Raw genomic sequence first — 57,671 nt, forward strand, 5'->3', positions numbered from 1 at the left:
GACGCCGCCCTGCCCGTGCCGCTCGCCGACGCCGCCCTGCCCGCGCTGCCCGCCGACGCCGCCCTGCCCGCGCTTTCCGCCCGCGCCGCCCTGCCCGCGCTGCCCGCCGACGCCGCCCTGCCCGCGCTTCCCGCCCGCGCCGCCAGCAACCACCCGCGCCGATCTTGGAGTTGTGGTCCCGTGCTTAGGGTGATATTTCCGACAAATCACGGACCACAACTCCAAGATCGCGGCGCCGCTGAGCGGCAGTGGCCACAGCGGCGGGCACAGCGCAGCCGGCATAGCGCGGCGGCTACAGCGCGGCGGCGGGCATAGCGGCGGCGGGCATAGCGCGGCGGCCACAGCGCGGCGGCGGGCATAGCGGCGGGCGCAGCGTGCGGTGGGCGTGGTGTGCCCCGCCCCGCCGGCGCGGCGCGGCCGGAGCACCCCGGAGGCGCGGAAGCGTCAGCGCAGGCCGAGGGCGGCCGCGGTCTCCGTGCGCAGCGCCACCAGCGACGCGGCGGCCGTCTCCCGGGCCTTGCCGACGTCGCCGTCGACGACCGGCTCGACAACCTCCAGGTAGGCCTTGAGCTTCGGCTCGGTGCCCGACGGGCGGACCACCACGCGGGTCGTGCCGGCCCGCACGATGAGCACGTCGGACTGCGGCAGCCGGTCCTCGATGGCGGTCACCGCCTCGTCGAGCAGCTCGGTGGGCGGCCGGTGGCGGATCGTGGCCATCGCGTCCGCGATCTCGGACAGGTCGTCGACGCGGACCGAGAGCTGGTCGGTGGCGTGCACGCCGTACTGCTCGGCGAGCTCGTCCAGCCGGTCGCCGAGGGTGCGCAGCTCCGCCTTGAGCCCGGCGGCGAGCTCGCACACCAGCAGGGCGGCGGTGATGCCGTCCTTGTCGCGGACGATGGGCGGGGCCACGCAGTACCCCAGCGCCTCCTCGTAACCGTAGACGAGGTCGTCGCCGGCCCGCACGATCCACTTGAAGCCGGTCAGCGTCTCGCCGTAGGGCAGCCCGTGCGCGGCGCACATGCGCGACAGCAGGCTCGACGACACGATCGTCGTCGCGTAGCGGCCCTGCACCCCCCGCCGCATGAGGTGGTCGGCCAGCAGGGCCCCGACCTCGTCGCCGCGCAGCAGGCGCCAGCCGCCGTCCGCCAGCGGGATCGCGACCGCGCACCGGTCGGCGTCGGGGTCGTTGGCGATCGCGATGTCGGCCCCCGATTCCCGGGCCAGCGCGAGCAGCAGGTCGGTCGCCCCCGGCTCCTCCGGGTTGGGGAACGCGACGGTGGGAAAGTCGGGGTCGGGCTCGGCCTGGGCCGCGACCACGAACGGCGCCGCATAGCCGGCGGCGGTGAGCGTCGACACGAACACGTCCCGGCCGACGCCGTGCATCGGGCTGTACGCCACGACGAGGTCGCGCGGCACCTCGGGCTCGACGACGCCGATCGCGGCGTCGACATACGCCTGCACGATCTCCTCGGTCAGCACCTCGCCCGGCGGGCCCAGTGGCACGTCGGCGAGCGGCCCGACGGTCCGGATCGCGTGCTCGATCTCGACGTCGGCCGGCGGGACGATCTGGGAGCCGTCGCCGAGGTACACCTTGTAGCCGTTGTCCTGCGGCGGGTTGTGGCTGGCGGTGACCATCACGCCCGCGGCCGCGCCGTGCCGCTTGACGGCGAACGCGAGCACCGGCGTCGGCAGCGGGCGGGGCATGAGCAGCGCCGGCCGCCCGGCCCCGGTCGCCACCCGGGTCGTCTCCACCGCGAACGCGTGCGAGCCGTGCCGGGCGTCGTAGCCGACCACGAGCGGACCCTCGACCCGGTTGTCGGCCAGCCAGCGGACCAGGCCGGCGGCGGCCGCGCGCACCACGGCCAGGTTCATGCCGTTGGGCCCGGCGCGCAACGGCCCGCGCAGGCCGGCCGTGCCGAAGCGCAGCGGCCCGGCGAACCGGTCGGCCAGGTCGTCGCCCCGATCCAGCGCGGCCCGCAGCTCCTCGCGGGTCGCCGGATCGGGGTCGTCGGCCATCCAGGCCTCGGCCTCGGCCCGCAGGTCACGCTCGGTGGAGGTCATCTGCTCTTCATAGCACGGCCCGGTGTCACTGCCCGGACGGTCCGCCACTGAGCTTGAAGCTCCGGACCATCTCGTCGAAGATCGCCCGGCTCTCCTGGAACCGCGTCTCGGGCACGGTCACGAAGAAGTGGTAGGCCTTGCCGCCGACCACGATCGCGTTCCACAGCGCGTGCCGCTGCTGGTCGCCGGTGCCGCAGGTGTACTCCAGGACCGCACCGTCGTGCCCGTCGAGCTTGTCCTCGTCCATGTTGGCCCGCGCATACGGCGGCGCACAGCTGGACGCGGTCGTCTGCAGGCGCTTCTCGGCGCTCTCCAGGAACGCCTTCGGCGTGCTCGAGGCCTTCTCGATGTTGACCCGGATGCGCCGGTTGCTGTCCGACGGGTCGGTGATGTCGAAATACGGCGCGCTCGCGTTGCCCTGCTGCTTCTTCGTCCAGCCCTTGGGCACGTTGACCGTGATGCCGCCCGGGTGGGTGAACGCCTCGACCTCGAACGACGGCTTCGCCGGGCCGCTCGACGAGGTGCCGATCGGCCGCTCGCTCTGCGGCGTCTCGTTCTCGCCGGAGAACAGCCCGGAGAAGGCCACGGCCGCGATGAGCACCACCGCGACGCCCGCCGCGACGGCGATCTTGGCCGCCGTCGGGGCCCGCTTGGCCCGCTCGACGAACTGCTGCGCGACGTTGCCCTTCGGCGGGGGTGGCGGCGCCTGGGTCCAGTCGGCGCCGAGTGCGCCGGCCGAGAAGCGGCTGGCATCGGTGCGCTCCAGCTCGGCGTCGGCGTGCGCCGGGCCGGCCTGCGCCGGGGCGGAGTGCATCCGGCGCAGCGCGCCGCTGACCGTCTCGCCGGGGGCCATCATCGCCCGGCCGCCGATCTGCCCGGTCGGCTGCTGCGGCGTCACCACCGTCGGCTGGTGCGTCGGGCGGACCACCGCGTAGGGATCGGTCATGTGGGCCGGCGCGTTGCTGGCCAGCGGCCCGGCCATGAGGTCGCGCAGGACGGCTCGGGCCGTCTCCACGTTCCAGCGGCGGGAGGGGTCCTTCTCCAGCAGCCCGTAGAGCACGCCGGCGAGCGGCCCGGCGCGCATCGCCTGCGCCGGCGGCTCCTCGACGACGGCCCGCATCGTCTCGAACGGGTCGCGCTTGTCGAACGGCGGCCGGCCCTCGACCGCCGTGTACAGCGTCACACCCAGCGAGAACAGGTCGCTGGGCGGGCCGAACTTGGCGCCGATCGCCCGCTCGGGCGAGATGAAGTGGGGTGAGCCGAGCACCATCCCGGGCGTGGTCAGCTCGCTGTCGGTGGGCATGCGGGCCACGCCGAAGTCGGTGAGCACGCAGCGGCCGTCGCCGGAGATCAGCACGTTGGCCGGCTTGACGTCGCGGTGCAGCACGCCGGCCGCGTGGGCCACCTCCAGCGCGCCGAGCAGCGCGATGCCGATCTTGGCGACGGCGCGGGCGGCGAGCGGGCCGTCCTCGACGATCATCTCGGCGAGGCTGCGGGCCTGCAGCAGCTCCATCACGATCCACGGGCGCCCGGCCTCGGTGACCACGTCATAGACCTGGACCACGGAGGGGTGCGAGAGCGCGGCCGCCGCACGGGCCTCCCGAAGCGTCCGTTGATACATGGAGTCACGGTCGCTCGGGGCGAGGTTGGGCGGGAGGATCACCTCCTTGACGGCGACGTCACGGCGCAGGAGCGTGTCGCTCGCGCGCCAGACCGTGCCCATGCCGCCGTGACCGATGGCCGTGCGTAGCGCGTAGCGCCCGCCGATCACGATGCCGGGGGCGGCGCGCTGCCCGGGAACGGGCGGCACCGTCGAACCCGGCTCGCGTGGTTCGCGGGCGGGGACGTCGTTGGGGGAGTCGGGGCCGCGCGCAGGATCACGCCCGGCTCCGGCGGAGGCCAGAGCACCGGTGGGTGGCAGGGGCTCGCCATGCCACGTCGGAAGCTGAGTCACAGGCAGTTAACCGTCATGGGAGGGGAGGGTTGACGTCTCGCCCCACTATCTTGCGTGCTCCCGCCCGTCGAAGAAAGGTGGGGTCGCCTCCTTCACCGTACCGTGACCCGGGCACGACACTGTGTGCCGATCTTGTCGCGCTCCGGACCATTCGAGGATTGAATCGGCTCGTTCGGGGAACCGAAACGGCAGGGCACCGCGTCTAGGCAGGTGAAGGAAACATCTGCGGAACATCGGTGAAGCAGATTTCCTGGAGTTTGGCGAGTGATCGCCGATTGACGGACGTCCGGTCCGGCACCGAGCCCCGGCTCCGTGCCAGCCTGCGGCGTTCGCCGTCACTGTGCGTCGACTCCTGGCGACCGTGATGGGACGCCGCTGTGAAAAGTTATCGCGACAGCACGTGACCGTGACGCCGGTCGCCCGTTAAAGGGGGTGGGGGGTACTTGTCGGCGATCGAACCAGCAAGTATGCACCCCCGGTCGGGTTTGAGTGACGCTCAGCTATCCGAACATCACCAGAATGATGTTGCGCTCCGTCACCTTGACCCGGTTAGTCTGTCCATGGCACGCATGGGGCGGGCCGCTCCATTAGACCGAAATAGAGAACTCACCGTGACGAGAGCGCTGACGCTGCCCGATCCTGCCGCCGCTGCGGCACGGTCGGTCAGCAAGTTGACGTCGTCCTGGCCCGAGACGCCACCTGGGGCCGATCCGCTGCCCGGTCAGCTCGACCGATGGCTTGCCTCCCGCGGGGCCGAGCTCGTAGCGGTGCGACGTCACATTCACGCGCACCCGGAGCTGTCCGGCCACGAGTTCGAGACCGCGGCGCTCGTCGCCCGCGAGCTGACCCGCGCCGGACTGTCCCCGCGCATGCTGCCCAAGGGCAACGGCGTGATGTGTGACATCGGCTACGGCGACCGGGTGATCGCCCTGCGGGCCGACCTCGACGCGCTGCCGCTGCCCGACACCAAGGACGTGCCCTACCGCTCGACCGTCGACAACGTCTGCCACGCCTGCGGCCACGACGTCCACACGACGATCCTGCTCGGCGTCGGCCTCGCGCTCGCCCAGCTGGCCGAGCGCGACGAGCTGCCGGGCCGGGTCCGCCTGCTGTTCCAGCCGGCCGAGGAGACGATGCCGTCGGGCGCGCCCGAGGTCATCGCCGCCGGCGGGCTGCAGGACGTCGCCGCGATCTACGCCCTGCACTGCGCGCCGCAGCTGCCGGTCGGCCTGGTCGGCGTCCGCTCCGGCCCGTTCACCGCGGCCGCCGACAAGATCGAGGTCCGGCTCACCGGCCGCGGCGGGCACACCGCCCGTCCGCACCTGACCGCCGACCTGGTCCACGCGCTGGGCCGCATCCTCGTCGACGTGCCGTCGCTGCTCGACCGCAAGCTCGACGCGCGGGCCGGGGTGTCGATGGTCTGGGGCGCGGTGCGGGCCGGCGAGGCCGCCAACGCGATCCCGATCGAGGGCGTGGCCCGCGGCACCATCCGCGTGCTGAGCCGCGAGGCCTGGCGCGAGGTGCCCGAGCTGGTGACCAAGCTGGTCCACGACGTCATCGCACCAACCGGCGCCGACGTCGAGGTCAACTACACCCGGGGCGTCCCGCCCGTGGTCAACGACCGGCTCGCCACCGCGATCATCGCCGGCGCGGCCGGCGCGGCCCTCGGCCCGGAGCGGGTCGTCGAGGCCGAGATCAGCATGGGCGGCGAGGACTTCGCGTTCTACGTCGACAACGTGCCCGGCTCGATGATCCGCCTCGGCGTCGGCGTGCCCGGCTCGGAGACCAAGTTCGACATCCACCAGTCGGCGTTCGACGTCGACGAGCGGGCGATCGGCTACGGCGTGCGCGTCATGGTGCACACCGCCCTCGCGGCCCTCAGCGCGGGAGCGTTCTAGGACTGACAAATAGACCGTCATCTGGTAACCCGGCATGTATGGTCACCGAGTTGCGCGTGCACGGTGTCACCGGCTCCCGCGCGGAGGACGTCCTCGACCGTCCCCTCCTGCACCGGGTGGCCGGCGACACCGACGCCGGCTTCTTCCGCCCGCGCCCTGAGTACGGCGCCACCCGCGGCCCCGGCGGCGCCGTCCTGGAGGCGTACCGCTGGGGCAACCTCACCGCCGGCGCCGCCGCCCGCGCGCTCTGGCTCCTCCTGTTGCCGTTCATGCTGGCCAACGTCGCCCTCTGGCTGCGGCCCGACGTCCGGCCCGGCCCGCGGGCCGCGATCCGGGCGCTGACCCGCATCTTCGCCCTGACGATGACCGCGTCCTTCGTGCTGTCGTTCGTCGAGATCTCGATGGACCTCGTCGGCTGGCAGTGCGCGAACACCGCCCGCTGCCTGGAGGGCCGCTGGTACCTCGGCCCGCTCGTCGACACCAGCACCAGCCGCCGCCTCGCGCTCACCGCGCTGATCCCGATCCTGGCCATCGCGTTCCTGTGGTTCCTCGGCCGGCGGACGTGGTCGCGGTACGAGGCGTTCCCGGCGAACACCGACGGCGACGGGGACGGGCTCGCGCACCCGTGCTTCTGGAACGGCAAGCCGCTCGTCGGGCGGCTCCGCTCGCTGCACATCGCGTTCGCGTACGCCACGCTCGACGCGGTGCTGCTGGGCATCCTGGTGCCGCGCGACCGGCACTGGCTCGGCTACGTGTGCGCCGGCGCGTGCCTGGTGCTCCTCGTCGCCTGCGCCGTCGCCGTGACCGTGCGGCCGGTCGTGGACCGGGACAACCCGGCCCGCTGGGCGCTCGGCCTCACCCGCGCGGCGAGCTACGGCGCGGTGGTGCTCACCGTCCTCACCCTCGCGTACTCGATGCTGCAGCGGGACCCGTGGCCGGCCACCGGGCGGCTGCCGGTGTTCGGCGGCACGGTGACCGCGCTGTTCGCGGTACAACTCGTGCTGTTGATGATCCTCGGGGCGGTCGTCCTCGGGAGCCGGCCCAAGGGCACGTTCCTGCAGGGCCTGGCCGGGCCGATCATCGCCAGCATCGGGCTCGGGGTGGCGGTCGCGTTCTCGGCCGGCCTGTCCTACCGGGTCGCCGACTTCCTCGACCGGCGCCGGCTGCCGTCCTCGGCCGACTACGTGCCCTGGCAGCCGCTGCAGCCGCCGCCGACCTACGAGTGGGCCGCCGCCGGCTTCGTGCTGATGCTCGTCATCATGCTCGTCGTCGCGCTGGTCGCCGGGCTGCCGCTGAACCGGCGGCTGCGCCGCAGCGCGCGGGTCGTCACCGACGCCGACTTCCGCGGCGACCGGCAGCGGGACCCGCAGCGCGCGAAGGGGATCGACACCGCGATCGCCGACGCCCTCATCACCGACCACGTCGGCCGGATGCTGCTGTGGGTGTTCGTCCCGACCGCCGTCGCCGCCGTCGCCGCGACCTGCTTCGCGCTGTTCGCGATCCGGCCGGTGCGCCTCGCCCCGCCGAACTCGCTCGCGGCCGAGCTGCTGTCGTTCGCGGTGAACCTCGGGACGTACCTCATCGGTCTGGCCGTCCTCGGGCTCGTCCTCATCGGCGTGCTCGCCTACCGTTACCAGCGGTTCCGCCGGATCGTCGGGGTCCTGTGGGACCTCGGCACGTTCTGGCCGCGGGCCGCGCACCCGCTGGCGCCGCCGTGCTACGCCGAGCGGGTCGTGCCCGAGCTGGCCGGCCGGGCGTCGTGGCTCGCCGCCGAGCAGGGCGGCGTGATCCTGTCGGGCCACAGCCAGGGTTCGGTGCTGGCGGCCGCGACGGTGCTGCAGCTGCCCCCCGAGGCGCAGGCGCGCGCGGCCCTGCTGACCTACGGCTCGCCGCTGCGGCGCCTCTACGCGCGCTTCTTCCCCGCCTACGTCAACGACGCCGTGCTCACCCAGGTCGGTGCGGTGCTGGCCCGGCCCGCGGACGACGCCGCGGCACCGGACCAGCACACCCCCCGTTGGGTCAACCTGTGGCGGGACACCGACCCCATCGGCGGACCGGTGGGGTCGCCGGCCGCACGCGACGTGCGGCTGGTCGATCCGCCGGGCTTCGACATCCCGCCCGGCGACACGGTGTTCCCCAAGGTTGACGGTCACTCCGGCTATCAGCTGCAACCGGGATTCGGTGCCGCGGTCAGCGGTCTCCTGCAGGACCTGTCGGGTCCGCAGGATTCGTCGGTGCCGCATCAGCCGGGGGCTCCGGCGACCGACCAGTTTCCGCGGATCCAGGCCTAGCCTCCGGTGCCGGGGGCGCACCTGCCCCTTCGTGGCCGGTTGAAACGCTGTCGGCCGGCTTCCTACCGATCGGCTGGGTGGCGCCCGGGATGAGCGGGCCCGCGCCGCCCGGCACCGGGGGCGGTGGAACCGGCCCGGGCGGCGCGGAGATCGGGGTGGGGCGGGGCATCTGGCGCGGCGGCGCCATCATCGGCGCCGGCGGCACCGGACTCCCGGCCGCGGCCACGGCCGGCTGCTTCGGCCGGTACCGCCGCAGCAGCAGGAGCAGGGAGATCGGCAAGCCCAGGACGAGCAGCCACGGCAGCAGCCAGCCGAGCGCGGTCAGCGCCACCTGCGCCGAGGTCAGGAACGCCGACCAGCCGTTGCGCAGCCCGACCCCGATGCCGAGCTCCTCCTCGTCGACGGCGGCCTCCGGCCCGAGCAGCACCAGCGTGATCGTCGACAGCGCGGTGAGCCCGTCGAGCTTCCGCTTGCGCGCCTGCAGCGACTCCAGGTCGGACTCGCGCCGGGACAGCTCCGACTCCAGCGACGTGATCTCGCTGATCGTCTGCGCCTTGGCCAGCAGCGCGCGGATCCGGTCGACGCTCGCCTGCGCCGTCTGCAGCCGCGACTCCACGTCGACCACCTGGTCGGTGACGTCCTGCGCGGTGACCTGCCGGTCCTCCTCGTTGCCGAGCCCCTTGAGCTGGTCGAGGGTCGCGCTGAACCTCGCCGCCGGCACGCGCAGCGTCAGCGTGCCCTGCGAGCGCTTGTCGTCGTGGCGTCGGTTGTCGCCGCCGACGAAGCCGCCCGCCCCGGTCGCGTACGCGATCGCCTGGGCCGCGGCCGCATCCACGTCCTTCACCCGGACCGTCATGGTGCCGGAGTAGATGATCGACCGGTTGTCGACGTCGAGGTTGTCCGGGATCTTGCCGGGCGGGTTGCCCTGGACCCCGTTGCCCTGGACCCCGTTGCCCTGGACCCCGTTGCCCTGGACCCCGTTGTCCTTGGCCGGTCCGGCGCCGGCCCCCTCCTGCATCGGCGCCGCCGCGGGCGCCGCGCTGTCGCTGGACTCCTTGGCACTGTTGCCGCACCCGCTCAGCGCCATCAGCACGGCGGCGCTCGCCGCCGTGACGAACAGGGTGGTGCGCCTGACTGACATGACGCCTCCTGGGTAGGGTCGATCGGGAGACCGAACTGCCCCCTGGGACGCGGCCGGGTGCGGCCCCGGTTCCCGGCGTTTGTGTCACGGTTCTGCCACAAGGAGGTCACCGGATGCGCATCACCAAGTACACCCACGCCTGCCTGCGCCTCGAACACGCCGGCGGCGTCATGGTGATCGATCCCGGCGTGTTCACCGAGCCCGAGGCGCTGGAGGGGGTCGACGCGGTCCTCGTCACGCACGAGCACTTCGACCACATCGACATCGACCGGCTGCGCGCGGCGGCGGCCAAGCAGCCCGCCCTGACCGTCTACGCCCACCCCGACGTCGACGCCCAGCTCACCGAGCTGGACGCGGAGAAGTTCGCGGTGGCCCCGGGCGACACCTTCGTGGCCGCGGGCATGACCGTGCGCGCCCACGGCGGGCAGCACGCGGTCATCCACCCCGACATCCCGCGGATCGTCAACGTGTCGTTCCTGATCGAGAGCCCCGACGGCCCGATCTACCACCCGGGCGACTCGTTCCACGTCCCCGATGAGGAGGTCGCGACCCTGTTCGTCCCGGTCTCCGCCCCGTGGCTCAAGCTGTCCGAGGCGATCGACTTCACGCGGGCGGTCAAGCCGGAGCGCGCCTTCGCCCTCCACGACAGCCTGCTCGTCGAGGCCGGCCAGCAGATCGTCACCGGCCACATGAACCGCCTGTCGGGCACCCACTACACCCGCCTCGAACCGGGCACGACGGTCTAGACCCTAGGGTTCCCAGCGCATCAGGTTCGCGAACAGCTCGGCCTGCTCGATCGCGTCGTCGAGCGCGTGGTGCGTGTGCCGGCGCTGCGACAGCAGGTGCTTCGGCATGCGCCCCTTGACGGCGGCGCCGATGGGCACGCCGGCCTTCACCGCGTACGTCGTCTTCATGTCGAGGCACCCCGAGTGCCCGAAGACGCTCGCCCCGGTGAACCGCAGCAGGTACCAGTACAGGAACATCCAGTCGAACACCGCCGGATAGGCGACGACCACCGGCCGCCCGTCCCCGGCGATCCGGGTGACCCACGCGCTCAGCTCGGCCATGGCCGTGGCCGGATCGCTCCCGTCGCGCAGCAGCGCGGCCCGGTCGAGCCCCGACACGGCGAGCGCCTCGGGCACGAAGTCGTCGCTGATGGGCCGCAGCTCCCGATAGAAGGTGTGCTCGGCCGGATCGGCGGCACTGAAGGTACCGCCGAATCTCCCAGCGACCGCGAGCCCGACGCTGACCATGGAGAACGGCCCGGGAATCGGCCCGTCGGCCTCAACATCCAGCGAGAAATAGACGTCGGCACGCATGCGGTGACCTTACGCTCGGGATCGTGGACGATGCGCTCGCGGGCATCGCGGCCCGGCTGTACGCCGCGCCGCCGGAGGACTTCGTCGCGCTGCGCACGGAGGAGGTGGCGCGCGCCCGCAAGGCGAAGGACACGGCCCTGGCCGCGGCGATCGGCAAGCTGCGCAAGCCCACCCTGGCGGCCTGGCTGGTCAACCGCCTGGCCCACGAGCGCCCCGACCTGATCGAGGAGCTGCTCGACCTGGGCGAGGAGCTCCGCACCGCCCAGCGCGAGCTGCGCGGCGCGGACCTGCGCGAGCTGTCCCCCCGCCGCCGCACCCTGCTGGCGGCCCTGTCCCGCGAGGCCGCCGCGCTGGCCGGGCGCGACCGCCCGAACCTCCCGATCGCGGAGGTCGAGAACACGCTCGCCGCGGCCCTGGCCGACGCCGAGGTCGCCACGGCGGTGCGAGCGGGCACGCTGACGAAGGCGCTGGAGTACACCGGCTTCGGCGAGACCCCGCGCCCGCAGCTCCGCCTGGTCCAGGGCGGCGGCGAACCGTCGGGGCAGCCCGGCAAGGTGACGGCGGTCCGCTCCGCCCCGTCGGACGACGAGCGCGAACGCCGAGCCGAGGCCCGCCGCCGGGAGGAGGAGCGCCGCCGGGCCGAGGAGGACCACGCGCGGGCCGTGCGCCAGGCCCGCAAGGACCTGATGGCGGCGTTGCAGCAGCTCTCCGATGCGGAGACCGCCAAGCAGGAGGCCGAGAAGCAGCTGGCCGCCGCGGAGAAGGCGATCGCCCAGGCCGAGAAGCGGGTGACGCTCGCGCAGGCCGCGTTGTCCGACCTCGGTTAGGCCTGGGACTCGGGTCCGCGCAAGTGACGACCGTCGCTCCCGCCAGACAGCGCTTGCGGCCCCGCGACATTCGTCCCGGGGCCGCGGACGCTGCCATCGCCGTCGCCCCAAGAACCCGCGACCTCCGGCCGCGCCGGGCGCCCGCCGCGCGGCGCGGTCCGCGCGCCGCCGCCGGGCGCGGGTCACGGCGGGCGCGTGCCGGCGGCGGGCGCGGGCCTGGCTCATGATCCATGGAGACTTCCGGCTGCCATGGCAGCCAAACCGCTCCATGGATCATGGGGCGAACGCTTATGTCCGGCGCTGCGCACCCGACATAAGCGAAATGTCGGCTCGGAAAAACGGGGGGTGGACACGAACGTGTGGCTTCACCGTGATCCACCCGGCGAGGCAGAATGTCCCGCGTGACTCCCGAGCAGGCGGCCGCGGCGGCGAAGCAGGCTGTGCTGGTCCTGGGCGGCGCCTTCAGCGACGACCCCAAGACCATGCGCAGGGCACGCCGGATCGGCCTGACCGGCTGGGCCTTCTACGTGGCCGGGCGCGGCGGAGCGCTCGGCGACGTGCGCGCCGACACCGTCGCGGCGGCGCTCGGATTCATCGCGCCCGAGGCCGTGCAGGACGGGTGGGACGCCGCTCGCAAGGTGGCGCCGCCCGAGCAGATCGCCGCCGACAACCTCGACGAGTGCTGCCGCTGGGGCCGCGAGCATCTGGAGAGCTTCTACGCCCTCACCCGCCTCGTCGAGCTCGCCGAGCGGGTCGTGGTCAGCGCCGAGACGGCCGGGATGCCCCTGTTCGCGGCCTGGCGGGCCATGCCGCTGCCCGACGACTCGCCCGGCGCGCGGGCGGCCGTGCTGGCGCACCTGCTGCGCGAGCACCGCGGGGCCGCGCACCTGCTGGCGATCCGGGCCAGCGGCCTCAGCCCCCTGGAGGCGATCATCTCCGGCCCCGACGGCGAGGCGGGCGCGACGGCGTTCGGGTGGCAGCCGCCGTATCCGGCGTTCGAGCCGCTCGTCCGCCGGCGCAGCTGGGCCGAGGCGCTCACCGACCGGATCGCGGGGGAGGCCTTCCGGGCGCTGGCCCCGGCCGAGCGGGCCGAGCTGGTCAACCTCCTCGACGCCGCCGTCATCGCCCTGAAGGAGGCGGTCCCGCAGTGACCGCCGAGAGAGCCGCGCGAAAGGCGGACCAGCAGTGAAGATCCGTGGGTGCACCCTGCGCGACGTGCCCGCCATCCTCGTCGTCACCCGGGCGAGCGACATCGCCTCCCTCGGCGAACCCGACTGGTCCGAGGCCGAGGTCGTCGAGACGCTGACCGCGCCGAACCACGACCCGGCCGTCGACTCCTGGCTCGCGTTCGTGCCCGACGGAGATGCCGACGGAGGTGCCGACAGAGGTGCCGACGGGGACCCCATCGCCTGGGCGTACGTCGACAACCCCCAGCGCGGCGTCCGCGACAACGTCGAGGTCTACGCGGTGCCCGAGCGGGGAACGAAAGCCTACGGCCCGCTCCTCGACCTGGCCATCGCCCGCGTCGCCGACCGCGCCCGCGACGCCGGGCACCCCGAGGTGACCCTGCGGGCAGGGGCCATCGCCTCGGAGACCGTCTATCTGGCGGTACTGCAGGACAAGGGTTTCCGGTTCGTCAAACGACACGCCCGGATGAACCGGGCACTGACCGGCGCCGAACGCGCTCCCGAGGGGCACGCCGTCCGGCCGGTGCGCGACGAGGACCTGCCCCGCTTCCACGAGGTGCTCGAGCTGGCGTTCGCCGACACGCCCGACTACCAGCCGACGCCGTACGAGACGTGGCGCGAGGCCGTCCGCCGCCTGCCCTCGGTCAGCTTCGACGAGTGGTTCGTCTACGAGGACGGCGGCGAGATCGTCGGCGTGCTGCAGTCCGCCGACCAGGCCGTCGAGCACGGCGAGGGCTGGGTCAAGAACCTCGCCGTCCTGCGCACCCACCGCAAGCGTGGCATCGGCGGGGCGCTGCTGCGCACGGCCTTCGCGGCGTACGCGGCCAAGGGTCGCACGTCGGCCGGGCTGGGCGTCGACCTCACCAACCCGACCGGCGCCTACCAGCTCTACGCCGACACCGGCATGACGGTGACGTTCGCCGCCGACATGTACGAGCGGACGGTCACGGCATCGCCGTCTTCGTCGGCCGCGACCTGAGCTCCTGCAGGTAGTCCTCGGGCGCGCCGGCCTTCGCGGCGGCGTTCGCGATCTCGGCCAGGTACCACGCCGTGGGGAGCCCGCCCTCGTACCCGTTGAAGACGTAGACCCACGCGGTCGCCTCCCCGTCGAGCGTGGCGACCCGCAGGTGCAGCTTCTGGTAGGTGCCGGCGAGCGCGCCCTCGACCTCGTCGAGCTGCTTCTCGTCGTTCGGATGCACGTCGTAGAGCGCGACGAAGACCCGGTCGCCCGGCGACTCGACGATCGTGGTGACCGAGCCCTCCCAGCCGAGGATGTCCTCCCCGGCGAAGGTGAGGCGCCAGCCCTCGAGCCAGCCGGTGCCGATCATCGGCGAATACGGACAGTAGGCCCGCATGCGGGCCGGGTCTAAGTTCGAGCCATACGCGGCGTAATGACGCACGGCGATGACGATAAACCCGACCGGGTACGCGAGAGAATACTGCCGAGCGTGTCGGATTCGGATCCACTCGTCGGCGCGGGGTGCACCGTTCGGCTGGTGTGCGGCGGACGGGTGGGAGAATGGGACCGAATCGTCGACGAGGGGTGGGGCAGTCGTGGGCCGGATCGTGATCATCGGAGGGGGCCCGGCGGGCTACGAGGCGGCACTGGTCGCCGCGCAGCTCGACGCGGAGGTCACCGTGATCGAGGCCGAAGGTGCAGGTGGCGCGTGTGTGCTGCACGACTGCGTGCCGTCCAAGACGTTCATCGCGAGCTCCGACGTCGTCACCGCGCACCTCGACACCGAGCAGTTCGGGGTGATCGGCCCCGAGGGCCCGGACGTGCGGGTCGACGCCACCGCGGTGCACGAACGGGTCAAACGGCTCGCCTCCGCCCAATCTGGCGACATCCACGCCAAACTGGTCAAGGCCGGTGTGGACTTCGTCACGGGCACTGCGCGCCTCGGTGAGGACACGCTGGGTCACACCCACGCCGTCGAGGTGACCCCGACCGGCGGTGACGCTCCGTATGTCATCGCCGCGTCGACCGTTCTGATCGCCACCGGCGCCACCCCGCGGGTCCTGCCGACCGCCGTTCCCGACGGGGAGCGGATCCTCAACTGGCGCCAGGTGTATGACCTGCCGAAGCTGCCCGAGCACCTCATCGTGGTCGGGTCGGGCGTCACCGGCGCCGAGTTCGCCTCGGCCTATCTCGCCATGGGCATCGACGTCACCCTGGTCTCCAGCCGCGACCGGGTCATGCCGCACGAGGACCCCGACGCCGCCATGGCGATCGAGCGCGTCTTCCGCACCCGCGGCATGACGATCCTCAACAACTCGCGCGCGGCGGCCGCCCGCCGCACGGCCGACGGCGTCGTGGTCGAGCTGGCCGACGGCCGCAGCGTCGAGGGCTCCCACGTGTTGATGGCGGTGGGTTCGGTGCCGCAGACGCACTCCCTCGGCCTGAGCGAGTATGGCGTCGAGGTCGCCCCCGGCGGCTACGTGACCGTCGACCGGGTCTCGCGCACCAACGTCCCCGGCATCTACGCCGCCGGCGACTGCACCGGCCTGCTCCCGCTGGCCAGCGTCGCCGCCATGCAGGGCCGCATCGCGATGTGGCACGCGCTCGGCGAGGCGGTCGCCCCGCTGAAGCTGCGCACGGTCGCCGCCAACGTGTTCACCGACCCGGAGCTGGCCAGCGTCGGTGTCACCCAGTCCGACATCGACAGCGGCAAGGTGCCCGCCCGGTCGGTCATGCTGCCGCTGGCCGGCAACGCGCGGGCCAAGATGGCGGGCCTCGACGACGGCTTCGTGAAGATCTTCTGCCGCCCGGCGTCCGGCCTGGTGGTCGGCGGCGTCGTGGTCGCCCCGAAGGCCAGCGAGCTGATCATGCCGATCGCCATGGCGGTGGAGAACCACCTGAGCGTCGACCAGCTCGCCCACACGATCACGATCTACCCGTCGATCTCCGGCTCGATCGCCGAGGCCGCCCGCCAGCTCATGCAGCACGACGAGGAGTAGGGCTCACAGCTCGCGGTAGACGTCCCGGGCGTAGTCGACGACGGCCGCGCGGATGACCGTCGCCTCGATCGGCAGCACCTCCAGGCAGCGGCGCAGCGCCTCGGTCAGGATCGGCCGGGGCACCCGCATCGAGACGGTGCAGTGCGGCACCCACTCGCCCGGGTCGTAGAGCGGCAGGCACTCGATGCCGTGCGCCTGCAGCGCCCGCCAGACGACCGCCTGGTGGTGCATCAGCTCCGGGGTCGGCGCCAGCCCGAGGAACACGACCCGCCCGACGAACACCCCGGCGAACTGGAAGTTCAGCCGCAGCGGCGCGGCGACCTCGACGTCGGCCAGCGCGGCCGCCACCGCCGCGGGGTCCAGCGCACGGGCCGCGACGAGCGACACGTGCGGGCGGTGCTTGCCGTCGTGCGGCGTGCGCAGCGTCTGCACGCCCAGCTCCTCCAGCAGGTCCCAGAGCACCCGGATCCGCCGGGTCGCCCGCTCGTCGAGGTGCATCTCGATGGAGGCGACCATCTCAGGACTCCCGCTGGCAGGCCGGGCACCAGTACGCGTTGCGCGCGTTGAGCACCGCCGTGCGCACCGGCGTGCCGCAGACCAGGCAGGGCTGGCCGGTGCGGCGGTACACGTACACCTCGCCGCCGTGCCGGTCGACCCGCGGCGCGCGGCCCATCGCCTCCGGCGTGTGTGCACTGTGGACCGTGTCGATCCGCCCCTCCGCCACGCCGGTCCGCATCAGGGTGCGCAGGTCGGCCCAGATCGCCTGCCACTGGCCGTACCGGAGACGCTTCCCGGTCGTCGTGGGCGGCAGCCCGGCCCGGAAGAGGGCCTCGGTCACGTAGATGAGGCCCGCACCGGCCACAATGGACTGGTCCATGAGCAGCCCCATGAGCGTGCGCCCCGAGCCGCGGATGCGCGCGAACGCCACGTCCCCGTCATCAGAGAACGCCAGCGGGTCCGGCCCGAGCCGGGCGTGCAGCGCTTCCAGTTCGCCCGGGTCGAGCAGCTCGCAGGCCGCCGGGCCGCGCAGGTCGAGCCAGTGGTCGGCGTTGACCATCCGCAGCCGGATCTCGCCGACCTCGCCCGGCGCCGGCCCGTCACCGTCGGTGAACTTGCCGTAGAGCCCGAGGTGGATGTGCAGGGTGTCGCCGCCCGAGTAGTGGTGCAGCAGGTGCTTGCCGTGCGCCTCGGTGGCCTCGAGCACCCGCCCGTCGAGCCGCTGCGCGCCGGCGGCGAACCGGCCCTGCGGACTGCTGACCGCGACCGGGCGCCCGCCGAACAGCTTCCGATGGCGCTCGGCGAGGCGGTGGATGGTGTGACCTTCGGGCACCGACCGTTTATACCCTCCACGTTCCAGCGGCGAAGCGCTATTCTCGTGGCGTGAGTCGCAGCGCACTGTCCACGACGACGCCGGGCCTTCCCCGGCGGCGCTGACGCGACGTTCTCTCGCAAGCTCCGGGGCCGCGCTCCCGGAGCTTTTTCGTGCCCGCGGTCGCGGCTCCTCGTCCCCAAGGAGTCAGATCATGCAGGACCACCGCAAGCTCGGCCGTGAGCTCGAGCTGTTCCATTCCGACCCGCTCGTCGGCGCCGGCCTGCCCCTGTGGCTGCCCGACGGCGCGGCCGCCCGGCGCGCGGTCGAGGACTACGTCTACGCGCTGGAGCGCCGCGCCGGCTACCAGCACGTGTACTCGCCGCCGATGGCCAAGGTGGAGATGTACCACCGCTCCGGCCACCTGCCGCACTTCGCCGACGACATGTTCCCGCCGATGCGGCTCGGCGAGGGCGAGCACGACGCGTTCGTGCTGCGGCCGAGCCTCTGCCCGCACCACGCGGCGGTGTTCAACGCGCGCGGCCGCTCCTACCGGGAGCTCCCGCTGCGCATCGGGGAGACCGGCGGCATGTACCGCGCCGAGCGCTCGGGTGTGCTGGGCGGGCTGTCCCGGGTACGGGCGATATCCCTCAACGACGGGCACGTGTTCTGCGCCGAGGACCAGGTGCTGTCCGAGGTCGTCGCCGCGCTGTCGCTGATGCGGGTGGCGCACGCGGCCCTGGGCTTCGCACCGGCCTACTACCGGCTCTCCCTGCGCGGCCCCGGCGACAAGTACGTCGACGATCCGGCGATGTGGTCGAAGGCCACCGACGTCCTCCGTGAGGCGCTCGCCGAGGCCGGACTGTCCTACGTGGAGGCCCCCGGCGAGGCCGCCTTCTACGGACCGAAGATCGACGTGCAGCTCGTCGACCACGCCGGCCGCGAGGGAACCCTGGCGACCGTGCAGGTGGACTACTTCCAGCCGGCCCGCTTCGAGCTGTCCTATGTGGACGAGCACGGCGAGCGCCGCCGCCCGGCGATGGTCCACCGCAGCGCCGCGGGCAGCATGGAGCGCCTGTTCGCCCACCTCATCGAGGTGCACGACGGCGCGTTCCCGGCCTGGTACGCACCGGTGCAGGTGGCCGTCCTCCCGGTCGGCGACGCGTCCGCGGCGGCGTTCTCGGCGCGGTGCCGCTCGCTCGATCTGCGGATTCACGAGTTGTACAGCGGGAGCCTGGGCGCCCGGATCCGAGCCGCTCGAAAGGTTCCGTTCGTAGCCGTGATCGGCGCCCAGGAGCAGGCGGCCGGCACCGTGGCGCTGCGCTCTCGGGGCTCGGAGGAGGTGCGGGTGCTGCCGGTGGAGGAGGCGTTGTCTCTGCTGTCGGCGGCGTGCCGAGCACCGCTGGACTAAATACCCGGGCCGGCTCGGGTCGTCATAGGGGATGTGAGCGTACTTCGGATCGGCGGCGTGGCAGCCGCGGTGCTCCTGCTGGCCGCGTGCTCCGCGCCGCCGTCCTACTCCTCTTCTTCCGCGTCCCCAGCGTCCCGCGCGTCCCCAGCGTCTTCAGCGTCGTCAACCGCAGTGTCGTCGCCGTCTCCCTCGCTCTCCCCGTCCGTCGTTGCCTCCTTTCCCGCCGTCGGCGGCGGGCAGTTCCTCTTCGCAGCCGCTCCCGGAGCGGAGGCCGGCTTCGCGGGCCGGTTGCTGACCTATCGCGTCGGCGTCGAGGCCGATATTTCCGGGATATCCGTCGAAGACTTCGCCGCCGCGGCGGCCGCCGTCTACGCCGACCCGCGCGGGTGGACCGCGACCGGGCAGTGGCGACTGCGCCGGGCCGGTGCCGGCGAGCGGTACGACTTCACGCTCTACCTCGCCACCCCGGCGACCCGTGACCGACTGTGCGACAGCGCCTACGACCGGTATACGTCGTGCCGTAAGGAGAACAACGTCGTCATCAACGTGGCACGCTGGGTGCGGGGCGTGCCGGACTACGGCGGTGATCTCGCGTCGTATCGGCAGTATGTGATCAACCATGAGACCGGCCATCGACTCGGCCGCGGTCACGAGCTGTGCCCGGGCCCCGGCCGCCCGGCGCCGGTGATGCAGCAGCAGACGCTCGGCATGCACGGCTGCCTGCCCAACCCGTGGCCGATCGTCGACGGCCGCCCCTATGCCGGCCGCTCGGGGCAGTATGACGACCCGACTCCGAAGGACCCATAAACGCTCGGGGTGGGCGGGCTCGTCTAGGGGGTGGGATGTCGGTTCGTCGGGGGAGGGGCGGTCGGTGCACGTCGACTTCGCGGAGTTCGTGCTGGCTCGATCGCCGGCCCTGCTCCGCTTCGCGTACCTGCTGACGGGTGACCGGCATCTGGCCGAGGACCTCACCCAGGAGGCGCTGGTCCGCGCGCACCGGCGGTGGTCGGCGATCACCGGCGACGGAGGCCCGGAGCCGTATGTGCGGCAGGCGATCCTGCGCCAGTTCCTGTCCTGGCGCCGCCGCCGTTCGTTCTTCGAGCGCCCGTCCGCCGAGCTGCCCGAGCGACCGCACCCGGACGACCTCGCCGACCGGGTCGCGGTCAGCGACGAGATGTGGTCACTGCTGCGCACGCTGCCCCGCTCCCAGCGGGCGGTGGTGGTGCTGCGCTACTACGAGGATCTCCCCGACGCGGAGATCGCCCGGCTGCTGGGCTGCTCCCCGGCGACGGTGCGGGTCCACGCGTTCCATGCGTTGCGACGACTCCGGACGGCCCTGACGCCGGTCCGGCTGCCGGGAGGGCAGACATGATGCACGATGTCGAGGAGCGCTTACGCTCGGCGCTGCACCACCACGCCGACGACGCACCGGCCGGCGCCACGATGCTGGCCGCGGTGGTGGAGGAGTCGACCCGCCGCCGGCGCCGCATGGCCGCCCTGTCGGCGGCGGCCGCGGTGACGACCGTCCTGACCGGCACGGCCGTGGCCGTTCCCCTGCTGTCCCCGTCGCCCGCGTTGACGGTCGCCGCCCCACCGACAGCCGCCCCGTCCTCGCTCGTGCCGTCCTCGCCCGCGTCGTCGCCACCGTCCCCCTGGGACACGTCCGGTTCGGCGTCGACCGCCCTCGTGCCGGCGAAGGTGCCCGACACGGTGACGTTCCCGTTCACGGCACCGTCGACGCCCGGCTACGCCGCACCGTCGATCTGGCGGGCGGCCGGCAACCCGGTCCTGCGCCAGTCGCTGCAGACCCCGCAGCCCGGCGGCGCGATGGCGTATACGACCACCGCCTACTCGGCCCGCCCCGACCCGCTCGGCCCGACCACGCCGACCAAGGTCCACGGCCGTCCGGCAACGGTGGTGGAGTGGTCCGACGACGTGGGCGCGCAGCGCTCGCTGGTCTGGCAGGAGAACGCCACCACGTGGCTGGAGCTGCGCACCGAGCCGTCCGCGGCCGACCCGGAGACCTTACGCGCCTACGCCGACGCGCTCCTCCCGAAGCCCTCCAGCGCGCCGTCCCCGTTCCTGTTCGCCGTGATGCCGTCGGGCTGGACGGTCGACAACATCTTGCCGGGGTCGGTGACCTTCTGCCCGCCGAACGTGCCGGCCGACCAGGGCTTCACCGACAAGCTGGCGGTCATGCTGAACGCGACGACGACCCCGGCGGGCCGGCAGGTCCAGGTCGGCGACCGCCGGGGTTGGCTGGCCCACCAGGACGAGGCCACGACCCTGGAGGTGCCCTTGGGCGACGGCCGCTCCCTGCTGTTCCAACTCCTGGGCAAGGCGACCCTGCCCGAGGAGGACCTGATCCGCCTGGCGGCCGGCACGACGGCGACCCCGAACGCGGAGGTGGGCAGCGGCTGACCCACCGGTCGCCGCCGCGACCGACTGTGCGTGCCGCCGGCCGGTGCGCCCGCACTTCCCGGAACGGCGACAGCCGCCCGGCAGCGGTTTCCCGACTCGCGCGTGCGCCACCCATTGTGCCGCAGCGGAAGGAGGAATCGGGTGGTTACCGGCAGATCGCCGCGTAGCTGTACATATATGCATACCCTTTGGCTGTGCTGGTTGTGACCACTGAAGGCTTGCCGGGGTACGAGATCACCACCGTCCTCGGCGAGGTGCTGGGCGTGGTGGCCACGTCGCGCAATCCGTTCGCGGCCGGGATCCGGTCCACCGAGGGCGGGCCGGGGCAGGACATGTCGCAGTTCCTGGTCCAGACGCGCTCGCGGGCCGTCGGCCAGATGGTCGCCGCGGCCGAGCACCGCGGGGCCAACGCCATCGTCGGCATGCGCTTCGACCACCGCGACGTGACGAACACGTGGGTCGAACTGTGCGCGTACGGCACGGCGGTCATCGCCGTCGCCCTCCACCAACGCACCGGCGCCCACGCCGCCTGACATTCATGGCCGCCCATGCTCCCGAAGGCTTTCGAACTCCCGGCAGCGAAAAAAGCCCTTGGGGGTTACGGCCGGCCCCCGAGCGCCGCGGGCGGCGGACTCCACGCGGCCCGCGCGGGATTAGGCCGCGCGGCGGCGGAGTGCGCGGGCGGTTGGGCTGCGCGGGGCTGGCTGCGCGGTCCGGGCTTCGTGGGCCGGAGTGCGCGGCGGGTGGATGCGCAGGCCCGGGCGGCGGGCGCTGGCCCGGTGCGGGCGGCGATTGTCGGCCGAACGTGGGCCGTGGCTGCTGAGCCGAGCGCGGAGCACCCGCTGCTGGCCGTGGCTGCGGGTTGCGTCGTGTGAGCCGGAGTTGCCGGGGCGGCGGGCTACTTGAGCTCGGCGATCACGGCGCCGGACGAGACTACCTCGCCCACCTTGGCCTGGAGGCCGGTCACCACGCCCGCCTTGTGGGCGTTCAGCGGCTGCTCCATCTTCATCGCCTCCAGGACCACGACCAGGTCGCCCTCGGCGACCGTGTCGCCCTCGGCCACGGCGATCTTCACGATCGTGCCCTGCATCGGGCTGGTCAGGGCGTCGCCGCTCGCGGCGCCGGACTGCTGCTTGCCCGTTGTGCGGCGGCGGGCCGCGGCGGGGGCGGCCGCGGGCGAGGACGGGCCGGCCGACGGCAGGCCGCCCGGGAAGACCACCTCCAGGCGCTTGCCGCCGACCTCGACCACCACCGTCGACGGGGTGGGGGTGTCGGCGGCCGGGGCGGCGGTGGCGGTGAACGGCGGGACCTCGTTGACCCACTCGGTCTCGATCCAGCGGGTGTGGACGTGGAACGGCTCGTCGGTGAAGGCCGGGTCGCGCAGGACTGCGCGGTGGAAGGGCAGGGCGGTGGCCATGCCGTCGACGACCATCTCGTCCAGGGCGCGGCGGGCGCGCTCGACGGCCTGCTCGCGGGTCTCGCCGACGATGATCACCTTGGCCAGCAGGGAGTCGAAGTTGCCGCCGATGACGCTGCCCGACTCGATGCCGGTGTCGACGCGGATGCCCGGGCCGGTCGGGAGGGTCAGCGTGGTCACCGTGCCCGGGGCGGGGAGGAAGTTGCGGCCCGGGTCCTCGCCGTTGATGCGGAACTCGATGGCGTGGCCGCGCGGGGTGGGGTCGGCGTCGAACCGCAGCTTCTCGCCGTCGGCGATGCGGAACTGCTCGCGGACGAGGTCGACGCCCGCCGTCTCCTCGGTGACCGGGTGCTCCACCTGCAGGCGGGTGTTGACCTCCAGGAAGGAGATGGTGCCGTCGTTGCCGACGAGATACTCGACCGTGCCCGCCCCGTGGTAGCCGGCCTCCTTGCAGATGGCCTTGGCCGACTCGTGGATCTGGGCGCGCTGGGCGTCGGTGAGGAACGGGGCGGGCGCCTCCTCGACGAGCTTCTGGTGGCGGCGCTGCAGCGAGCAGTCGCGCGTGCCCATGACCACGACGTTGCCGTGCTGGTCGGCGAGGACCTGGGCCTCGACGTGGCGGGGCTGGTCGAGGTATCGCTCGACGAAGCACTCCCCACGGCCGAACGCCGCGACGGCCTCGCGGGTGGCCGACTCGAACAGGGCCGGGATCTCCTCGATCGTGCGGGCGACCTTGAGGCCGCGCCCGCCGCCGCCGAACGCGGCCTTGATGGCCACCGGCAGCCCGTGCTGCTCGGCGAACGCGACGATCTCGGCCGCGTCGCGCACCGGGTCGGGCGTGCCCGGCACCAGCGGCGCGCCGGCCCGCTGGGCGATGTGCCGCGCCGTGACCTTGTCGCCGAGGTCGCGGATCGCCTGCGGGGTCGGCCCGATCCAGGTGATCCCGGCGTCGATGACCGCCTGCGCGAAGTCCGCGTTCTCCGAGAGGAAGCCATACCCCGGGTGCACCGCGTCGGCTCCCGCCTGGCGGCAGACGTCGACCAGCTTGTCGATGCGCAGGTAGGAGTCGGCGGCCGTGTCACCGCCGAGGGCATAGGCCTCGTCGGCCAGGCGCACGTGCAGCGCGTCGCGGTCGGAGTCCGCATACACGGCCACGCTCGCCAGCCCGGCGTCGCGGCAGGCTCGGATGACGCGGACCGCGATCTCGCCACGGTTGGCGATGAGAACCTTGCGCACGCTGAACGCTCCCTTGGGTGGACCCTCCGGCGCAGTCTAAGCCAACGGTCCGACACTCACCGTTGCCAAGAAAATCACTCCAAGCCGTTAGTCAAGTTTTCCTATTACGCTTGTGTCGTGTCTACTACGCGTTTGATGATCATGGGGCTGATCTCGTACCTCCAGCCCGTCCACGGCTACGACATCCGCAAGGAGCTGACCAGCTGGAACGTGGAGAGCTGGGCCAATGTCCAGCCCGGGTCGATCTATCACGCGCTGCGCAAGATGACCGAGGAGGGCCTCCTGGAGGAGGTCGACACCGAGCGGGTGGACAACCGGCCGGCCCGCACGCGGTACCGGATGACCAAGGATGGTGACGCGGAGTACCAGTCACTGCTGCGCAAGTACTGGTGGGAGTACCAGGAGCCGGTCGACCCCTTCCTGGCCGCGTTCGCGTTCCTGCCCTCCCTGCCGCGGGCCGAGGCGGCCGGCGCCCTGCGGGCCCGGGCCCGGCTCCTGGAGGGGTGGGTCGCGGCGTACCGCGATGCCGGCGACGACTGGGCCGCCAGCAAGCCGGCGCACGTCTCCTGGCAGCTCGAGCTGACGACGCTGCGCTGCGAGGTCGAGGCCCGCTGGTGCCACGACGTCGCCGGCCGCATCGAGGCCGGTGAGGGCGACCACTTCAGCGAGCGCCCGGACGCCTCGCCCGAGGAGTGGCGCAAGGCCATCCGGGAGCAGTTCGGCGAGCCCGTCGATGAGGACGAGTAATACGCGATATATTCAAACTTGACCGCGCCAGCTATATCGCGTTACGGTCTTCCTGCTGAGACGAGGACAGGGGACCGTCATGATCGAAACGAAGGGCCTGCGGAAGTCGTTCCGTTCCCGAGCCGGCCGCGAGACGAAGGTGGTCGAGGCAGTTCGCGGGGTGGACCTCTCCGTCAAGGAGGGGGAGATCTTCGGATTCCTCGGGCCCAACGGCGCCGGCAAGACCACCACGCTGCGCATGCTGGCGACGCTCATCGAGCCCGACGGCGGCGAGGCCAGCATCGCCGGCGCCGACCTGCTGAAGGAGCCGGGCGAGGTGCGCCGGCGGATCGGCTACGTCGCCCAGGGTGGCAGCACGTGGGACGAGAGCACCGCCCGCGAGGAGCTGGTGCTGCAGGCCCGCTTCTACGGCATCGGCAAGGCCGAGGCCCAGCGGCGCGCGGAGCGGGCGCTGCACGCGTTCCAGCTGAGCGAGTATGCCGACCGCCGCACCAAGACCTATTCGGGCGGCCAGCGCCGCCGGGTCGACATCGCGCTCGGCATCATCCACGAGCCGAAGATCGTCTTTCTCGACGAGCCGACCACCGGGCTCGACCCGCAGAGCCGCGCCCACATGTGGGACGAGGTCCGCCGCCTCCGCGAGGAGGGCATGACGGTCTTCATCACCACGCACTACCTCGACGAGGCCGACGCGCTCTGCGACCGCATCGCGATCATGGACAACGGCGAGATCGTCACCGAGGGCACCGTCGACGCGCTCAAGCGCGAGGTGGCCGGCGACGTCGTGACCGTCGGGGTCAACGGGTCCGTGAGCTTCGCCGCCGACCTGCTGCAGAACCAGGACTACGTGCGCAGCCTCGAGCAGAAGAACGGGGAGCTGCGCCTCTACGTCGACGAGGGCTCCGTCGCCATCCCGCACATCCTGCGCCTGCTCGACCACGCGGGCGTCACGCTCGGCTCGATGGAGCTGCACCGGCCCAGCCTCGACGACGTGTTCCTGATCAAGACCGGCCGTTCCCTGAGGGAGTCCTGACGTGAAGTTCCTTCGCGACACCTGGCTGGTGTTCCAGCGCCAGATGCAGCTGATGCTCCGCAACCCGGTCTGGCTGATCGTCGGGGTCATCCAGCCGCTGTTCTACCTGCTGCTGTTCGCGCCGCTGCTCAAGCCCGCGCTGGGCGTGCAGACCAACGCCGAGGCCTACAAGCTGTTCGTCCCCGGCCTGCTGGTCCTGCTCGCGATGTTCGGCTCCCTGTTCACCGGCTTCGGCCTCATCGCCGAGCTGCGGGCCGGGGTCATCGAGCGCAGCCGGGTCACCCCGGTCAGCCGGCTCGCGCTGCTGGTCGGCCGGTCCCTGCGCGACGTCGTCTCGCTGCTGTTCCAGGCCCTGCTCATCGTGCTCATCGCGGTGGCGTTCGGGCTGAAGGTGGCGGTGCTCGACGTGATCGCGGCGTTCGCGCTCATGGCGGTCGTCTCGCTGATGCTGTCCGCGTTCTCCTACGCGATCTCGCTCAAGCTGCGCAGCGAGGACGCGCTGGCCCCGCTGCTCAACACGATCTCGCAGCCGCTGCTGCTCACGGCCGGCATCCTGCTGCCGCTGACGTTCGCGCCGAAGTGGCTCAAGACGGTCGCCGACTGGAACCCGTTCGCGTGGGCCGTCGACGGCGTGCGGGCGCTCTTCGCCGGCGACCCGGGCGCCAACTCGGTGTGGCAGGCCGCGGTCGTCATCGGCGGCCTGACCATCATCACGGTGGTCTGGGCGTCCCGGGCGTTCGCCAAGGGCATCCGCTAGCTGTACCGGTAATGGCCGTCACTCTCACGGCCCCTTCCACCACGGGAGGGGCCGTGACACCGTCAGTCAGTGCCTCGTCTCGTCCGTGACCGCATCACCTGGGTGATCTACCTCCAGCTGGCCCTCTGGTGCTATTTCCTCTACGGCTTCGGCCCGGTGGCCCCGCTGCTGCGCGACGAGCTGCACATCTCCAGCACCCTCGCCGGCCTGCACGGCACCGGCTTCGCCGTCGGCGGCATCGTCGGCGGCGCGGTGATCCCGGCCCTGACCCGCCGCCTCGGCCGGCACCGGCTGGTCTGGACCGGCCTAGGCCTGGTCAGCGCGGCCGCGGTCGGCATGTTCACCGCCCACCACCTCGCGCTGACCCTGACCTTCGCCACGCTCGGCTCCTTCGGCGGGTCCCTGGCGGTCAACGGGATCAACTCCGCGCTCACCGAGCACCACGGCCCCTCGGCTCCGGCCGCGATCAGCGAGGCGAACGCGGCCGCGGCCGGCGTCGGCCTGATCGCGCCGCTGATCGTCGGCCTCACGTTCGGCGCCGGGCTGGGCTGGCGGACCGGCCTGGTGCTCATGGTCGGCCCGGTGGTCCTGCTCGCGTTCCTCGCCCGGATCCGGATTCCGGAGCCGATCGCGGCCCAGGCGAACGCGCACGGCCCGGACCGGCCGCTCCCGCGCACGTACTGGCTCGCCTTCGCCAGCCTCTTCGCCACCGGCTCGATCGAGGTCTGCCTCACGCTCTGGGGCAGCGACGTGCTGCGCGACCACGCCAACGTCTCGCCGGGCGTGGCGACCGCGGCGGTCTCGACGCTCATCGCCGGCATGGTGGCCGGCCGCCTGATCGGCGGCCGGCTGCTGCTCGTGTTCCGCCCGACCCGCATGCTGCTCGTCGCGCTCGGGGTGAGCCTGGCCGGGTTCGCGATCTTCTGGAGCGCGACCGTGCCGTGGCTGGCGATGGGCGGGCTGTTCGCCTGCGGGCTGGGCGTCGGGCTGCACTACCCGCTCGGCATCGGCCTCGCGCTCGCGCACTCCGACGGCCAGCCCGACCTCGCGGCGGCCCGGGCCTCGTTCGCGGTCGGCATCTCGTTCGCCGTGGCCCCGTTCGCCCTCGGTGCGCTGGCCGACGCGGTCGGCCCGCACTCCGCGTTCCTGCTGGTGCCGGTGTTCGTCGCGGTGGCCGCGGCTGCGATCGCCCGGCTCGACTACGTGACCCGGCCGCCTAGCGGCGGCGGGCGATCGTCAGACCGTCGGCGATCGGCAGCAGCACCGACTCCACCCGCTCGTCGTCCAGCACTCGGCGGTTGAACTCCTGCATCGCGCGCGTCCCCGGGTCGGCCGGCTCGGCGTCGATGATGTGCCCGTGCCGCAGCACGTTGTCGACCAGGATCAGGCCGCCCGGCACCATCCGCGGTACCAGCGCCTCCCAGTAGCCCAGGTAGCCCGTCTTGTCGGCGTCGATGAACGCCAGGTCGAGGTGTGGCTCGGCCGGCAGCGTCGCCAGGGTCTCGGCCGCCGGGCCCAGGCGCAGCTCGACGCGGTCGGTGAGGCCGGCGCGCTGCCAGTAGCGCCGGGCGATGCTCGTGAACTCGTCGGAGACGTCGAAGCAGATCAGCCGGCCGCCGTCGGCCAGCCCGCGTGCGATGGCGATCGACGACAGGCCGGTGAAGGTGCCGATCTCGACCGCCCGCCGTACCCCCGCGATCCGGGTCAGCAGGGTGAGGAAGGCCGCCTGCTCGGGCGCCACCTGCATCCCGGCGTCGAGCGGCAGGACGCGCTCCGTCTCGTCGATGAGGTCGCGCACGAGCTCGTCCGGCTCGCTGCCGTTGGCCACGACGTACTGCTGGAGCTCCACCGTCAGCGGAAGCGTCTGCTTGGTCATAGGTCCATGCCTACCAGAGCGAGGTGACGGGCACCCCGAGTGAGGCGAGCAGGTTTCGCAGCGTGGGCAGCGAGAGCCCGACGACGTTGGTGTGATCGCCCTCGATACCCCTCACGAACAGCCCGCCCAGGCCGTCGATCGTGAACGCCCCGGCCACCTGCAGCGGCTCGCCCGACGCCACGTAGGCGGCGATCTCGTCGTCCGACGGCTCGGCGAAGTGGACCGTGGTGGCGACCGTGGCCGTCGCCTCCTTGCCGGTGGCGGTGTCGATGAGGCAGTGCCCGGTGTACAGCACCCCCGACCGCCCCCGCATCGCCTTCCAGCGGCGGGTGGCGTCGTCCGCGTCGACCGGCTTGCCGAGGATCTCGCCGTCGAACGCGAGCACCGAGTCGCAGCCGAGCACGAGCGCGCCGTCGCCTGCCGACGGCCCGCCGGCGTGCCCGGCCGACAGCGTCGCCGCCACCGCCCGCGCCTTCAGCCCGGCGAGCGTGCCGGCGAGGGTGGCCGCGTCGCCCGCCTCCACCGCCGACTCGTCGACGCCGCTGACGATGACCTGCGGCGACAGGCCGGCGGAGGTGAGCAGGCGGCGGCGGGCCGGGCTGGCCGAGGCGAGAATGAAGGTCTTCACGGGTAGAACGCTAGCCTTACCATCGCGGCCATGCGGAAGCTGTGGGCGGAGTTCAAGGCGATCGCGATCGGCGGCTCGGTCCTGGACCTGGCGCTCGGTTTCATCATCGGGTCGGCCTTCGCCACGCTCATCCAGTCGTTCGTCACGAACCTGTTCCTGCAGCTCGTCGCCGCCGTGGTGGGCGAGCCCGACTTCCAGAAGCTGCAGGTGAACGTGCACCATACGCCGCTCAAGTACGGCGTGTTCCTCAACGACCTGCTGCAGTTCGTCCTGCTCGCGGTCGCACTGTTCGTGATCATCAAGTTCATGACCTGGATCGGCGTCGAGCGTGGACGGTCGCTGGACACGCGTCCCTGCCCGTTCTGCTACGACCGCGTCCCGAGCGGCGCGCTGATGTGCCGCTCCTGCGGGCAGCAGCTGGTCGCCGAGCTGCCGTCGCTGGCCGAGGCCGAGCGCCTGCTGGCCGACCGTGAGGCCCGCCGCTGGCCGACGCTGCCCCCGATCGCGATCCCGCGCCGCCGGACCGCGGGCGGCGAGGACGCCGGGGCGGGAGCGGGCCCGGACCTCGGAAGCGCCGGCGGAGCAGCCGGCGCGGGCCGGGTGGCTAGCGCCAGCGAGGGCGGGCACCCGGCCGGGCGCTCTCGCGCCACCGGGACCGGGCCGGACGAGCCGGCGGAGCGGCCGGAGTCAGGCTGAACAGAGCGCCCACGATCGCCGCGACCTCCTCGGCGGTCGGCGTGCCGCGAACGACCTTGAACAGCGGTTCCTCCGACACGTGATCCTCCCGGACAAGTTCACGAAACGTTGTCGTCCTGCGAGCATACGCACACCTGAGCGGCGCATACTCGGATGGAACGGGAGTCGATGGCGATTTTGGGGGGCGCATTGACAAACGTCCGGATTCGCGCCACGTCGGCGGCGTTGGCGGCCGTGCTGCTCGCAGTACTGCTGCCGAAAACGCCGTCATATGCGCGTGAAGGCGAGTCACCCGTGTCGATCTCCGCGTCGCTGCACTACCTCGTCACGTTCGTCGCGCGGGGCTGCGACAACTACGCATCCGTGATGGGCAACCGGGTCCGCGACGACCACGTGGAGGCGGCGGCGCTGCCCGGCCGCGCCAACGCCTACCGTGACGGCCAGGCGGTCGACCCCTCCGTCGAGGCCGTCAACGGCGGCGGGTGCGTGCCCCTCAACGGCTGGCAGTTCTCGCTCGGCAGCGGCCACGAGAAGAAGGGCGCCTATTCCGCGGTCACCGGGGCGCCCGCCGGATCCGGCGCCACCGCGGCCGGGGTGCCGCTGCTCGACCCCATGGGCCAGAAGACCGACAAGACCGTCGACGGGGCGGTGACCCTGCAGCTCAGCGACGAGCAGGCCAAGGCGGCCGCGCGCCACCAGCTGTGGGTGCAGGGCGGCACGCCGGGCGACCCGCTGCTCGCCGGTTCGGTGCCCGGCTACGGGTTCGGTGCCCTGCGCTGCGCGGCCGACGGGCACGGCGGCGGCAACGTCCAGTGGATCGGCTTCCCGGCCGGCACCCGGCACGTCTTCTGCTACGGGTACTACGTCAAGGGCGCCCAGCCGACCGCCGGCCTCGTGGTGCGGGCCCGCACGACCCAGCCCCCGGGCTATCCGCAGCGCTTCGCGTTCGACGCGAGTCCCAGCTACAACGCCGACAAGCGGATCACGGTCGACGCCGTGTCCGACGCCACGTTCGTGCGCAGCGCGGGCGGCGCGCCGAACACGATCGTGTCGCGCACCCCGGCCGACTGGACGCTGGCCGACGTCTCGTGCACGAAGAGCGGCGCCGGGCGCAGCCTGACCACGACCGACCTGCCGACCGGCACCGCCACCGTCACGCTCAGCGCGGGCGAGACGGTGATCTGCACGTTCACCTACGCGCCGCCCACCGCGCCGCCCGGGCTGACCCTGCGGGTGTTCAGCGACAACGCCGGCGGCCAGTTCGGCCTGTCGGTCGGCGGCGACGGCGGACCGCGGTCGCTCACCGCGAACCCGGCGGGCGACGGCTCCGCGGCCGTGGCGACCGGTGCCGACCTGAGCGCCCTGCCGCCGGGGGCGTACCCGGTGACCGTCACCGCTCCGGCCGGCGACGCGTCGTCGTGGAGCCTGACCGGCACCGCGTGCGGCCAGACCGAGCTCAAGCCGGAGGGCATGACGGTGACCGTGATGGTCGCCGCGGGCGCCCCGACCGACTGCACGCTGCGCGTCGGCCGGAAGGTCGGCGGCCTGGAACTGCGCGGGGTGACGATCGGCGGCACCGGCGCGGCCTCGTTCGCGGTGACGCCGCTCGATCAGGGCGTGCCGGGCTGGTCGGGCGTGGCCACCACGACCGGCCTGGGCGTCGCCGCCATCGCGCAGGGTGACGTGCCGCAGGCCCTGCCGTTCGGCGACTACCTGGTGACCCCGATCCCGCCCGTCTCCACAGTGGACGGCCGGTGGAAGCTCAGCTCCTTCGCGTGCGATCCGGGCAGGTCCCAGGAGACGCCCAACGTGGGTGCGGACGTGGTACCGCTGACGCCCGCCGAGTCCGCCGCGAAGTGCACGGCGACGTACCTGTTCGAGTCCGCCCAGCGGCTGCAGGTGACCGTCCGCTTCGCCGGCAACGTCGACGGCCGCGACGGCGCCGTGGTCCTCGACCTCAGCTGCGAGGACGGCTCGACCGGCCGCGCGGTGCTCGGCGGCGACGACAACAGCGAGGCGTCGCTGCCCGAGCCGCTCGGCTTCCTCGCCCCGACGAGGTGCACGATCGCCAGACCGGAGACACCGGTGGCCAAGGACGCCGCGGTGTCGGTGAGCGCCTCGCTCGACCCGGCGCCGGGCAACGCGCCGCTGTCCATCCCGGCGACCCTCGACGTCGGCGGCGACGTCGAGCTGTACACGGTCGTGGTCACCGTCACGTTCACGGCGACCGGCGAGGTGCCCACCCAGCAGAAGGTCCTGGACACCTTCCGGGTCCTGCCGGTGGCCCTGATCGGCGCCGGGCTGGTCGGTATCGGCCTCCTCATCCTATTGATCATGGTGTTGCGATCGAGGTCGTACCGGGAAGAGTGATCGAGGGCGGAGCCGGGCTGTCTCTGAGGTGCCACCGTTGGGTAACTTGCTAGGTGATGACCCAGTCCAAAGCCCTGATCGCCGAGCGGTATCGACTGATCGAGTCGCTCGGTGCGGGCGGCATGGGCCGGGTCTGGCTGGCCCGCGACGAGATGCTCCGCCGCGACGTCGCGATCAAGGAGGTCATCCCGCCCGAGGTGCTGACCGCCGAGGAGCGTGACGAGCTGCGCCTGCGCACGCTGCGGGAGGCTCGGGCCGCGGCGCGGCTCAACGACCCCAACGTCGTGCGGATCTACGACGTGATCCAGACCGAGCAGGCGCCCTGGATCGTCATGGAATATGTGCCGTCGCGGTCCCTGCACCAGGTGATCACCGACGAGGGGCCGCTGCCGCCGGAGCGGGTCGCGCAGATCGGGCTCGCGGTGCTCAGCGCGCTGCGCGCCGCCCACGCCGCCGGGGTGCTGCACCGCGACGTCAAGCCGGGCAACGTGCTGCTGGCCGACACCGGGCGGGTCGTGCTGACCGACTTCGGGCTGGCCGTGTTCGAGGGCGGCGACGGCGCCGTGACGCGGCCGGGGCTGATTCTGGGCTCCCCGCAGTACATCTCGCCCGAACGTGCCCGCGAGGGCACCTCCGGGCCGGAGTCGGACATGTGGTCGCTCGGCGCCACGCTCTACGCGGCCGTCGAGGGGCGCTCGCCCTACGCGCGCTCGACGACGTACGCGACGCTGACCGCGCTCGCGACCGAGGAGCCGGACCCGGCCACCCGGGCCGGCGTGATGAAGCCGGTGCTCAACGCCCTGCTGCGCAAGGACCCGCGGGCGCGCGCCGGCGTGGCCGAGACGGAGCGGCTGCTGCAGCGCGCCGCCGCGGGGGAGGGGCGCGGCTTCTCCTGGTCGCTGCCGGCGCTGCCCCGGCCCCGGCGGTCCCGCGAGGGGCACTCCGGTTCGTCGGGCATCCGCACCTCGCGCAGCGCCGGGTCGGTCGCGCCGGTCAGCGTGCCGCCGGGCGGCGCGTCGGAGAACTCCCCGGGGCCGTTCGAGGCGCGCATCGAGTTCCTCGGCCGCGCCCGGGGCAGCGCGGTCGTCGACCCGCCCCGGCCGCTCGACGTCGCGCCGGACGACGACGACGCCACGGTGCCGCCCGGTCAGCGCTGGAAGTGGATCGCGGCCGCGGCCGCCGCGGTCGTCCTCGCCGTCGTGGCGGTCATCGTCCTGTCCGACCGGGACACCACGCCGCCACCCGTGGAGGCTCCCGCGACCGGTCAGGCCGCCCGGCCCACCAGCGCCGCCGCCGGTTCGCCTTCTCCCACCGTTTCTGCGTCGCCGCAGGTGCAGGGGTCGTTCGGCACCGACGTCATGCAGCTGCCGCCGGGGTATCACTACGAGACCGATCCCGCCTGGGGCTGGCGGGTGGCCGTCCCGGACGGCTGGATCAAGAAGCCGCACGAGTCTTCCAAGTCGATGGTGTACTTCCAGAGCAACACCGATCCGCGGATGCGCATGGGCGTCGACACCACGTTCACCCCGCCCCCCGACGCGGTGGCCGACTGGCAGCAGCAGGAGCGGTCCCGCCTCCGCAGCGGCATGTATCCCAACTACGAGCGGATCGGGATCGACCCCGTCACCAACTACCACGGCCTGTGCGCGGACTGGCAGTGGCGGTATGACAGCTCCCAGGGCGGCCGGATGCGCGTGTCCAACCTGGGCTGCCGGGTCCGGCCCGACCTCGGGCACGCCCTCTACTGGGAGGTCCCCGACTCGATGTGGGACAGCGAGCCGGTGACCACGATGTACGGCATCATCCGCGTGTCGTTCCGCCCGAAGCCGGCCTGATCGGCCCTACAGCGGGATGTTGCCGTGCTTCTTCGGCGGCAGCGTCTCCCGCTTCGTGCGCAGCAGGCGCAGCGCCCGCACGATCTCCACGCGCGTCGTCGACGGCGCGATGACCCCGTCGACGTAGCCGCGCTCGGCCGCGACGTACGGGTTGGCCAGCGTGTCCTCGTACTGCTGGATCAGCTCGGCCCGCAGCGCCGTCGGGTCGGCCGCGTCGCGCAGCTCCTGCCGGTAGAGGATGTTGACCGCGCCCTGCGCGCCCATGACCGCGATCTGCGCCGTCGGCCACGCGAAGTTGAGGTCGGCGCCGAGGTGCTTGGAGCCCATGACGTCGTACGCGCCGCCGTACGCCTTGCGCGTGATGACGGTGACCTTCGGTACCGTGGCCTCGGCATATGCGTAGATCAGCTTGGCGCCCCGCCGGATGATCCCGTCCCACTCCTGGCTGGCGCCGGGGAGGAAGCCCGGGACGTCGACGAACGTCAGGATCGGGATGTTGAACGCGTCGCAGGTTCGCACGAACCGCGCCGCCTTCTCCGAGGCGTCGATGTCGAGGCATCCGGCGAAGTGCATCGGCTGGTTGGCGACGACCCCGACCGGGTGGCCCTCCACGCGGCCGAAGCCGACGATGATGTTCTGCGCGAACAGCGGCTGGACCTCCAGGAAGTCCTCGACGACCGCCTCGATGACGCCGTGCATGTCGTACGGCTGGTTCGCCGAGTCGGGGATGATCGAGTCGAGCCTGTCGGCCGGCAGCTCGGGCTCGGCATGTTCGGTGACGGGCGCATCGTCGAGGTTGTTCGACGGCAGGTACGACAGCAGCGCCTTCACGTACTCGATCGCGTCGTCCTCGTCCGAGGCCAGGTAGTGCGCGTTGCCCGACTTCGTGTTGTGCGTCCGGGCGCCGCCGAGCTCCTCGAAGCCGACGTCCTCGCCGGTCACCGTCTTGATCACGTCGGGGCCGGTGATGAACATGTGCGAGGTCTGGTCGACCATCACGGTGAAGTCGGTGACCGCGGGCGAGTACACCGCGCCGCCGGCGCACGGGCCCATGATCAGCGAGATCTGCGGGATCACGCCGGACGCGCGCACGTTGCGGAAGAAGATCTCGCCGTAGAGGCCCAGCGAGACGACGCCCTCCTGGATGCGCGCGCCGCCGGAGTCGTTGATCCCGACGACCGGGCACCCGATCTTCATGGCGAGGTCCATGAGCTTGACGATCTTCTCGCCGAACACCTCGCCGAGGCTGCCGCCGAAGACCGTGAAGTCCTGCGCGAACACGCACACCTGCCGGCCGTCGACGGTCCCGTAGCCGGTGACGACGCCGTCGCCGTACGGCCGCGTCTCCTCCAGCCCGAAGTTGGTCGACCGGTGCCGCGCGAGCTCGTCGAGCTCCACGAACGACCCCTCGTCGAGCAGCAGCTCGATTCGCTCACGCGCGGTCTTCTTGCCCCGCGAGTGCTGCTTCTCGACCGCCCGCGCCGAGCCGGCGTGCACCGCCTCCTCGGTGCGGCGCTCCAGATCGGCGAGCTTTCCGGCCGTGGTGTGGATGTCCGCGTGCTTGATGGTCACGCTGGGCATCGTAATCGCAGCCGAACTAGGGTCGGGCTGTGAACATTTACACCGACCTGGAGCGCCCGCCGCTGCGGCCCCTCGCGCTGCGCCGCGCGCTGGTCGTTCCGGGCGGATTCTGGACCGATCTCCGCGTGGTCGAGGAGACCGGCTCGACGAACGCCGACGTCGCGGCCCTGGCGTCGGAAGGCGCCCCGGAGGGCCTGGTCCTCGTGGCCGAGCGCCAGACGGCCGGCCGCGGCCGCCTGGGGCGCCAGTGGGAGTCGCCCCCGCGGGCCGGCCTCGCGCTGAGCATCCTGCTCCGGCCGCCGGTGCCGCCGTCCCGCCTCGGCTGGCTGCCGCTGCTGGCCGGCGTCGCGCTCGCCGAGTCGGTCCGGCGCGTGGCCCGCCTCGACGCCTACCTGAAATGGCCCAACGACCTGCTGCTCCAGGGCGACCGCAAGACCGCCGGCATCCTCGCCGAGGGCGTCGGTGACGCCGTCGTCATCGGGATCGGCCTCAACACCACGCTCCGTGAGCACGAGCTCCCGCGCCCCCACGCCACGTCGCTCGCGCTGGCGGGCGCCGCGAGCGCCGACCGCGATCCGCTCCTGCGCGCATTGCTGCGATCCTTCCAGGAGGTGTACCGCCAGTGGTGCGACGCCGCCGGCGACCCCTCCGCGTCGGGCCTCCGCGAGGCCTACCTCTTCCACTGCGGCACCATCGGCCGCCGCGTCAACGCGACCCTCCCCGGCGGCACCTCCTTGACGGGCATCGCGACCGGGATCGACGATGATGGAAGATTGCAGGTCACCGACGCTTTGGGCGTGGTTCGTGCGGTGGCCGCGGGCGACGTCGTGCACGTCAGGCCAGATTCAGGGGCAGATAGGGCCGGGTAGCGGAGTGCCCCTCGGTGTCCGGAGGGTCTAGCCTCACGTCCGACATTCATGAACGAGGAGGTTGGCGTGGGGTTCCCGGAAAGCGTCCTCACCAAGGACGAGCAGGTGGTGCTGCACCTGCACCCCCACTGGAAAGCGCTGTTCCTGCCGGTGGTCTGGTTCGTGCTGGCCGCGGCCGTGGTCGCCGCGGTCGGCATCTTCACCGGCCTGTCCGGCATCGGCGTCCTGATCGTCGCAGCGGTGGCGCTGGTCGTGGTCATCGTCGTCACGGTGTGGCCCTGGATCAAGTGGCGCACGACTCACTACGTGTTCACGAACGAGCGGGTCATCGTGCGCAGCGGCGTGTTCTCGCGCAGCGGTCGTGACATCCCGCTGGGCCGGGTCAACGACGTATCGTTCTCGCACACGCTCTTCGAGCGCATGCTGGGCTGCGGCACGCTGACCATCGAGTCGGCCGGCGAGCGCGGCCAGGTCCAGTTCACGGACCTCCCCCAGGTGGAGAAGACCCAGAGCATCCTGTACGAGCTGGTGGACGCAGACCGCCAGAAGCACACCTTCGGCGACGACGACCGCGAGGCCCTCGTCAACGAAATCAAGAACGACAACGCGTAGGCCCCGTCAGCCGGGACCGCGAGCCGCGCCTGTGGGGGCGCGGCTCGCACCCGGCGCGCGCTCAGTCTCGGCCTGAGCCCGGCCGCGACTCACCCGACACCCCGGCGCCCGCCGGCTGTTCTTGGCTGACACCCGGCTCGGTGCAAAGCGTGGATTCGGCTCACGCCCAGCCCGACTGCTGTTCTCGGTTCGCGCTCGGCTCGGTGCCCGGCGTGAGTTCGGCGCGTGCCCAGCCCGACTGGGCGCCCGGCTCGGCCCGACCCGCACCCGGTCCGACTCACCCGCCTCGGCTCGGCTCCGTGCCCGGCCCGGCTCCGTGCCCGGCTCCGATTGCCTCGCTCCTGCCCGGCCCGGGTTCCGTTGCCCGGGTCAGCTCAGGGTCTTGGCGACCTCGGCGGCGCGGGCGGCCGCGTTGGCCTTCATGTCGCGCTTGAGCTCCTGCGGCAGCGAGAACACCAGCTTCTCCTGCGCCGTGGTGATCTCGGCGACGTCGCCGAACCCGCGCTCGGCCAGGAAGTCGAGCACCTCCATCACCAGCTCGTCCGGCACCGACGCGCCGGAGGTGACGCCGACCGTCGTGGCGTCGGCGAGCCACTCGTCCTGGATCTCGCTGGCGTAGTCGATCAGGTAGCCCGCCTTGGCCCCCGCGTCGACCGCGACCTCGCGCAGCCGCTGCGAGTTGGACGAGTTCTGCGAGCCGACGACGAGCACCAGGTCGCAGTTCGGCGCCATGGCCTTGACGGCGTCCTGCCGGTTCGAGGTCGCGTAGCAGATGTCGTCGCTCGGCGGCGACATCAGCAGCGGCAGCTTCGTCTTGAGCCGCGCGACCGTCTCCAGCGTCTCGTCGACCGAGAGCGTCGTCTGCGACAGCCAGACCACCTTCGACGGGTCACGCACGGTGACCTTGTCGACGCTGTCCGGCCCGTCGACCAGCTGGATGTGTGCCGGAGCCTCGCCGGTCGTGCCGACGACCTCTTCGTGCCCTTCGTGGCCGATGAGCAGAATGTCGTAGTCCTCGGCGGCGAACCGGCGAGCCTCCTGGTGCACCTTCGTAACCAGCGGGCACGTCGCGTCGATGGCCTTCAGCGAACGGGCCTCCGCCTGCTCGTGCACCTCGGGCGCGACCCCGTGGGCGGAGAACACCACGATCGCCCCCTCCGGCACCTCTTCGTTCTCCTCGACGAAGATCGCACCCTTGGCCTGCAGCGTGCTCACGACGTGCTTGTTGTGCACGATCTCTTTGCGGACATAGATCGGCGCGCCGTACAGCTTGAGCGCTTCCTCGACGGTCTGAACCGCCCGGTCCACACCGGCGCAGTAGCCGCGGGGCTTGGCAAGCAGGACTCGCTTCGAACCAGTCACCCCGCCATGGTACGTGCCCCCGCCGACAAGTCGCCTCGCCGCAAGAGCGGCAGCCCGCCCCGCCGCAGGAACGGCAGCGTGCTGGCTGCCACCGCCAGCGCCCCGCACACGCCGACCACCGCCGCGAGCGTGCCCCACGGCATGACCAGGGTCACATCCGCGCCGATCTCTTCGGCGAGCCCCGCTCGCGCCTCGAACAGCGCCGGCACCGCCACCGCGAGCCCCAGCAGCGTCCCGGCCCCCACCGCGACCAGCGCCTCGACCACGACGACCCGTAACGTCTGACCGGTCGTCGCCCCGGTGCGGTGCAGGGTGGTGAACTCCTGCCGCCGCCCATACGTCGCCATGAGCAGGGTGTTTGCCACCGCCAAGCCCGTGTACCCCACGGAGATCCCCAGCAGCACCGCCAGGAACAGGTCGATCAGGTCGCCTTCCACGGCCGCGCGCCGCTCGACGTACGCCCGTGCGGTCAGCTCCTCCGCCCCCGCCGTCGGCGCGAACGCCCCGGACAGGTACACCACCTCGGTCAACGCCGTCGGATCGTGCGCCCGCACCAGCGCCCTGGGCAGCACAACCGTGTCGATGAACACGTCGTCGCTCACCTGCGTCACGGTCACCGACTGCACCGTCCCGTCCACGAACCGCAATGGCACCGACTCCCCGACCCGCCAGCCGAGCGACGGCGCGGCGGCCAGCCCGCTCACGTCGGCCGAACCCGTGGCCCGGATCGGCTCGCCCGACGCCAGGTACACCGTGCTCGACAGCTCCGACCGCCCCCGCTGCGCCTGCACGGCCGCCTCGGACAGGCCCGGCGCTCCCGACGGCGCGGCGACCGCGCTCTCCGGGATCTTCGCCGTGTCCTCGATGCCGACAGCCTCGTTCGCGGTCTGGAACGTGCCCACCAGCAACACGGCGAACCCGACCGCCGCGAGCACCGGCGCGGCCGTCGACGCCACCCGCCGGGCCGCCACCGACGTGCCCTCGCGGACCAGCATCCCCGTCGCGCCTCGCCGGAACGGCCACGTCACCAGCCGGACCAGCGGCACCACCACGGCCGGCGCCAGCAGCGCGGCCGCGACCAGCAGCACCATGGCCGAGCAGAGGACGATCGTCGGCTTCTGCTCGGCGGTCGACCCGGGCAGCAAGGCCGCGAGCCCGCCGCCGACCACGACGCCCAGGCCGCCGACGATCCAGCGGGACGGCGTCATCGGCCGCTTCTCGACGGCCGCCTCGCGCAGCGCGTCCAGCGCCGGCACGCGACTCGTCCGCCGAGCGGACAGCCACACTCCGAGCGCGGCCACCACCAGCCCGGCCGCCAGCGACACCCCCATCGCCCACCAGGACAGCCCGACCTGGAATCCGGTCGGCTCCAGCCCGACCGCCACGAACGGCCCCTCCAGCAGCGGCGCCAGCAACGCCCCGCCGACCGCGCCGAGCACTCCAGCGCCGAGCGCGACGAGGAGCACCTCGGCCAGCAGCAACCGCCGCACCTGCCCCGGCGTCGCGCCGATGGCCCGCAGCAGCCCGATCTCGCGGCGCCGCTGCGACGCGCTGAACGCGCACGTGGACGCCACGACGAACACCGCCACGAACCCACCCACGAGCACTGTCGCGATGATCAGCTGCGCCCCGATCCAGCGCGTCCGCGTGTCCCGCGCCGGCTCGGCCGCCGACCGCTCAGTGCCCGTCAACGGCTCGCCCAGGGCGCCGAGCCCCAGTCCGTCGGCCACTCGCTCGGCGTCCGCACCGGGCGCGAGCCGCAGCCCGATCACGGTGACGCCGCCGGCCAGCGAACGGGCGGTCGCATCGTCGACGTACAGCCCGGGCCCGTCGATCGCCCCGGTCACCGTCCACGTCGCCGGGCCCGCGGCGGTGAGCACCGGCAGTTGCCCGCCGACCGGCACGCCGAGGGCGGCGTCGACCACGACCTCGCCGGGCCTGTCCGGCGCGTTTCCCTTCACCAGTCCATACGGGCTGAGGCCGGCCGACGCCCACCCGCGTCCACTATGGACGGCGTCGCGGGCGTTGCCCGCCGGCTTGCCGTCGACGAGCCGCTGCACGTAGAACGCCCGGTCGGGGATCGCGGCGGCCACTCCGGGCGTCCGGCTCGCGCGTCCGACCAGCTCGTCGACCTCCTCGGGCGACCACGGACGGTAGGTCGGGAACCCGCCGTCCGGCGGGTCGTAGCGCGGTGACGCGATCAGCACCTCGGCCGCCGCCAGCGGCTTCGGCGTGCGCGGCTGGGCCGAGGCCCACAGCGCCAGGCTGCCGGAGATGACGGCCACGCCGACGGCGAGGGCGGCAAACGTGCCGAGGAAGCTCGCCCAGCGGTGCCGAACCATCTCTTTAGCAAGGATCATCGGAGGTCCCTCGTCTCCAGGTGGGCCATCCGGGAGGCGATCTGCTCGGCGCCGCGAGGCTCCCGCAGCTCGTCGACGATCGCACCGTCGGCCAGGAACAGCACTCGGTCGGCGTGCGCCGCCGCGAGCGGGTCGTGGGTCACCATGACGACCGTCTGCGCGTGGCGGTCCACAGCCGACCGCAGCAGCCTGAGCACCTCGCGCGAGGCCGTGTTGTCGAGCGCGCCGGTCGGCTCGTCGGCGAACAGCACGGCCGGCTCCGTCACCAGCGCGCGGGCGATCGCCACCCGTTGCTGCTGGCCGCCCGACAGCTCGCTCGGCCGGTGCGTCGCGCGGTCGCCGAGGCCCACCTCCCGCAGCATCGAGCGGACCTGACCGGGCGCGGCGCGCCGTCCGGCGAGGCGAAGCGGCAGCTCGACGTTCTGCTCGGCGGTGAGCGCACCCACCAGGTTGAACGCCTGGAACACGAAGCCGACCCGCTCGCGGCGCACACGCGTCAGCGCCTTCTCGGACAGTGGCGTGAGATCGACGCCGTCGATGAGCACCTTTCCCTCGGTCACGCGGTCGAGCCCGGCCGCGCAGTGCAGGAGCGTGGACTTGCCCGAACCGGACGGGCCCATCACGGCGGTGAAGCTGGCCGGGGCGAACCCGACGGTGATGTGGTCGAGCGCCGTCACCGTGTGCTCTCCGGCGCCGAAGCGGCGGATCACGGACCACAGCTCGACGGCCTGGCGCGTCTGCAGTGTCGTTGTCACGGGTTCGAGCAAACCGGCTCGGAGCCGCGAGCACAGTGGAGCAGGGTCGACTCTTTGAAGTAGACCCTGCTCTACTGTGCGTGGCCGACGCCGGCGGTACCGTCGCGTCTGTGCCAGTCCGATCCGCCTTCGAAGCGCTGCATATGCGCCCCACCAAGCTCCTCACGTCGCGATGGCCGTGGCGCGCGTTCGCCTACGTCTCCACGAGTGCCGTGCTGGGGCTCGCGACGCTCGGGGTGCTCATGGCGCTGCTGGTGCTGGGCGCGTTGTTCAGCGTCGTGGTGGTGGGGCTGGCGGCCTTCGTCGCGACCGCGTTGTCCGGCGTCGCCGTCGCCCGGATCGAGCGGTGGCGGATAACGCTCGTCGAGGACGTGGAGCTGCCCGACCCGCATCGCACACCGGACCAGCCCGGCGTCCGCAAGTGGGTCTGGTTCCGGCTGAAGGAGGCGGCGACCTGGCGCGAGCTGGGCTACACGATGGCGCTCGTCGCGATCATGTGCTGGCTCGACTCGATGGTCATCGCCGCGGGTGTGTATGGGTTGTTCGCCTTGTGGTTCGCGCCGTTCTACATCGACGACGTGCCGCTGGTCTGGACGCTGGCGATGTCCGCGTTCGGGTTCGTCGTCGCGGTGCTGTATGCCTACGGGCTGATCGGCTGGGCCGTTGCCCGGGCCGCGGTCACCCGGGCGGTGCTCGGGCCGCGCGACGACGACCCGCGGATGATCGAGCTCAACCGGTCACGCGCGAGGCTGGTCGACGCCTTCGAGATCGAGCGGCGGCGGATCGAGCGTGACCTGCACGACGGCGCGCAGCAGCGGCTGGTCGCGCTCAACATCGAGCTCGGGCTGGCGCGGCTCGAGCTGCCCGAGGGCTCGCCGGCCGCCGCGTCGGTGGAGCGGGCGCACCGGCTGACCAAGGAGGCGCTCGACGATCTGCGGGAGCTGATTCGTGGGGTACACCCGAAGATCCTCACCGACCGCGGGCTGGATGCCGCGCTGCACGAGGTCGCCGACCGGGCGGCGCTGCCCGTCGACCTCGACCTGAGCCTGCCCGACCGGCTGCCGCAGCACGTCGAGGTCGCGGCGTATTTCGCGGTGGTTGAGGCGCTGACCAACGCCACCAAGCACAGTGGCGCCAAGCGGGCGAGGGTGGCGGCGTCGGTGCGGTATGGGCGGCTGAGCGTGCAGGTGCGCGACGATGGGCAGGGTGGCGCGGATCCGGCGCGCGGCACCGGCCTCACGGGGCTGGCCGACCGGGTCGCGGCGATAGACGGCAAGGTGGCGTTGGCGAGCCCCATCGGCGGACCGACGGTGGTTCATGTGGAGATTCCGTGCGAATTGTGATCGCCGAGGACGGGGTGCTCATCCGGGAGGGCATCACCGGGCTGCTGACGCGGTTCGGCCACGAGGTGGCCGCCGCGGTCGGTGACGCCGAGGCGTTGATGGCGGCTGTCGAGGAGCACCGGCCCGATCTCGTCGTGACCGATGTCCGCATGCCGCCCAAGTTCAGCGACGAGGGGCTGCAGGCGGCGATCGCGCTGCGGGCGGCGCATCCGCGGCTCGCGGTGCTGGTGCTCAGTCAGTACATCGAGCAGACCTATGCGAGTGAATTACTGGAGTCGGCGAGGCGCGGCGGCGTCGGCTATCTGCTGAAGGACCGCATCGGCGACGTGGCGGAGTTCGCCGACGCGGTCGAGCGGGTGGCGTCCGGGCACACGGTGGTGGATCAGGAGGTGGTGGGGCAGCTGCTGGGGCGCCGGCGGGATCCGCTGGCCCGGTTGACGCCGAAAGAGCGGGAGGTGCTCGCGTTGATGGCCGAGGGGCGGTCCAACGCGGCGATCGCCCGCACGCTCACGGTCACCGACGCGGCCGTCGCCAAGCACATCGGCAACGTGTTCGTGAAGCTGGACCTGCCGGCCAACGACGACGACCAGCATCGCCGCGTGCGTGCGGTGCTGGAGTACCTGCGGGGATGAGCAAGGGCCGCCGGGCGACGCGAACGCGCAGCGGCCGTGCGGGGGAAGCCGTGCACGGGTGGCCGCGCCCCGGCGGTGCGAGGGTGGCCGCGTGGCGGCGGTGCGTGGCGGCGGTGCGTGGCGGCGGTGCGTGGCGGCGGTGCGAGGGCGGCGGCGTGCCGCGGCGGTGCGAGGGCGGCGGGGTGGCGGCGTGCCGCGGCGGTGCGCGCTGGCGGTGCGTGGCGGCGCGCGGCGGCGGTGCGTGGTGGCGGTGCGTGGTGGCCTATGGGACGGGCTGGCAGGAGCTGCCGAGTGAATCTGGCCGGATGGCGGCCCGGGAAGGCCGCCCGCAGAAAACTGTCAGACCGGGTGCGTAGGGTGTCGCTATGACCACGCCGCAGCAGCCAGCGTCCACGAGCGACGAGCCGTGGCCGGTTCGCGTGGTCAGCCAGAAGATCGGGGCCTGGATCGGCAAGCTCGGCTGGATCTGGGTCGACGGGCAGGTTGCCCAGATCACCCGCCGGCCGGGCACCAACACCGTCTTCCTCACGCTGCGCGATCCGTCGGCCGACCTGAGCCTGACCGTGACCACCAACCGTGACGTGGTCGACCTCGGGGCGCCCAACCTGACCGACGGGGCGCGGATCGTCGTTCATGCGCGGCCGGAGTTCTATGCGGCGCGTGGGTCGCTGAGCCTGCGGGCCGACGAGATTCGCCAGGTGGGGCTGGGGGAGTTGCTCGCCCGGCTGGAGCAGGTGAAGAAGCTGCTCGCGGCCGAGGGGCTGTTCGACCGGGCGCGCAAGCGGCGGCTGCCGTTCCTGCCGGCGCGGGTCGGGCTCATCACCGGGCGGGCCAGTGCTGCCGAGCGGGACGTGCTGACCAATGCGCGGCGCCGCTGGCCGACGGTCGACTTCCGGGTGATCAACGTGGCCGTGCAGGGGCCGTCCGCGGTGCCGCAGATCATCGACGCGCTGGCGGTGCTCGATCGGGACGAGACGATCGACGTGATCGTGCTCGCGAGGGGTGGCGGCTCGACCGAGGATCTGCTGCCGTTCTCCGACGAGGCGCTGTGCCGGGCGGTGTTCGCCTGCCGGACGCCGGTCGTGTCCGCCGTCGGGCACGAGACCGACGTTCCGCTGGTCGACTTCGTCGCCGATGTTCGCGCGTCGACGCCCACCGACGCGGCCAAGCGGATCGTTCCCGACCTCAACGACGAGTTGCGGCTGATCGGCCAGGCCAAGCAGCGGCTCGACCGGGCGCTGCGCGGGCTGCTCGACCGGGAGCAGCACCGGCTCGACCTGATCCGGTCGCGGCCGTCGATCGCCCGGCCGCTCACGATGGTGGACAGCCGCGCCGCGGAGGTCTCGGCGCTTCGCGACAGGGCCGCCCGCAACCTGAGCCACCGGCTCGACCGGGCCGGGGCCGAGCTTGGCCACACACTTGCCCGCCTGCGCACGCTGTCGCCGTCGGCGACGCTCCAGCGAGGCTATGCGATCGTGCAGCGCGAGGGCGGTGCCGTGGTCCGGTCGCCGGGCGAAGTGTCGGCGAAAGATCAGCTTCGCATCCGGCTCGCCGACGGTGAGCTGACCGCGACCGTCAACGAGTGAAACCGGGGGAGAGGTTCTTGTCACAGCGCATTCAGGAGTACCTGCTGGCGAGCGCCAGTCATGGACGCGAGGTGCTGCGCGCCGGGCCGTTCACCGTGACGATCAGCGGGCACGACCCCAACGTCTACATCAACTATGCGATACCCGATGCCGGTGCCGACCCGACCGCCGACGATGTCAAGGCGCTGGTCGACGCGTTCCGGAGCCGAGACCGGCAGCCCCGCCTGGAGTATCTGCCGGGGCTCGCGCCGGCCGTCGAGCCCGCCCTGGTGGCGGCCGGGTTCGTGGTCGCCGACCGCCTGCCACTCATGGAGCGCCCGCCGGGTGTCGAGATCGACCAGCCGGCGCCCGAGGGCGTCGAGTTCGTCCCGCCGGTGTCCGACGACGACCTGCTCGCGATGGTGTCGGCGCAGCACGAGGCGTTCGGTGAGCCGGCGCCGTCCGCCGCGCACGTGGCCGCGGCGCGCGACAAGGCGGCGGCCGGGCACATCCAGCTCCTCGTCCGGGACACGACCTCCGGTGAGCCGGTCGGCGGCGGCGTGGCGGTCGCCGTTCGCGACGGCATCAGCGAGGTGGCGGGGATCGCGGTGCGGCCGAAGTATGAGCGCAGGGGCATCGGCGGCACCCTGACCCTGCACCTGACCCGGGCCGCCCACGCGGCGGGCGCGACCCTGGTGTTCCTGACCCCGGCCGGCGACGCGCAGGAGCGGGTCTATTCGCGAGTGGGTTACCGGCGCACCGATTCGGTGCTGTTCCTGTCGAAGGAGTAGGCGGAGATGACCGAGCCGAAGACGGACGGCCCCGAGCTGTCGTACGAGCAGGCCCGCGCCGAGCTCGCCACCGTCGTCGAGAAGCTGGAGTCCGGCGGCACCACGCTCGAAGAGTCCCTGGCCTTATGGGAGCGCGGCGAACAGCTCGCGGTGATCTGCCAGCGCTGGCTGGACGCCGCCCGAGCCCGCCTCACCCCCTCGTCGTAGGAGGCCGAGGAAGCCGGGCTCGGGAGACGGCCGGGCTCGGAACGGCGATGGGTGCCGGCCTGCGCCGCCGACTTGCGTCGCGAGGAGGGACGGCGGCTCGGCTTGCGCTGCCGGCTCGCGCCGAGACGAGGACTGGGCGGCCGTAGCGCAAGAGCCACGCTGTTGAGGCGCGCGGATTGGGCGGCGATGGCCTAAGAGGCACGTCGTTGAGGAGCGGCGAGGGACGGGCGGCAGAAGCGCGCGAGGCACGGTGTCAAGGCGCAGCGGCCGGGGGGCGTAGCGCAAGGGGTGCGGTGTTGCGGCGCGGCGCGCGAGGGGCGGTGGAGCGAGCGCGGCGCGGTCAGGCTTCGAGGCTGGAGTCCGCTTCGTCGGGTGGGATGCCGATGTAGCGGGCCTGGGCCCGCATCTGGTGGTCGAAGTAGGCCGCCGGGGTCGTCACCGTGTTCTGGAGCTGGCCGAAGATCTCGAAGCTCACCTGCCCGAACAGCATGACCCAGGCCGACAGCGCCCGGGAAACCACCCGCAACGGAGTGCCCGGGGAGATCGCGTCGCCGATGCGGCGGATGTCCACCTCCACGTCCGGGGCCGGGAACGGGTCGTCGTTGTCCTTGATGGCGCCCGACCCGTAGCCGTCCCGGATGATCCGGCCCAGGACCGTCGCCGCCCGCGTCGCCGCCGGGACCGTGTCCTCGGGGGCGCGGTAGCCGGGGACCGGGCTGCCGTAGATCAGGGCGTACTCGTGCGGATGGGCCACCGCCCAGGTCCGGGCCGCCGTGCAGACGGCCATCCAGCGGGCGTGCAGCGACTCCCGAGGTACCAGCGACTCGGCCTCCTCCACCGCGCCGCCCAGCGCGTTGTACGCGTCGAGGATCAGGGCCGTCAGCAGGTCGTCCCGGCTCGCGAAGTACCGGTACACGGCCGACGACACCATCCCCAGGTCGCGGGCGACCGCGCGCAGGGACAGGTTGGCGCCGTCCGTCGCCAGGTGGCGCCGCGCGATCTCCTTGATCTCGTCGATCATCTCGGCCCGCACCCGGGCCCGCAGTGAGGTGGCCTTCATGCCCTCCATGTTCGCATGCTCTGTTGCGTGAGCACTGCTCTCGGTTCTATGCTCTGAACCGAGAGCAGTGCTCACACAATGGAGGTCGTCGTGCACGTCATCGTCGGAGCGGGATCCATCGGTACCGCCATCGCGCTCGAGCTGGCAGAGAACGGCATCCCGTCGACGGTCGTCACCCGCAGCGGCGGCGGGCCAACCCATCCGCTGGTCACGCGGTTCGCGGCCGACGTCTCGGACGCCCGAGCGTTCCGGAGCGCGGCCAAGGGGGCCACGGTGATCTACAACTGCGCGAACCCGCCGTACCACTCGTGGCCGAAGGAGTGGCCGCCGCTCTCGCGCTCGATGATCGCGGCCGCCGCCGAGAACGACGCGGTGCTGGCGATCACCGGGAACCTGTACGGGTACGGACCGGTCGACGGGCCGATGACCGAGGACACGCCGCTGGCGGCGACCAGCGTCAAGGGCCGCGTGCGGGTCGCCATGTGGGAGGAGGCGCTGGCCGCGCCGATCCGGACGTTCGAGGTGCGGGCGTCGGACTACATCGGGCCGCGGTACACGATCATGGATATGGCGCTGCCGGCGATGCGGGCCGGGAAGACGGCCTGGCTGCCGGGGGCGCTGGACGTGCCGCACTCGTACACGTACGTGGGCGACGTCGCCCACACCCTGGTGGAACTCGCGGGAGACCGGCGGGCCTGGGGCAAGGCCTGGCACGCGCCGACCGCCCCGGCGCTCACGGCCCGCGAGATCCTGACCCGGCTGGCAACGGTGGCCGGGCTGCCGGCGCCGCGGCTGCGCACCTATCCGCTGCTGGCGGTGCGGGCCGCGGCGCTGACCGACAAGTTCGTCAAGGAGTTCCTCGAGGTGCGGTACCAGCACGTCCGCCCGTTCGTGCTCGACTCCGACCGGGTGCGGGAGACGTTCGGGCTGACGTACACGCCGGTGGACGAGGCGCTCTACAACACCGCGGTGGGCTCGCTGAAGGTGCCGTCGAAGTCCACCAGCGAGTAGGCCCGCAGCTTCTCCAGGCGGTGGAACGAGTCGATCCAGCGGATCGTGCCGGAGCGGGAGCGCATGACGATGGACTGGGTGTACGCACCGCCGGAGCGGTAACGGACGCCCTTGAGCAGGTCGCCGCTGGTCACACCGGTCGCGCAGAAGAACATGTTGTCGCCGCCGACGAGGTCGTCGGTGTGCAGCACGCGCGACAGGTCGTGGCCGGCGGCGATCGCCTTGTCCCGCTCGGCGTCGTCCCGCGGCCACAGCTTGGCCTGGATCGCGCCGCCCATGCACTTGAGCGCGACCGCCGCGACGATTCCCTCGGGGGTGCCGCCGATACCCATCAGGACGTCCGTCTCGCTGCCCTCGCGGGCGGCGCTGATGGCGCCGGCGATGTCGCCGTCGGAGATGAACCGGATGCGGGCGCCGGTGCGTCGGACCTCCTGGATCAGCTGCTCGTGCCGCGGCCGGTCGAGGATGCAGACCGTCAGCTCGGAGACGCTCGACCGCTTGACCCGGGCGATGCGCTTGAGGTTCTCCTCGACGCCGGCCTCGATGTCGATGACGTCGGCGCACTCCGGGCCGACGGCGAGCTTCTCCATGTAGAAGACGGCGCTGGGGTCGAACATCGCGCCCCGCTCGGCGACGGCGAGCACGGCCAGCGCGTTGGGCATGCCCTTGCTCATCAGCGTCGTGCCGTCGACGGGGTCCACGGCCACGTCCACCTCGGGGCCGGTGCCGTCGCCGACGCGCTCGCCGTTGTACAGCATCGGGGCGTTGTCCTTCTCGCCCTCCCCGATCACCACGACCCCTTGCATGGGGACCGAGTTGATCAGCAGGCGCATCGCGTCGACGGCTGCCCCGTCGCCCCCGTTCTTGTCACCCCGCCCCACCCAGCGACCGGCGGCCATGGCCGCCGCCTCGGTGACCCGGACCAGGTCGAGGGCCAGGTTGCGATCCATCTCACGGCTCATTGCGGCACTCCTCGCGCATCGTTGCGTGGGCGTGGTTCACGGCTGTATCCGTCATGGTGTCAGGCCAGGCGTCTGAACGCTCGTTCGCACCGGCGATGCGTGGGCCATTTCATGCTGCATTTCCCACGAGTTGCAGTGCAGGGGACGGGCGGTTGCACGGTGCGGCGCCCGATCGGTCACGATGGGAGGGTGAACGCCGAACCCGAGACCGCAGCCGCACCCGAGCAGCCGACGCCGTCGCCGCGCGCCGGCCGGCGGCCGCGGGACATGGCCCTGTCGATGATCGTGCTGCTGGTGCCGGTGTTCCTGCTGGTCGTGTTCTACCGCTTCCTCGGCAATGAGCAGCCGCCGACCGTCGACACCACCGAGGTCTACGGCTCGGTCCAGCGCGCCGGGCAGTTCGAGCTGCTCAAGCCGCAGGGCCTCCCCGAACACTGGCACATCGCGTCGGCCACGTTCACCGACGGCGTGCTGCGGATCGGCATCACGGCACCCGACGACGGGGCCATGCAGCTGGTGGAGAGCGCCAAGCCCACCGACATCCTCGTCGCCGACGTGGTGGCGAAGGGTGCCAAGCCGGCCGGCACGGTGACCGTCAACGGCGTGGAGTGGCAGCGGTACACCGACACCCGCCCCGGCGAGCAGGCCTTGGTCCAGGTGTCGGGCAACCGGACGATCATCGTCGTCGGCCGGGCGAGCGAGGCGCAGCTCAACCAGCTGGCCGGCAGCCTCAGGGCGTAGGCAGGCCGAAACCGACCGTCGTCCCCACGCCGTCGGTGGACTCGAGCGCGATCCACCCGCCGTGCGCCTCCACGATCGCCTTGCTGATCGCCAGCCCCAGCCCGCTGCCCTTGATCGCCCGCTTCTGGGCGTCGGCGGTACGGAAGAACCGCGTGAAGATCATGCTCAGCTCGTGCTCCGGGATCCCGACGCCCGAGTCACGGATCCAGACGACCACCTCACCGTCTCGTTCCCGGCCCGTGACCGTGACGGTGCCGCCCGGGTCGGAGAACTTCACGGCGTTGTCGAGCAGGTTCAGCACCACCCGTTCGAGCTGCTCGGCGTCGCCCTGGACGGCGGGCATGTGCTCGTCGACGTCGAGGATCACGGCGAGGCCGGCGGTCTCGACCGCGGGCCGGATGGCCTCGTGGGCCGCCTCGATGAGCCGCCGGATGCGGACCGGCCCGACGGTGAGCGTGAGCGTGCCCGACTCGATGCGGGAGAACGTCAGCAGGTCCTCGATGAGGTCCAGCAGCCGCCGGCCGTTGCGGTCGATGATCGCGACGATGCGCCGCTCGGTGGCGCCCAGCGTGCTGGCGTCGGTGTCGGTGAGGATCTCGGTGTACCCCCGGATGCTCGTCAGCGGCGTGCGCAGCTCGTGCGAGACGGTGGCCACGAACTCGCTCTTGAGCCGGTCGAGCTCCTGGAGCTCGCTGTTGGTGCGGGCGAGCTTCTCCGCCTGCCGCTGCAGCGTCTCCTCGGCCCGGCGCCGGTCGCTGATGTCGGCGACGTGGTGCACGACGTCGGACGAGCCGATGAGCGACGCGCAGTACTGCCCCCACAGCAGCGCCCCGTCGGCCCGGCACAGCCGCAGCTCCTTGCTCACCCGCTCGGCCTCGCCGGCGACCAGCCGCTTGATCCGGTCGGCGACGTGCGGGCGGTCGTCGTCGCAGATCGCGTCGAGCAGCGACCCGCCGACCTGCAGGGAGGTCATGCGCGACAGTTCGCCGTTGATCTGCAGCACGGTCCCGGCGAGGTCGGTGACGGCCATGCCGACCGGGGCATGCTCGAAGGCAGCCCGGAGCGTTTCCTGCGCGCGGCGCTGCTCCAGCAGCAGCCGCCGCTGCGACACCGCGTGCTCGACGGCCGAGCCGAGCCGGCCCAGCCGGTCCTTGAGCAGGTAGTCGACGGCCCCCTCGCGCAGCGCGCCGACGCACGCCTCCTCGCTCATCGCGCCCGCGACCACGATCACCGGGATGTCGTGGCCGCCCTCCTGGAGCAGCCGCAGCGCCTCCAGGGCGGTGAACTGCGGCAGCGTGTAGTCGGCGAGGACGAGGTCCGGCGGGCCGTCGAGCAGGGCGGCCAGGAACGACGCGCGGGAGTCGGCCCGCGTGCACTCCGGAGCGAAGCCGGCGCGGCGCAGCTCGAAGACGAGCACGTCGGCGTCGTCTGGATCGTCCTCCAGGAGCAGGATCCTCATGAGCCGATGCTGCGGTTCATCGCACCACCTCCAGGGCCGGGACGTGCGTGGGGAGGGTGAAGTAGAAGGTCGCGCCGGCGTCCGGCGCGGCATCGGCCCAGATCTGCCCGCCGTGGCGGTGCACGATCCGGTGCGCGACGGCCAGGCCGACGCCGGTGCCCTCGAAGTCCTCGGCGCGGTGGAGGCGCTGGAAGACCTGGAACAGCTTGTCCGCGTACCGCATGTCGAACCCGACCCCGTTGTCCCGCACGTAGTACGCGGCCAGGCTGTGCCCGACCGCGATCCGCGCCGGTGAGACGCCCCGGGTGTACTTCACCGCGTTGCCGAGCAGGTTCGCCAGCACGTGCCGGATGAGCCGCGGGTCGCCGAGCGCGTCGGGCAGCTCGCCGACGGCCAGCTCGATGTCGCGGCCGGCCCGATCGATCACCAGCTCGTCCCACACGTCGGCGACGAGCTGATCCATCGGCACGCGCCGCCGCCCCAGCTCCTGCCACTGCAGGCGGGAGAACGTCAGCAGGCCGTCGATCAGGTCGCCCATGCGCCGGGCGCCGGCCCGGATCCGCTCGACGTGCCGGCGGCCCTGGTCGTCGAGCCGGTCTCCGTGCTCCAGCGCGAGCATCCTGGCGAACCCGTCGATCGCCCGCAGCGGCGCGCGCAGGTCGTGGGACACGCCGTAGGAGAACGACTCGAGCTCAGCGACCCGCTGCTCCAGGACGAGCCGGTCGGACGCGTCCTGGGTGATCTCGACGAAGCCCCGGACCGTCCCGTCCGGGTGGCGGACCGCGGTCAGCTGCCCGTACGACCAGAAGCGGCTCCCGTCGGCGCGCACCCGCTCGCCGTCGGTCTCGACGCGCCCCTCCTGCCCGGCCCGCTCCAGCAGCCGGGCGGGCCGGCCGCCCGCCTGGTCCTCGGGGGTGAAGAAGCGGGTGAAGGGCTCGCCGACCACGGTTTCGCTGCGGTACCCCATGAGCCGCTCGGCATTGATCGACCAGCTCACGACCAGTCCCGCCGGATCGAGGAGGTGGATGGCGTGGTCCCTGGCCCCGTCGAGCAGCACCTGCAGGAGCTCCTCGGACGCCCGCAGCCGCTCCTCGGCGGCGTTGCGATCGGTGACGTCCCGCAGCACCGCCACCGCACCGGCCGGCTCGCCCTCCTGGACCAGCGCCCGTAGCCGCACGTCGATCCGCCGCCCGCCGATCACGCACTCCACCTGTGACTCGACGCTCGTCTTGGCGAGATTTCGGATGCGGTACCGCGTGACACCGTCCGTCTCGTAGATGTCGAGCAGCTCCGGCCACTCCGACGCCGGCCGGTCGGCCGCCTCCGGCCCCAGGATCGCCCGGGCGGTCGGGTTGAGCCACCGGGCCCGCCCGTCGTCGCCGATCACCAGCACGCCGTCGCCGACGGTGTCCATGACCGCGCCCAGCAGGGCGGCCTGCTGCCGGGTCTCGGCGCCGGCCAGCCGCAGCTCGCCCGTCGCCTCCTCCACCCGCTCCTCCGCGCGCCGCCGGGAGGTGCCCAGCGTGGACACGAGCAGCGCCGTGACCACCGTCAGCGCCATCCCGCCGAAGAACATCCCGGAGTCGAGGTGGCCGGCGGCCCCGACCAGCGCGTCGCCGTCGGCCGACACGTCGAGCCGCCACTGCTGGTCGCCGATCTGCGCGGTGACCGAGCGGTGCAGGTCGCCGGCCCGGCCGTCACTGCGGGCGATCCGCGCGGCGGGGCGGAACCCGGTGCCGTCGGACGCCAGCAGCGTGATGTCGAGCAGCTCGCGCGACGGCTGCGGCACGGTCTCGCCGAAGAAGGCCTGCAGGTGGACGGTCATCGCGACGAACCCGTGCACCGCTCCCGTCGCCTGGTCGAGCACCCGCTGCACGAGGAGCACCGAGCGCTCCTGCGCGCCGGCCGGGACGTACGGCAGTGAGAGCGCCGGCAGCCCGAGCTTCTGGGCCTTGCCGAGCGCCGTCGCGGCCTCGGGCGTGGCGGTGAGATCGAGGCCGGTACCGACCGGCGACGGCTGGGCGTCGAGGAGACGCTGGAGCACCGCGAAGTAGTGCCGGGTGGCGCCGGCGACGGGCAGCATCGTCAGGGCCGGCACGCCTCGGACCCGCCAGTCCTGCTGGGCCTCGCCGATGCCGGACTCCGGCACCTCGACGACGAAGTCCACCGACGTGGCGCCGGGCAGCCACAGCCGGCCCAGGACGGCGGTGACGGTCGCGAAGCCGGCGGCGTCGAGCCGCGGCAGCGACTCCAGCGCCCCCGCCGTGACCTGCAGCGCATCCACGTACCGCTGGCCGGCGGACGCGACGGCGTCGCGCGCGGCGGCCGTGCGCCGGTCGAGGGCGAGCCGGGCCTGGTCCCGCTCGACGCGGTGCATGAGCAGCCCGGCCCCGGCGGACGCCAGCAGGCCGAGGAGGACCACCGCGGTCACCTGGAGACGGACGCCCACCACAACCTGCTGATCGGCGGTGCGCGACGGGTGTTGAGAAGTTGCTCACCCGTTGTCGGACGAGTGCCCCGGGAACAGGTGGGCGGACGGGTCGATGATGATCGCGGCGTTGTTGACGGCGGTGGCGGCCTCGCCGAACCCGACGGCGATCAGGCGGACCTTCCCCGGGTACTCGCTGATGTCCCCGGCGGCGAACACCCGGGGGAGGTTGGTCGCCGTCGTCGAGTCGACCTTGATGTGCCGCTTGTCGAGCTCCAGCCCCCAGCCGGCCAGCGGGCCGAGGTCGGCGGTGAAGCCGAGCGCGGCCACGATCGTGTCGGCGGGCAGCGTGCGCGGCTCGGCGCCGCGGACGGTCACGTCGACGCCGGCGCAGCGCCCCTCGCCGTGGATCCGGCTGACCTCGGCGTTGACCACGATCTCGATCGGGAGTGACTGCACCTTGGCCACGGTCGAGGCGTGGGCGCGGAACCTGTCGCGGCGGTGCACGAGGGTGACCGACTTGGCGATCGGCTGCAGGGCGAGGGCCCAGTCGAACGCGGAGTCGCCGCCGCCGACGATGACCACGTCGTGGCCGGTGAGGTCGGCGAGGTGCGGCACGAAGAAGATCACGCCGTCGCCGCCGAACTCGGCGGCGGCCGGCAGCGGGCGGGCGGTGAAGCTGCCGAGCCCGCCGGTGATCAGGACCGCCCCGCAGCGCAGCTGCTGACCGTCGGAGAGCGCCAGCACCGGCCGATCGTCCACATAGGACAGCTCGTCGGCCCGGACGCCCAGCACGTACTCCGGGTTGAACTGCGCCGCCTGCTCGACCAGGTTGGCGACGAGGTCGCGGCCGCGGATGCCCGGGAAGCCGGCGACGTCGAAGATCATTTTCTCCGGGTACATCGCGGTGACCTGCCCGCCGGGCTCGGGCAGCGCGTCGATGACGGCGGTGGACAGCCCGCGAAAGCCAGCGTAATAGGCCGCGAACAGCCCCGCCGGGCCCGCGCCGACGATGGCGAGGTCAACTTCCCGCATGCCGGTGACGGTACGGCCGCCGCCGACCGCCCGACAACCCTTGATCTTCAGCTCGGCTCGGGATCCAGCTCCAACGTGTCGGCCCGATCCACCGGGCGGGGCCGGCGACGGCGGAACAGCACCGCCGCGACCAGGCCGGCGATGAACCCGCACAGGTGCCCCTGCCAGCTGATGCCCTCGTCGCCGGGGAGCACCCCGAAGAGCTGCCAGCCGTACAGCAGGCCGATGAGGACGCCGACCGCGATGTGCCACAGGCTGTGCTCGACCACGCCCCGCATGAGGATGACGCCGAGGTAGCCGAAGATCACGCCGCTCGCGCCGACCACGACCGTGCCCTCGTCGCCGATGAACCAGACCCCGACCCCGGCCACCAGCGCGATGAACGCGGTCGTCAGCAGGAAGCGGGCGGTGCCGGCGGCCAGCACGAACGTGCCGAGCAGGATCAACGGGATGCTGTTGGCCAGCACGTGGTCGAAGCCGGCGTGCAGGAACGGCGCGAAGAGGATGCCGTCGAGGCCGTCGATCTCGTGCGGCTTGATGCCGCCCTCCTGGTCGAGCCGCTGGTTGTTGAGGCGGTCGACGAACTCGATCGCGAACAGCACGGGAACGAAGGCGCACATGGCGACGAAGGCGCGGCCGATCGAGGCGTAGAAGGCCTCGGTGCCGAAGCGCATGGCGTCGTCCTGCCGGGCGTCGTCGAGACTCACGCCACTGTGGTAACAGGTCCGCGCCACCTGCGCTACTCAAGCAGAATCCCGGCCCCGGCGATGTGCACCGAAAGCCGGGATTCTGTTGGTTTTTTAGTACCAGCCCGTGTTCTGGCTGTGCTGCCAAGCGGCGCAGGGCGTCTTGTAGCGGCCCTTGATGTACCCGAGGCCCCAGCGGATCTGGGTCTCCGGGTTGGTCTTCCAGTCGGCGCCGACGCTGGCCATCTTGCTGCCGGGCAGGGCCTGCGGGATGCCGTAGGCGCCGGAGCTCTTGTTCTGCGCCGAGGCGTTCCAGTGGCTCTCCTTGTCCCAGAGCTTCTCCAGGCAAGGCATCTGGTCGAGCCCGAAGCCGACGCCCTGCAGGACAGCGCAGCCGATCTTCTTGTTGCCCGAGTACACGTTGCACGACGACGGCACCGGGTACTTCGGCGGCGAGTTCGAGGGTGCGCGCGTCTTGTTGCGGCTCGCCTCTTCCTCGGCCTTGCGTCGAGCCTCGTCCTCGGCGGCCTTGGCCTGCGCGGCGGCGGCCGACGCGGCGTCCTGGGCCTTGCTCTGGGCGTCAGCCGGCGCGCTGCTCGGCGCGGGCGACGGCGTCGAGTCCTTCAAGGCAGCAGCGTCGGCGGCGTGAACTGGATTGGCCGACGCTTCGTGCTGGGTCTGTCGGTTGGCGATCACGAGACCGGCCACCAGCGCCAGGATGAGGACGCCCAGTGCACTGCCTGCTCGCACGATGCCGACCCGGTGCCACAGCCGGATCACGAAGATATCCATTCGTCGGGGACATGGGACCGGTGGGCCCCGGGCCCGGACGAGCCACACTCGTCCGGGCCGGTGACGCACCGTGAGCGCCTGATGCCTACTTGCCGGGCGTCACGCGCTCGGAACCCACCATCGCCTAGTGCATTCAGGGGTGAGAACCCAAACAGTGCGATCTGTGATGTTAATCACATGACAATTCGGGCTCTTTTCCTCAACTTGGGCGCTCATCAGCGCTCGAACGGCAGGTCCTCCAGCAGATCCGTGACGACCTCGGCGATCGCCGAACGCTCCGAACGGGTGAGGGTGACGTGTGCGAAGAGCGGATGGCCCTTCAGCGCCTCGATCACCGCGGCGATACCGTCATGCCGACCCACCCGGAGGTTGTCACGCTGTGCTACGTCGTGGGTCAAAATCACCCGCGAGTTCATCCCGATCCGGGACAGCACGGTCAGCAGGACACCCCGTTCGAGGGACTGGGCCTCGTCGACGATCACGAACGCGTCGTGGAGGCTCCGGCCGCGGATGTGGGTCAGCGGGAGCACCTCGAGCATCCCGCGGGCGGCGACCTCTTCCATGACGTTGTCGTGCACGAGGGCGCCGAGCGTGTCGAAGACCGCCTGGGCCCACGGCGACATCTTCTCGGCCTCGCTGCCGGGCAGGTAGCCCAGCTCCTGGCCGCCGACCGCGTAGAGCGGCCGGAAGACGATCACCTTCTTGTGCTTGCGGCGCTCCATGACCTGCTCCAGGCCGGCGCAGAGGGCCAGCGCGGACTTGCCGGTGCCGGCCCGGCCACCCAGCGACACGATCCCGATCGAGTCGTCGAGCAGCAGGTCGAGAGCGATGCGCTGCTCGGCCGAGCGGCCCCGCACGCCGAACGCCTCCCGGTCGCCGCGGACCAGCCGCACCGACTTGTCGGTGCTCACCCGCCCGAGCGCGGAGCCGTTGGGTGAGCTCAGCACCAGGCCCGTGTGCACCGGCAGGTCGCCGGCGCCGTCGATGTCGATCGCCTCGCCCGCGTAGAGCCGCTTGACGTCGTCCTCGCTGACGCCGAGGTCGATCATGCCGGTCCAGCTGGCGTCGGACGCCGGCCCCGGCTGGTACTCGTCGGCGGCCAGGCCGACCGAGCCCGCCTTGACCCGCAGCGGCATGTCCTTGGTGACGAGCAGCACGTCGCGGCCCTCGGCGGCCAGCGCGAGCGCCACCGCGAGGATGCGGGCGTCGTCGGTGTCGGCCCGGAAACCGGCCGGCAGCACGTGCTGGTCGGCGTGGTTGAGCTCGACCCGCAGGGTGCCCCCGGCGTCGGTCAGCGGCAGCGGCTCGTCGAGCCGGCCGTGCTTCGCCCGCAGTTCGTCCAGGAAGCGCAGCGAGCGCCGCGCGAAGTAGCCCAGCTCGGGGTGGTGCCGTTTCCCTTCGAGTTCGGAGATGACGACCAGCGGCAGTACGACGTCATGCTCGCCGAAGCGCAGGAAGGCGCCCGGGTCGGCCAGCAGTACCGAGGTGTCCAGCACGAACGTGCGGCGTGAGGGTCCGGGTTCGGCCTTCTTGCGGGTGCGCCGCACGGCCTTCACGGGCTCTGGGGCAGGCTCCAGGCTGGCTTCGGAGGCCTTCTGGGCGCGGCCGCGGGGAGAGGGGGCTGCTGAGGGACTACGGCGAACGGTCACGGGATCTCCGGGGGCGGGCACCTCGCCGCCCGCACTCGCGTCCTCCGACGCCCGCACGGGGTCGGGTGCTGGGCCCCGTGGCTTCACTGGTGATCGAGCGGTCCGGGCCTCGGATGGCCGGGAAACCCCCTGCCACAGCACTGACGCTAACCGGTACTTGCCGAATCCACTAGATCGGCTGGGTAAATCAGGGTGAACCCCCGCCCTGTGAGGTACGCGAAGCTACCCACACGTAGCGAAAAATCATCAGTACGCTGTGACACCATGGGCGCCCCTGAGATCTTCGCAGCGACGGCGGCGCGGGCCGGCCGTTGCGCCTTCTTCTTCGACTTCGACGGCACGCTGGGCCCGATCCGCGACGATCCCGGCTCCGTGCAGCCCGCGCCCGGCATCGTCGAG

52 protein-coding genes (1 of these 52 only partly in view) are annotated in these 57,671 nt (G+C 72.3%); 29 read left to right on the plus strand and 23 right to left on the minus strand.

All coding sequences use genetic code 11. The features are described 5' to 3' along the window. Positions 1–444: 444 nt before the first annotated feature. Entirely contained in the window at positions 445–2,061 is a 1,617-nt protein-coding gene (locus IEZ31_RS18210) for a phospho-sugar mutase (RefSeq protein WP_190251080.1), read from the minus strand. Between the two features lie 25 nt (positions 2,062–2,086). Further along, positions 2,087–3,784, minus strand: coding sequence for a serine/threonine-protein kinase (locus IEZ31_RS18215; RefSeq protein WP_190251193.1), 1,698 nt, complete (start codon positions 3,782–3,784; stop codon positions 2,087–2,089). Between the two features lie 842 nt (positions 3,785–4,626). On the opposite strand from IEZ31_RS18215, the gene IEZ31_RS18220 reads away from it, so the two are divergent. After that, positions 4,627–5,913 carry an amidohydrolase gene (locus tag IEZ31_RS18220; RefSeq protein WP_373294627.1) on the plus strand — a complete coding sequence of 429 codons (1,287 nt, stop codon included), beginning with the start codon at positions 4,627–4,629 and terminating at the stop codon, positions 5,911–5,913. A 50-nt stretch (positions 5,914–5,963) separates the two neighbouring features. Next, complete coding sequence (locus IEZ31_RS18225) at positions 5,964–8,204, plus strand: hypothetical protein (protein ID WP_190251081.1); 2,241 nt, start codon at positions 5,964–5,966, stop codon at positions 8,202–8,204. Here IEZ31_RS18225 and IEZ31_RS18230 read toward each other — a convergent pair. After that, a complete protein-coding gene (locus IEZ31_RS18230; RefSeq protein WP_190251082.1) occupies positions 8,104–9,345 on the minus strand; it encodes a DUF4349 domain-containing protein in 1,242 nt (413 codons plus the stop codon). The two genes, IEZ31_RS18225 and IEZ31_RS18230, sit on opposite strands and share 101 nt — an antisense overlap. A gap of 113 nt (positions 9,346–9,458) precedes the next feature. On the opposite strand from IEZ31_RS18230, the gene IEZ31_RS18235 reads away from it, so the two are divergent. Next, a complete protein-coding gene (locus tag IEZ31_RS18235) occupies positions 9,459–10,091 on the plus strand; it encodes an MBL fold metallo-hydrolase (RefSeq protein WP_190251083.1) in 633 nt (210 codons plus the stop codon). Between the two features lie 3 nt (positions 10,092–10,094). On the opposite strand, the gene IEZ31_RS18240 is transcribed toward IEZ31_RS18235, so the two are convergent. Further along, positions 10,095–10,664 (minus strand): 3'-5' exonuclease family protein, encoded by a 570-nt coding sequence (locus IEZ31_RS18240; RefSeq protein ID WP_190251084.1) that lies wholly within the window; start codon positions 10,662–10,664, stop codon positions 10,095–10,097. Positions 10,665–10,687: 23 nt separating this feature from the next. Between IEZ31_RS18240 and IEZ31_RS18245 the strand changes: the two genes are divergently transcribed. The 3 genes from IEZ31_RS18245 to IEZ31_RS18255 all read left to right on the plus strand — a co-directional run bounded on the left by IEZ31_RS18245 (position 10,688) and on the right by IEZ31_RS18255 (position 13,657). Next, a complete protein-coding gene (locus tag IEZ31_RS18245; protein WP_190251085.1) occupies positions 10,688–11,491 on the plus strand; it encodes a TolC family protein in 804 nt (267 codons plus the stop codon). Between the two features lie 401 nt (positions 11,492–11,892). After that, complete coding sequence (locus tag IEZ31_RS18250) at positions 11,893–12,642, plus strand: SCO6745 family protein (RefSeq protein ID WP_190251086.1); 750 nt, start codon at positions 11,893–11,895, stop codon at positions 12,640–12,642. Positions 12,643–12,676: 34 nt separating this feature from the next. Continuing rightward, positions 12,677–13,657 (plus strand): GNAT family N-acetyltransferase, encoded by a 981-nt coding sequence (locus IEZ31_RS18255; RefSeq protein ID WP_190251087.1) that lies wholly within the window; start codon positions 12,677–12,679, stop codon positions 13,655–13,657. Here the strand turns inward: IEZ31_RS18255 and IEZ31_RS18260 are convergent. Further along, a complete protein-coding gene (locus tag IEZ31_RS18260) occupies positions 13,623–14,078 on the minus strand; it encodes a gamma-glutamylcyclotransferase family protein (RefSeq protein WP_190251088.1) in 456 nt (151 codons plus the stop codon). The two genes, IEZ31_RS18255 and IEZ31_RS18260, sit on opposite strands and share 35 nt — an antisense overlap. 154 nt (positions 14,079–14,232) lie before the next feature. Here IEZ31_RS18260 and IEZ31_RS18265 point away from each other — a divergent pair, with 154 nt between their 5' ends. Continuing rightward, positions 14,233–15,636, plus strand: coding sequence for an NAD(P)H-quinone dehydrogenase (locus IEZ31_RS18265; RefSeq protein ID WP_190251089.1), 1,404 nt, complete (start codon positions 14,233–14,235; stop codon positions 15,634–15,636). A 3-nt stretch (positions 15,637–15,639) separates the two neighbouring features. Here IEZ31_RS18265 and IEZ31_RS18270 read toward each other — a convergent pair whose 3' ends face one another. Next, positions 15,640–16,152: a 2'-5' RNA ligase family protein gene (locus IEZ31_RS18270; protein WP_190251090.1), complete on the minus strand. Its 513-nt coding sequence runs from the start codon at positions 16,150–16,152 to the stop codon at positions 15,640–15,642. Between the two features lies 1 nt (position 16,153). Continuing rightward, on the minus strand, positions 16,154–16,966 hold the full coding sequence (locus IEZ31_RS18275; protein WP_190251091.1) for an Fpg/Nei family DNA glycosylase: 813 nt from the start codon (positions 16,964–16,966) through the stop codon (positions 16,154–16,156). Positions 16,967–17,159: 193 nt separating this feature from the next. Here IEZ31_RS18275 and thrS point away from each other — a divergent pair, with 193 nt between their 5' ends. The 5 genes from thrS (at position 17,160) to IEZ31_RS18300 (ending at position 21,310) form a co-directional block, all read left to right on the plus strand. Continuing rightward, the gene (gene thrS / locus IEZ31_RS18280) at positions 17,160–18,356 is read left to right on the plus strand and encodes a threonine--tRNA ligase (protein WP_190251092.1); all 1,197 of its coding nucleotides are present in this window, start codon (positions 17,160–17,162) and stop codon (positions 18,354–18,356) included. Positions 18,357–18,527: 171 nt separating this feature from the next. Continuing rightward, complete coding sequence (locus IEZ31_RS18285) at positions 18,528–19,163, plus strand: DUF3152 domain-containing protein (protein WP_229835389.1); 636 nt, start codon at positions 18,528–18,530, stop codon at positions 19,161–19,163. A 64-nt stretch (positions 19,164–19,227) separates the two neighbouring features. Continuing rightward, positions 19,228–19,728, plus strand: coding sequence for a SigE family RNA polymerase sigma factor (locus tag IEZ31_RS18290; protein ID WP_229835390.1), 501 nt, complete (start codon positions 19,228–19,230; stop codon positions 19,726–19,728). After that, on the plus strand, positions 19,725–20,777 hold the full coding sequence (locus tag IEZ31_RS18295; protein WP_190251095.1) for a hypothetical protein: 1,053 nt from the start codon (positions 19,725–19,727) through the stop codon (positions 20,775–20,777). The genes IEZ31_RS18290 and IEZ31_RS18295 overlap by 4 nt, the downstream gene beginning before the upstream one ends. Positions 20,778–20,971: 194 nt before the next feature. Beyond that, entirely contained in the window at positions 20,972–21,310 is a 339-nt protein-coding gene (locus IEZ31_RS18300; protein WP_190251096.1) for a heavy metal-binding domain-containing protein, read from the plus strand. A 365-nt stretch (positions 21,311–21,675) separates the two neighbouring features. On the opposite strand, the gene IEZ31_RS18305 is transcribed toward IEZ31_RS18300, so the two are convergent. After that, positions 21,676–23,430, minus strand: coding sequence for an acetyl/propionyl/methylcrotonyl-CoA carboxylase subunit alpha (locus IEZ31_RS18305; RefSeq protein ID WP_190251097.1), 1,755 nt, complete (start codon positions 23,428–23,430; stop codon positions 21,676–21,678). Between the two features lie 117 nt (positions 23,431–23,547). Between IEZ31_RS18305 and IEZ31_RS18310 the strand changes: the two genes are divergently transcribed. The 4 genes from IEZ31_RS18310 to IEZ31_RS18325 all read left to right on the plus strand — a co-directional run bounded on the left by IEZ31_RS18310 (position 23,548) and on the right by IEZ31_RS18325 (position 27,269). Beyond that, positions 23,548–24,177, plus strand: coding sequence for a PadR family transcriptional regulator (locus IEZ31_RS18310; protein ID WP_229835392.1), 630 nt, complete (start codon positions 23,548–23,550; stop codon positions 24,175–24,177). Between the two features lie 79 nt (positions 24,178–24,256). Beyond that, a complete protein-coding gene (locus IEZ31_RS18315) occupies positions 24,257–25,210 on the plus strand; it encodes an ATP-binding cassette domain-containing protein (RefSeq protein WP_190251098.1) in 954 nt (317 codons plus the stop codon). 1 nt (position 25,211) lies between these two features. Beyond that, entirely contained in the window at positions 25,212–25,967 is a 756-nt protein-coding gene (locus IEZ31_RS18320) for an ABC transporter permease (RefSeq protein ID WP_190251099.1), read from the plus strand. Between the two features lie 69 nt (positions 25,968–26,036). Beyond that, entirely contained in the window at positions 26,037–27,269 is a 1,233-nt protein-coding gene (locus IEZ31_RS18325) for an MFS transporter (RefSeq protein WP_190251100.1), read from the plus strand. Here IEZ31_RS18325 and IEZ31_RS18330 read toward each other — a convergent pair. Continuing rightward, positions 27,184–27,843 (minus strand): O-methyltransferase, encoded by a 660-nt coding sequence (locus tag IEZ31_RS18330; protein ID WP_190251101.1) that lies wholly within the window; start codon positions 27,841–27,843, stop codon positions 27,184–27,186. The two genes, IEZ31_RS18325 and IEZ31_RS18330, sit on opposite strands and share 86 nt — an antisense overlap. A gap of 10 nt (positions 27,844–27,853) precedes the next feature. Then, positions 27,854–28,471 carry a Maf family protein gene (locus IEZ31_RS18335; RefSeq protein WP_190251102.1) on the minus strand — a complete coding sequence of 206 codons (618 nt, stop codon included), beginning with the start codon at positions 28,469–28,471 and terminating at the stop codon, positions 27,854–27,856. 30 nt (positions 28,472–28,501) lie between these two features. Between IEZ31_RS18335 and mscL the strand changes: the two genes are divergently transcribed. Next, entirely contained in the window at positions 28,502–29,167 is a 666-nt protein-coding gene (mscL, locus tag IEZ31_RS58870) for a large conductance mechanosensitive channel protein MscL (protein ID WP_190251103.1), read from the plus strand. On the opposite strand, the gene IEZ31_RS58875 is transcribed toward mscL, so the two are convergent. Then, positions 29,076–29,438, minus strand: coding sequence for an acyl-CoA carboxylase subunit epsilon (locus tag IEZ31_RS58875; RefSeq protein WP_308429406.1), 363 nt, complete (start codon positions 29,436–29,438; stop codon positions 29,076–29,078). The genes mscL and IEZ31_RS58875 overlap by 92 nt on opposite strands. A gap of 23 nt (positions 29,439–29,461) precedes the next feature. Here IEZ31_RS58875 and IEZ31_RS18350 point away from each other — a divergent pair, with 23 nt between their 5' ends. Together IEZ31_RS18350 and IEZ31_RS18355 are read left to right on the plus strand one after the other, a co-directional pair. Further along, on the plus strand, positions 29,462–31,537 hold the full coding sequence (locus IEZ31_RS18350) for a prealbumin-like fold domain-containing protein (RefSeq protein ID WP_190251104.1): 2,076 nt from the start codon (positions 29,462–29,464) through the stop codon (positions 31,535–31,537). A 56-nt stretch (positions 31,538–31,593) separates the two neighbouring features. Further along, a complete protein-coding gene (locus IEZ31_RS18355; RefSeq protein ID WP_190251105.1) occupies positions 31,594–33,372 on the plus strand; it encodes a serine/threonine-protein kinase in 1,779 nt (592 codons plus the stop codon). A 6-nt stretch (positions 33,373–33,378) separates the two neighbouring features. Here the strand turns inward: IEZ31_RS18355 and IEZ31_RS18360 are convergent, their stop codons facing one another. Next, a complete protein-coding gene (locus IEZ31_RS18360) occupies positions 33,379–34,953 on the minus strand; it encodes an acyl-CoA carboxylase subunit beta (RefSeq protein ID WP_190251106.1) in 1,575 nt (524 codons plus the stop codon). Positions 34,954–34,982: 29 nt separating this feature from the next. Here IEZ31_RS18360 and IEZ31_RS18365 point away from each other — a divergent pair, with 29 nt between their 5' ends. Together IEZ31_RS18365 and IEZ31_RS18370 are read left to right on the plus strand one after the other, a co-directional pair. Beyond that, positions 34,983–35,822 carry a biotin--[acetyl-CoA-carboxylase] ligase gene (locus tag IEZ31_RS18365; RefSeq protein ID WP_190251107.1) on the plus strand — a complete coding sequence of 280 codons (840 nt, stop codon included), beginning with the start codon at positions 34,983–34,985 and terminating at the stop codon, positions 35,820–35,822. A gap of 66 nt (positions 35,823–35,888) precedes the next feature. Continuing rightward, the gene (locus tag IEZ31_RS18370) at positions 35,889–36,434 is read left to right on the plus strand and encodes a PH domain-containing protein (protein WP_190251108.1); all 546 of its coding nucleotides are present in this window, start codon (positions 35,889–35,891) and stop codon (positions 36,432–36,434) included. A 369-nt stretch (positions 36,435–36,803) separates the two neighbouring features. On the opposite strand, the gene IEZ31_RS18375 is transcribed toward IEZ31_RS18370, so the two are convergent. From IEZ31_RS18375 to IEZ31_RS18385, 3 genes are read right to left on the minus strand one after another with little or no spacing between them, the layout of a single operon-like run. Further along, positions 36,804–37,796 (minus strand): 4-hydroxy-3-methylbut-2-enyl diphosphate reductase, encoded by a 993-nt coding sequence (locus tag IEZ31_RS18375; protein ID WP_190251109.1) that lies wholly within the window; start codon positions 37,794–37,796, stop codon positions 36,804–36,806. After that, positions 37,793–40,156: an ABC transporter permease gene (locus tag IEZ31_RS18380; RefSeq protein WP_190251110.1), complete on the minus strand. Its 2,364-nt coding sequence runs from the start codon at positions 40,154–40,156 to the stop codon at positions 37,793–37,795. The genes IEZ31_RS18375 and IEZ31_RS18380 overlap by 4 nt, the downstream gene beginning before the upstream one ends. After that, positions 40,153–40,911 carry an ABC transporter ATP-binding protein gene (locus tag IEZ31_RS18385; RefSeq protein ID WP_229835396.1) on the minus strand — a complete coding sequence of 253 codons (759 nt, stop codon included), beginning with the start codon at positions 40,909–40,911 and terminating at the stop codon, positions 40,153–40,155. Before IEZ31_RS18385 ends, IEZ31_RS18380 begins: the two co-directional genes overlap by 4 nt. Positions 40,912–41,021: 110 nt before the next feature. On the opposite strand from IEZ31_RS18385, the gene IEZ31_RS18390 reads away from it, so the two are divergent. The 5 genes from IEZ31_RS18390 to IEZ31_RS18410 all read left to right on the plus strand — a co-directional run bounded on the left by IEZ31_RS18390 (position 41,022) and on the right by IEZ31_RS18410 (position 45,449). Beyond that, positions 41,022–42,254 (plus strand): sensor histidine kinase, encoded by a 1,233-nt coding sequence (locus IEZ31_RS18390; RefSeq protein ID WP_190251111.1) that lies wholly within the window; start codon positions 41,022–41,024, stop codon positions 42,252–42,254. Beyond that, complete coding sequence (locus IEZ31_RS18395) at positions 42,242–42,886, plus strand: response regulator transcription factor (RefSeq protein ID WP_190251112.1); 645 nt, start codon at positions 42,242–42,244, stop codon at positions 42,884–42,886. Before IEZ31_RS18390 ends, IEZ31_RS18395 begins: the two co-directional genes overlap by 13 nt. Positions 42,887–43,251: 365 nt before the next feature. Continuing rightward, on the plus strand, positions 43,252–44,472 hold the full coding sequence (xseA, locus tag IEZ31_RS18400; RefSeq protein ID WP_190251113.1) for an exodeoxyribonuclease VII large subunit: 1,221 nt from the start codon (positions 43,252–43,254) through the stop codon (positions 44,470–44,472). Between the two features lie 17 nt (positions 44,473–44,489). Further along, positions 44,490–45,242 carry a GNAT family N-acetyltransferase gene (locus tag IEZ31_RS18405; protein WP_190251114.1) on the plus strand — a complete coding sequence of 251 codons (753 nt, stop codon included), beginning with the start codon at positions 44,490–44,492 and terminating at the stop codon, positions 45,240–45,242. A 6-nt stretch (positions 45,243–45,248) separates the two neighbouring features. Then, a complete protein-coding gene (locus IEZ31_RS18410) occupies positions 45,249–45,449 on the plus strand; it encodes an exodeoxyribonuclease VII small subunit (protein ID WP_190251115.1) in 201 nt (66 codons plus the stop codon). A 340-nt stretch (positions 45,450–45,789) separates the two neighbouring features. Here the strand turns inward: IEZ31_RS18410 and IEZ31_RS18415 are convergent, their stop codons facing one another. After that, positions 45,790–46,509 carry a TetR/AcrR family transcriptional regulator gene (locus tag IEZ31_RS18415; protein ID WP_190251116.1) on the minus strand — a complete coding sequence of 240 codons (720 nt, stop codon included), beginning with the start codon at positions 46,507–46,509 and terminating at the stop codon, positions 45,790–45,792. A 90-nt stretch (positions 46,510–46,599) separates the two neighbouring features. Between IEZ31_RS18415 and IEZ31_RS18420 the strand changes: the two genes are divergently transcribed. Continuing rightward, positions 46,600–47,520, plus strand: a complete 921-nt coding sequence (locus IEZ31_RS18420) for an NAD-dependent epimerase/dehydratase family protein (RefSeq protein ID WP_229835398.1) — start codon at positions 46,600–46,602, stop codon at positions 47,518–47,520. On the opposite strand, the gene glpX is transcribed toward IEZ31_RS18420, so the two are convergent. Beyond that, the gene (glpX, locus tag IEZ31_RS18425) at positions 47,466–48,482 is read right to left on the minus strand and encodes a class II fructose-bisphosphatase (RefSeq protein WP_190251118.1); all 1,017 of its coding nucleotides are present in this window, start codon (positions 48,480–48,482) and stop codon (positions 47,466–47,468) included. The two genes, IEZ31_RS18420 and glpX, sit on opposite strands and share 55 nt — an antisense overlap. A gap of 189 nt (positions 48,483–48,671) precedes the next feature. Between glpX and IEZ31_RS18430 the strand changes: the two genes are divergently transcribed. Beyond that, entirely contained in the window at positions 48,672–49,223 is a 552-nt protein-coding gene (locus tag IEZ31_RS18430) for a DUF4245 domain-containing protein (protein ID WP_190251119.1), read from the plus strand. Here the strand turns inward: IEZ31_RS18430 and IEZ31_RS18435 are convergent. The 6 genes from IEZ31_RS18435 to phoH2 all read right to left on the minus strand — a co-directional run bounded on the left by IEZ31_RS18435 (position 49,213) and on the right by phoH2 (position 57,179). Next, complete coding sequence (locus tag IEZ31_RS18435) at positions 49,213–50,682, minus strand: ATP-binding protein (protein WP_190251120.1); 1,470 nt, start codon at positions 50,680–50,682, stop codon at positions 49,213–49,215. The two genes, IEZ31_RS18430 and IEZ31_RS18435, sit on opposite strands and share 11 nt — an antisense overlap. A 16-nt stretch (positions 50,683–50,698) precedes the next feature. Further along, on the minus strand, positions 50,699–53,131 hold the full coding sequence (locus IEZ31_RS18440) for a PAS domain S-box protein (protein WP_190251121.1): 2,433 nt from the start codon (positions 53,129–53,131) through the stop codon (positions 50,699–50,701). Positions 53,132–53,176: 45 nt separating this feature from the next. Next, on the minus strand, positions 53,177–54,145 hold the full coding sequence (locus IEZ31_RS18445) for an NAD(P)/FAD-dependent oxidoreductase (protein WP_190251122.1): 969 nt from the start codon (positions 54,143–54,145) through the stop codon (positions 53,177–53,179). Between the two features lie 47 nt (positions 54,146–54,192). Further along, a complete protein-coding gene (locus tag IEZ31_RS18450) occupies positions 54,193–54,819 on the minus strand; it encodes a rhomboid family intramembrane serine protease (protein ID WP_190251198.1) in 627 nt (208 codons plus the stop codon). A 126-nt stretch (positions 54,820–54,945) separates the two neighbouring features. Next, positions 54,946–55,611, minus strand: a complete 666-nt coding sequence (locus IEZ31_RS18455; protein ID WP_190251123.1) for an aggregation-promoting factor C-terminal-like domain-containing protein — start codon at positions 55,609–55,611, stop codon at positions 54,946–54,948. Positions 55,612–55,838: 227 nt separating this feature from the next. Then, entirely contained in the window at positions 55,839–57,179 is a 1,341-nt protein-coding gene (gene phoH2 / locus IEZ31_RS18460) for an RNA 5'-3' helicase PhoH2 (RefSeq protein ID WP_229835406.1), read from the minus strand. Positions 57,180–57,536: 357 nt separating this feature from the next. On the opposite strand from phoH2, the gene otsB reads away from it, so the two are divergent. Further along, positions 57,537–57,671 carry the 5' end (the start) of a trehalose-phosphatase gene (gene otsB, locus IEZ31_RS18465; RefSeq protein WP_190251124.1) on the plus strand. Its footprint extends 648 nt past the window's final position, so only the first 135 of its 783 coding nucleotides appear in the window; it begins with the start codon at positions 57,537–57,539; its stop codon lies off the right edge, out of view.

The sequence above is a fragment of the Dactylosporangium sucinum genome (assembly GCF_014647515.1).
Taxonomy (GTDB): domain Bacteria; phylum Actinomycetota; class Actinomycetes; order Mycobacteriales; family Micromonosporaceae; genus Dactylosporangium; species Dactylosporangium sucinum.

Bases quoted from the DNA above. Each gene is read 5' to 3' on its own strand.
- IEZ31_RS18210 (WP_190251080.1), bottom strand. From the start codon at position 2,061: ATGACCTCCACCGAGCGTGACCTGCGGGCCGAGGCCGAGGCCTGGATG.
- IEZ31_RS18215 (WP_190251193.1), bottom strand. From the start codon at position 3,784: ATGGGCACGGTCTGGCGCGCGAGCGACACGCTCCTGCGCCGTGACGTC.
- IEZ31_RS18230 (WP_190251082.1), bottom strand. From the start codon at position 9,345: ATGTCAGTCAGGCGCACCACCCTGTTCGTCACGGCGGCGAGCGCCGCC.
- IEZ31_RS18235 (WP_190251083.1), top strand. From the start codon at position 9,459: ATGCGCATCACCAAGTACACCCACGCCTGCCTGCGCCTCGAACACGCC.
- IEZ31_RS18240 (WP_190251084.1), bottom strand. From the start codon at position 10,664: ATGCGTGCCGACGTCTATTTCTCGCTGGATGTTGAGGCCGACGGGCCG.
- IEZ31_RS18270 (WP_190251090.1), bottom strand. From the start codon at position 16,152: ATGGTCGCCTCCATCGAGATGCACCTCGACGAGCGGGCGACCCGGCGG.
- thrS (WP_190251092.1), top strand. From the start codon at position 17,160: ATGCAGGACCACCGCAAGCTCGGCCGTGAGCTCGAGCTGTTCCATTCC.
- IEZ31_RS18295 (WP_190251095.1), top strand. From the start codon at position 19,725: ATGATGCACGATGTCGAGGAGCGCTTACGCTCGGCGCTGCACCACCAC.
- IEZ31_RS18315 (WP_190251098.1), top strand. From the start codon at position 24,257: ATGATCGAAACGAAGGGCCTGCGGAAGTCGTTCCGTTCCCGAGCCGGC.
- IEZ31_RS18330 (WP_190251101.1), bottom strand. From the start codon at position 27,843: ATGACCAAGCAGACGCTTCCGCTGACGGTGGAGCTCCAGCAGTACGTC.
- mscL (WP_190251103.1), top strand. From the start codon at position 28,502: ATGCGGAAGCTGTGGGCGGAGTTCAAGGCGATCGCGATCGGCGGCTCG.
- IEZ31_RS58875 (WP_308429406.1), bottom strand. From the start codon at position 29,438: ATGACGGCGTTTTCGGCAGCAGTACTGCGAGCAGCACGGCCGCCAACG.
- IEZ31_RS18355 (WP_190251105.1), top strand. From the start codon at position 31,594: ATGACCCAGTCCAAAGCCCTGATCGCCGAGCGGTATCGACTGATCGAG.
- IEZ31_RS18360 (WP_190251106.1), bottom strand. From the start codon at position 34,953: ATGCCCAGCGTGACCATCAAGCACGCGGACATCCACACCACGGCCGGA.
- IEZ31_RS18380 (WP_190251110.1), bottom strand. From the start codon at position 40,156: ATGATCCTTGCTAAAGAGATGGTTCGGCACCGCTGGGCGAGCTTCCTC.
- xseA (WP_190251113.1), top strand. From the start codon at position 43,252: ATGACCACGCCGCAGCAGCCAGCGTCCACGAGCGACGAGCCGTGGCCG.
- IEZ31_RS18410 (WP_190251115.1), top strand. From the start codon at position 45,249: ATGACCGAGCCGAAGACGGACGGCCCCGAGCTGTCGTACGAGCAGGCC.
- IEZ31_RS18415 (WP_190251116.1), bottom strand. From the start codon at position 46,509: ATGAAGGCCACCTCACTGCGGGCCCGGGTGCGGGCCGAGATGATCGAC.
- glpX (WP_190251118.1), bottom strand. From the start codon at position 48,482: ATGAGCCGTGAGATGGATCGCAACCTGGCCCTCGACCTGGTCCGGGTC.
- IEZ31_RS18435 (WP_190251120.1), bottom strand. From the start codon at position 50,682: ATGAGGATCCTGCTCCTGGAGGACGATCCAGACGACGCCGACGTGCTC.
- IEZ31_RS18445 (WP_190251122.1), bottom strand. From the start codon at position 54,145: ATGCGGGAAGTTGACCTCGCCATCGTCGGCGCGGGCCCGGCGGGGCTG.
- IEZ31_RS18450 (WP_190251198.1), bottom strand. From the start codon at position 54,819: ATGCGCTTCGGCACCGAGGCCTTCTACGCCTCGATCGGCCGCGCCTTC.